Origin of the sequence: Pseudomonas sp. Y24-6 (genome assembly GCF_020295325.1) — a bacterium.
GTDB lineage: Bacteria > Pseudomonadota > Gammaproteobacteria > Pseudomonadales > Pseudomonadaceae > Aquipseudomonas > Aquipseudomonas gregormendelii.
Map to the genome: position 1 here is coordinate 1 of NZ_JACBXG010000014.1, position 55,581 is coordinate 55,581.

A 55,581-nucleotide genomic window follows, 5' to 3' on the forward strand; every position below is an offset into this window, starting at 1 on the left:
AGGGTTGGGGACGTACCCAACTCTGCGGTCAACCACAAATCCTGTGAGAACTGGCTTGCCAGCTCCCACAAGGGTTGGGGCGTACCCAACTCTGCGGTCAACCACAAAACCTGTGAGAACTGGCTTGCCAGCTCCCACAAGGGTTGGGGACGTACCCAACTCTGCGGTCAACCACAAATCATGTGGGAGCTGGCTTGCCAGCGATGGCGTCACTTCGGTTTCAAGGCAGAAACCGGCAATACGCACCACCAGGCACCACCCCAAAGAAGTCAAAACAAAAACCACCGAACCGGGCGCGCTGTCACAGCCACGCCACGGCATCGGACATCCGAAATCTGCCGATTTTCCGGAGCTGACAGACCATGAGTGCATCAACCGATCTCCCCACAGCCGCCGACAGCGATGCCGAGCAGCTACGTAAGCTGGGTTATACCTCCAACTTCAACCGCAGCATGAGCCTGTGGGAAAACTTCGCTCTGGGCTTCACTTATCTATCACCGGTCGTCGGGGTTTATACCTTGTTCGGCCTGTGCCTGGCCGCCGGCGGACCACCGATGTTCTGGGCCTATTTGCTGGTCGGTTGCGGCCAGTTGCTGGTGTGTCTGATCTTCGGTGAAGTGGTCTCGCAGTTCCCCATTTCCGGCGGCGTCTACCCATGGGCGCGTCGCCTGATGGGCAAGCGCTGGGCGTGGATGGTCGGCTGGATCTACTCCATCGCGCTGTGCGTAACCATTGCGGCAGTGGCAGTCGGCTCCGGCCCGTACCTGGCGGCCATGCTCGGTTTCGAACCCAGCAACAACACCAACATCATCATCGCGCTGGTGTTGACGCTGTTCGCCACCCTGGTCAACCTCAGCGGCACCAAAGTGCTGGCGCGCATCGCCATGTTCGGCTTCCTGTGCGAGCTGGCAGGCGCGGTGATCGTGGGTGTGTACCTGCTGGTGTTCGAGCGCCATCAACCGCTGAGCGTGCTGTTCAACACCTTCGACATCAGCATCAACGGCTCCTACCTACCCGCCTTCCTCACCGCCTCGCTGGCGGGTATGTTCCTGTACTACGGCTTCGAGGCCTGCGGCGATGTCGCCGAAGAAACCCCAAACCCGAGCAAGCAGATCCCCGTGGCCATGCGCATGACCATCTACATCGGTGGCATCGCGGCAATGTTTGCCTGCCTGGCACTGATCCTCGCCGTGCCTGACATGCAAGCGGTCATCAATGGCACCGACAAGGACCCGGTCACCACCATCCTCAACAACGCCTTCGGCCCGGTGGGCTCTAAAGTGGTCATGGCCGTGGTGATGGTTTCCTTCATCTCCTGCGTCATCAGCCTGCAAGCGGCGGCGAGTCGCCTGCTGTACTCCTACGCGCGAGATGAAATGGTCATCGGCAGTTCGCTGCTGAAGAAGATTTCTCCTACAACCCAGGTGCCGGTTGCTGCGCTGTTCGTGTCCGGCGTTCTGCCCGCACTCATCATAGTGCTGGGCTTCTTCCTGCAGGATGCGGTCGCAACGATCGTCAGCTTCGCGGCAATCGGTATTTACCTCGCCTTCCAGATGATTGTGCTGGCAGCGCTGTATGCACGCATCAAGGGCTGGAAGCCGAGCGGCAAGTTCACCCTGGGCGCATGGGGCTGGGCGATCAATATCGGCGCGCTGGTCTATGGTGTCGCCGCTATCATCAACATGGCCTGGCCACGCACCCCGGATGCGGCTTGGTACGTCAACTACGCCATGGTATTGAGCACCGCCATCGTCATTGGCCTGGGCCTGCTGTACATGTGGCTCGCCAAACCTTACGACCACGGCACCGCGCCTGCGGGCGATGCCTGGAAAATCAGCCGGTAACGGCCCTCGCCCCGGCACCTGAGCGGGTGCCGGGGTGATTTATGAAAACCCACAAGGATTGAACATGGACATCACCCGCCGCGACTTCCTCAACGGCGTTGCAGTCACTATCGCTGCCGGCATGACGCCACTGCAGATTCTTCAGGCTGCCCCCGATGGACGCTATTACCCGCCTGCCCTCACCGGCCTGCGCGGCAGCCACGTTGGCTCCTTCGAAATTGCCCACCAGATGGGCTGGGAGAAAAAGGTCTTCGACACCGACAAGCTGCCCATCACCGAGGACTATGACCTTGTGGTTGTCGGAGGAGGCCTCAGCGGTCTGTCCGCAGCCTGGTTTTACCGTGAGAAACATCCAAAAGCACGCATCCTGATTCTGGAAAACCACGATGACTTTGGCGGTCACGCCAAGCGCAACGAGTTCTCGGCCGGCGGTCGTACCATCATCGGCTACGGCGGCAGCGAAGCCTTCCAGTCGCCCAATCATTTGTACAGCAAGGAGGTGAACGGCCTGCTGAAAAAACTGGGTGTCGACATCAAGCGCTTCGAGACCGCCTTCGACCGCCAGTTCTATCCCGACCTGGGCTTGTCCCGCGCGGTGTTCTTCGACAAGGAAAACTTCGGCGAAGACAAACTGGTCAGCGGCGACCCGACACCGATGGTGGCTGACGACATTGCCCCCGATCAGCTCCACGCCCGTTCCATCACCGACTTCATCAACGACTTCCCGCTGCCGCCAGCCGATCGCCAGGCGCTGATTGCGCTGCACATGACGCCCAAGGATTATCTGGCCGGCAAGACCACGGAGGAAAAAAACGCGCACCTGGAAGCCACCAGCTACCAGGATTTCCTGCTCAAGGACGTAGGACTGTCAGCCCAGGCGGTGAAGTACTTCCAGAGTCGCACCAATGATTTCATGGCGCTGAGCATCGACGCCGTCGCCGCTTCCGACGCCTACTCGGTCGGTTTCCCAGGCTTTAGCGCGATGAATCTGGAACCCATCAGCGAAGAAGCCCGGGCGGAAATGGAAGAGCCCTACATCTACCACTTCCCCGACGGCAACGCATCGCTTGCCCGCCTGCTGGTACGCAGCCTGATCCCGTCCGTCGCACCGGGACACACGATGGACGATGTGGTCCTCGCCCCGTTCGACTACGCCAGGCTCGATCAGCCCAAGGCCGCCGTGCGCATCCGCCTCAACAGTACGGCGGTCAGCGTACGCAACGTCGGCAATGGCGTGAACGTCGGCTACAGCCGTGGCGGTCAACTCAACCAGGTGCGCGGCAAACACTGCATCATGGCCTGCTACAACATGGTCATCCCGTACCTGTTGCGGGACCTGTCAGCCGAGCAGTCGCACGCGCTGAGCCAGAATGTGAAGTTCCCGCTGGTCTACACCAAAGTCGTGATCCGCAACTGGGAGTCGTTCCAGAAGCTGGGCGTGCACGAAATCTATGCCGCGACCCAACCCTACAGCCGCATCAAGCTCGATTACCCGGTCAGCATGGGTGGCTACGACCATCCTCGCGACCCGAAACAACCCATCGGCCTGCACATGGTCTACGTCCCCACCAGCCCCAACAGCGGCATGAACGCCCGCGACCAGGCTCGCGCCGGCCGTGGTCGGCTGTACGGCCAGTCGTTCGAACAACTCGAAGCGCAACTGCGCGATCAACTGCAACGCATGCTCGGCCCTGGCGGTTTCAACCACCAGACCGACATCCTGGCGATCACGGTCAATCGCTGGTCGCACGGCTACGCCTATTTCTCCAACAGCCTGTACGACGATGCGGATGAAAGCGAAAAACTGATGAACCTGGCGCGTCAGCCCGTGGGTCGAGTCAGCATCGCCAACTCGGACGCGGCGTGGAGCGCTTATGCGCATGCGGCGATTGATGAGGCGTATCGAGCAGTGGGGGAAGTGGGTTGATTGAATGACCTGCCCGTAGAAATGCGGGCACGGTTTTGGGCAGTTCGTTGGTAAATACTTGCCCCCCAGCGCCGTTACGCGCAGGAATCGAACTAGCCCTTTTTCTCACACGGCTAGGGAAGGAGAATCAAACCAAGAGAAATCTATTCAAGCAACAGCTCTGTTTGATCGTGCTTCAGCAAGGATATGCGATAAACAACGTGCTGTTTTCATCCCGCTTTTTATTTAGCTGATCTGGCATAAACGCAAGAAGCTCCTCAAGCCGACTCACACTCCTACCACGTTAAATATTTTTTCTTCATTAAAAAAACGAGCGACTTTTTCTTTCGAGATAACAGTTCCACTACCTTGCTTAGTGCCCTGTACTTTTTGCAACCCCTATCGTCAAGCCGTAATCAGCGGCCTCGGCCGTGACAATATCCTTCGCGGTAAAAAATGCTCGCGCCCCTTTGGAGTGCTAGGTTTCCATTGTTCTAGCGTGCCATTCGCCAAGATTGTCTCGCGGGGTCACCCCACTGCAGTAAATGATAGTTCTCGATCGAGCCAAGCTCAACAGATACTCCTGAATAGATGTATGAGCTCCACCTGCATCGCCAACCACGACCTCAACCTCCGAATCGATAATATCATGGATACGCTCCTTCACCTTCGGATCAAGGTGCTTAATATTAATAGAGCCTGCAATAAATACAGTAGTCATTTAGCTCACCTCCATGTTAATGCCGCGACGTAAATTTTTGCGTCTATCTGCTTTAGGGAAACGTCTGAAAAAGACGTCCAGATCTGGTGAAATATCCAAAGGGCCAAGGGGGCCGTCCGGTGTATCCATTGATGGCCATGCGGGTTAATTTGATGTAAGACTGGTTCGGCTAAAGCGATCCGGCGATGCAACAATCACTGTATGAAACGGCGATTCTGCGCCGGCTCGCTGGTTTGAATCTGGCTCGGACTCCCAATAAAACCACGACCCTCAACTTCATAAGCATGTATGATTTTCGACCGACTTATGATTTTTAAGCCTCCGGTAGCGAGGCGTCAAAAACCGGGGCGCACTTCAGACCTTCGTTATAAGTAATATCCAGATCAAAGCCTCTGCCTTCAATTTGCAGAGAGAATATCCTGTTTCGGCATAAAAAATCTAGAAAACAGTTCGGCCTGGGATTTAATGTTTAATTTGGCGTAAATATTGCGACGGTGAACTTTTATAGTTTCTGTCGACAGCGATAGCTTCCCAGCTATCTCCTTATTAGAGAAACCACTCAGTAACAATTTTAGCACGTCATTTTCGCGCGCTGTTACTTGTGTGCCAAGCTGAATAATCGTTTCTGGCCATAGAGGTAGCTTGGTGAGATTTTTCTCTACATCGACCTCAAAACACATGCGTTGATACATTAACGCAATCACCCATGGCTTGATAATATCAAGCATTGTTATTTGCTCTTGATCAAAACGGACGTTACTGCCAAAGGAAATGCATAGAGTTCTATCGGAATCGAGTTGAACATTGTACTGCGCTTCATCTACTGAAATATACTGTGCGAAATACTGATGATAATACTCAGTCATCATAAAATACTCTGGCGCAATATCCAGCAGATGAAAGAAACCGCTCTGGGGGTTTTCTCGATTAGCTATATAAAATGGATCCAGCAGATAAAGCCCCTTCACATAGCGATGAAGGAGCGCATCTATCTCTTCTGTATCAGCCACCTCAGGAAGACTAACAACTTGTACCTGTTGACTGCTAAAAATCATTACAACCCAATTATCGATTTGCACATATTCATTTAACATACGAATAAGTGAGCTCCAGAATTCTGGACGGTTCAACTGCATGACCAGCTTTCCAATGGATCGGTGCCAAGCCAGGCTATGAAGATCGAGTGGCATTTTCTACCCCTTTAGGGTTAGGAATCCGTAGGCCAGAGGTAGTATTCGTGGGTATTTACTATTCGACAATGACCGGTATATTGATTAGCAGAGCTAACGATGGCCGTGATGGAACATCGTCTTGACAAGGAAAGTTACATGAGAAAATCACATTTGCGAAACCTTTTTTTAGCCTCGCTTCTCTGTGTAGGAATATGTACATCAGTGGGGGCTGTAGAGCCGGGGGTGTATCTGTTTAACTGGTTCGGGCTTATCGCACCGGAGACCCCGAAGGAGTTCGAGCAGCATACCGGCACCAGAATTCATATCGATGCGTTCGACAGTGCCGAAATTATGCAGAGTAAGGTAATGGCTGGGCGCACAGGGTATGACGTGGTGGTAGCCACCTCCAATGTGTTGCCAAGCTTGATCCAGGCGGGAGTACTTCAGCCGTTGGATCGTAATCAACTGAGTAATTTTTCACATATCGATCCTGATATCTTGTCCCAAGTCGCGGTCAATGATCCTGGTAATCGCTACGCTGTGCCCTACTTATGGGGAACCACCGGCATTGGCTATGACGTTGATAAGGTCAAAATGGCATTGGGTGATAATGCACCGGTGAACAGCTGGGATTTGATTTTCAAAGAAGAGAACATCAGCAAACTTAAATCGTGTGGCGTGGCAATGCTCGACTCTCCAAGTGAGATCATTTCGATTGCGCTGCATTACCTTGGGCTCCCCAGCAACAGCAGGAACCCGGATGATTATCAGAAGGCTCAAGCCCTGCTATTAAAAATCCGCCCCTACATCCTCTACTTCGACTCATCCAGGATCGACGCCGACCTAGCTGATGGCAATATTTGTGCAGTTGTGGGATGGGCTAATGGCGCCCTTGCTGCACAGGCCATAAACGAGAAGGCCAGCACTGGTCGCAAGATTTCCTACAGCCTTCCTCGTGAGGGAGCGCTGGTTTGGTCGGAAAACCTGGTTCTGCTAAAAGACGCTCCCCACCCAAAGGCAGGCATGGTATTTATTAACTATATGTTGCAACCAAAAATTATTGCCAAGACCTCAAACCACACTCTATATCCTAACGCCAACAAAGATGCCACTGAATTTGTCGAACGGAAGCTGCGAGACAATCCTTGGATTTATCCAGACAAAAAAACTATTGCTACACTTATTCCACTTGAGCCACTGCCATTGAAAATAGAGCGAATTCGCACCCGGGTGTGGACCAAAGTGAAGAGTGGCACGTGATACGACTTGGTTGAAATAGCTTTATGCCGCTGGACAACAAATCAATTGGTTTGAATGTTCAGCGGTGGAGCTGCATTGAAGACATTCTCCGAAAGCATGATGCGGGGCTATAACTCAAAAGAAGTAATCCTCCCGACAAAGCATTAAAGCTCATTGTAAATCTTATTCGCCGCACAACACTTTTAAGTGCGAAATTTCTTTTATAACTGCTTAGTAATGAGGCGCCCCACAGTAGTAAGCCGACCCATTCGTACTGGCGTAGATTTTGAGCTTTACGAAGGGCCTTTATCTGCCATTCACGACGCGTCAAAGATCATGCACTTTCACAAAAAATTTTATATCACCACGAGTTGATAAATATATTTAGATCTATTGTTGATACTAAGGTTTTTGTTACTTCAAGTCGATTTTGTCACCTCGCAATCCGCTTTCCACTCGCCCTTCAGGGCGAGGAGACGGATAAGGCGGACTCTTCCAAGTCAATCAATATCCCCCGCGCCTAACGGCTTGGGGCTTGGGGCTTGGGGCTTCGCACGGGCACCTGAAAGGAAAATTCTGTATGCATAATTGATAAAACTTCGGCGATAGCCAAGCACTTACTTGGAGCACAGGTGTTTACGTAGGGTGCAGGGGTAGCCCTTATCAGCCTACATACTAAGAGGTTGTCACAGAAGTTCTAGGGAAGGGGAAAGATCATCTACCAAGCTGATTGCCAATGCCCCTTGTAGTCAGACGAGTAAAAAACCTACAAGGATATTGATGAACAAATCGGCCACAGCATGCCCGAACAAGCATGGGCCATGTATTACGTCTCGGGCGGGGCGAGAAAACATCGCCCTAGCGGTGATGGAACGCATCGCAATGGATAACAAGGCACTGTTTGTTAAGCTCCCCGAACTTGCACCGGCTGAAAAAGGGGATCAAGAGAACGTTGGCCGGAACCAAGACGATGTTGCGGTAAGTACGTTTGCCCCGGACACGAATGTAAGAAAATCGATACCCAGCAACCACATCATTGACCTTTTCGGCCTAGCCTTAAACTTGCACGGATCTCCGACATGAAAAAGACTACCCCCAACTCCCCGCAATCACCCGATGCTTCAGCCAACGATGACATTGACTCATCCAAACTCTCCGATCCCATCAGCCACTTTTTCACCCTCCACCCTAACCTCGACACGCTGTCGCTGCTCGCCCAAACCTGTGAAACATTGGGCTCGCTCAACGTCATGAGCACCAATCTTGCCCACAGTCTCGAAAGTCCTCATCGCAACGCCGCTCTGGCGATCCTCCAGTTGGCGGAGCTGGCCGGACTGTTGGTCAACCGGGCGTTGGAAAACCTGGACCCACCCGCCGGGTTACCTGAGACACCGTCCGATAATGCCCTCTGAGGAGTGCCGAGATCACGCTCCAGGGACTTGAGACCTGCGCTGGTATTGAATGGCGCGCAGTGCGCGAGATGCTGGCGAAGTCCCGGCCCTTTCATATCCCTCGATATGCTGGAGTTTGTATGACGTTAATGATGGGAAAAATCCAGTCCCTCGCCGAAAGTGTGCTTACCCATAACGCCCTCGATAACATTTTCTACCGACGATGGCTGGCTGGCCCACTCCCCCTCGCCGACGTTGAAGTGTTTGCTCGAAACTACCTGGCCCGCACTACGCAGACCTCTCTTAGGGTTGCCCTGCCATTGGTGAATACGGGCAACTTGTACGAACAACTCGAAATCATCAAAAAACGCTACCCCGACAAGGGCCACGGCAACCGGGAAAAGGCCCACCTTACCCGTCTGGAAAATTATTTGATCGATCTTCTCAGCCGTCTCTCGGGTCAGCCATATCGCATGGACAAACTCACGGCTTTGCCTGTGCTGGACAGTAGCCACACGTTTAATCGCGAAAAACTGAGGCTTTATATCGACGGTGATCACGAAAATCCGCGCCGTATACTCGGCGCGTTGTTGGCTCAGGAATGGCTGGCCTATCCGATGCTCATCCGTTTGTACGAAGGGGCGCGCAACTATAAGCACCTGTATGCCAATAACGACGACTTTCATAAACACTGCGAGTATTTTTACATCCACATCGGCGATGCGGAAAAAGAACACCAGATCCAGGCCGTGAAAGCCGCCAGCCAGGCATGCAACACCGACCAGCACATTGAGGAAGTCAGCGCAGCGTTCAACCGCTTCCTGATGCTCACCCAGCAGTACTGGGACGGGATAGCGCGTGCCATGCCCCGCGTGCAAAATCCGGTTATCCCCCAGAAGCTCCACGAATCACCCTTATAGGCAAACTATCCGTGGCACCACGAAGGGCTCACGTAGGCACTATCAGTTCAACCGAAGGGAAATAGCTGCGGTAACGCTTGGCATCACGAGTCAGCAACGGAAGCTCTTTCACAGCGGAATGCGCACCGATGAAAAAATCCGCTAACACGTTACTTTTTCCGCCCCCTACTTTCCTATAGCGAACAAAAGCCTTTGCGGCCAAAAACAATGCGGGACGTGGGACTTCCTGCATCTCCAAACCGAGCAGAGTCACCGCATCATCCAGCGCTTCGAACGTGGTAAATGTATGGGACAGTTCGGCGTAGATTATTGGATTGATGGCCAACTCATGTATCTGGGATTGAGCGCGTAGCTGTTGTATAGACCAATCAGCCCAGACAGGGTCGTCTTCCAGGACATCAATCAACACGTTCGTGTCGACCAATATCATCAGTCCTCACCTCGCAGCAATGCCATCAACTCGTCGGTATTCCATTTGATATCGGCCTTGCCACGCGCCGCTTCAAACCGGTCCGGAATGACTGATTTGGCAGGATCAGCTTTTGGTTTGCAACTATGCAGTACCACTTCGCCTTGGGCGTTAACACTGAACTCGATGGCCGAACCAGGCAGAAGACATAGTGCGTCGCGGATGGGCTTGGGAATCGTTACCTGCCCCTTGCTCGTCATTGTCGTCGTCATATTGCGCTCCAGAAGTATTACCGGATCTCAGAAAGTAATACTTAGCTCTCGAGACTGCAACCGCCACTGATCGTAGGAAAATTCTCATCGTTCAGAGGATTCGGCCGCAACTCCCGTCGCGGCCGATCCCATTCTCATCAAAAACGCGACACGGTTCGCATCGCATCCACGAGGTAACGCATGGCGATCCTGTCGCTTTCCGACAGGTCGCGGTATTGCTCCACCAGTTTCATTTCATCCGAACTCAATCGACGCCTTCGACGACTGACATTGAAGCAAGGAAAGATTCCTAACATTTCGGTAATGCCTTGTACTTTCGCCATGGACGATGTCCTTCCATATGTCAGAGAAAACCAAAATACCCATCGCCCCAATTGTGCAGCCACCGGCCTGAAGGGCAGAAACCGGTCATGCCCATAGAATAGAAAGTTAATCAGCGCTGAAAAGCAGTTTTTAGAGTAATTAGTCGAAAACAGCAGAAATGCCCTCAAATTCAGAACGGTCTGTCAGAAAAGTTAACCGACATTTTTTGTTTCATTGCCGAACTGTCCTAATGCCATCAATCAATTTTGCTCTGCTATCGAACGGTTTAAGCTAAATGGCATCTGTTTAGAGTCCGTTGCGTTTGGCCGAAGGCATGTCCGAACCCCATTTTTGATCCAGCACGTGCCAGGAACGGCGCGGGATTGTTCACGACAGGTTTACTTATGCACCGCAGGAATTTGCTCAAAGCGTCCATGGCCATTGCGGCCTACACCGGCTTGTCCGCTACCGGACTGCTGGCATCCCGGGCTTGGGCCGCTAATGGCACAGCCGATGGCGATGCCCAGGCGTTCGACTTCGAAGCACTGAAGATCCAGGCCAAGCAACTTGCCGGCAATCGCTACCAGGACACCAAGCAGGTGCTGCCGCCGACCCTGGCGACCATGACGCCGCAAAATTTCAATGCAATTCGTTACGACGCTGATCACTCGCTGTGGAATGACCTCAACGGTCAGCTCGACGTGCAGTTCTTCCACGTCGGCATGGGGTTCAAGCAGCCCGTGCGCATGTACAGCGTCGATCCCAAGACGCGTCAGGCCCGTGAAGTGCATTTCCGCCCTTCCCTGTTCAATTATGAGAAAACCACGGTCGACACCCAGCAGCTCAAGGGCGACCTGGGGTTCTCTGGATTCAAGTTGTTCAAGGCACCCGAGCTGGATCGGCACGACGTGTTGTCATTCCTGGGCGCCAGTTATTTCCGTGCAGTCGACGCGACTGGCCAGTACGGCTTGTCGGCGCGCGGCCTGGCGATCGACACCTACGCCAAAAAGCGTGAGGAATTCCCCGATTTCACCAAGTTCTGGTTCGAGACTCCGGACAAGAACAGCACCCGTTTTGTGGTCTACGCCCTGCTGGACTCGCCGAGCGCCACCGGTGCCTATCGGTTCGATATCGACTGCCAGGCTACTCAGGTGGTCATGGCCGTGGACGCTTACATCAACGCCCGCACCGCTATAGAACAACTGGGCATTGCGCCGATGACCAGCATGTTCAGCTGCGGCACGCATGAGCGGCGCATGTGCGACACCATTCATCCGCAGATTCACGACTCCGATCGACTGTCCATGTGGCGCGGCAACGGCGAGTGGATCTGCCGGCCACTGAACAACCCGGCGACCCTGCAATTCAATGCGTTTGCCGACACCGACCCCAAGGGCTTCGGCCTGGTGCAGACCGATCACGAGTTCGCCAGTTACCAGGACACTGTCGACTGGTACAGCAAGCGTCCAAGCCTGTGGGTAGAACCTACAACCTCATGGGGCGAAGGCTCTATTGATTTGCTGGAAATTCCTACGACCGGCGAGACTCTGGACAACATTGTCGCGTTCTGGACGCCGAAGAAACCTGTGGCCGCCGGGGACTCGCTGAACTACGGCTACAAGCTCTACTGGAGCGCCTTGCCACCGGTGGGCACGCCACTGGCGCGAGTCAATGCGACCCGCTCGGGCATGGGCGGCTTCACCGAGGGCTGGGCGCCGGGCGAGCATTACCCGCAAGTCTGGGCGCGACGGTTTGCCGTGGACTTCAATGGCGGCGGTCTGGATCGCCTGCCGGAGGGCACCGGTATCGAGCCGGTGGTGACATGTTCGAATGGCGAGGTGAAGGACTTCAGCGTGCTGGTGCTGGATGACATCAAGGGTTTTCGCATTCTCTTCGACTGGTACCCGACCAACGACAGCGTGGAGCCGGTGGAGCTGCGGTTGTTCATCCGCACCAACGACCGCACCTTGAGCGAGACCTGGTTGTATCAGTACTTCCCGCCGGCGCCGGACAAGCGCAAGTACACCTGATGTAGCAAAAATCAAAAGACGTTAAAAAGCCCCGACCCAACCGGCCGGGGCTATTTTGTTTCTACAGCCTCATTCAGTCGCGCAAATCCGACTCATGAATCGGCTGGTCCCGATGCGTCGCCCGCTGATACTGCGCCGGCCAGACGGCCTTGCGACCTCCCAGGTCATCATCGGCATGCAGCGGCCAATACGGATCTCGCAACAGCTCCCGCGCCAGGAAAATGATATCCGCCTGGCACGTGCGCAGGATGTGCTCGGCTTGCGCAGGTTCGGTAATCATTCCTACCGTACCGGTCGCGATGCCTGACTCCTTGCGCACCCGCTCGGCGAAGCGGGTCTGGTAACCCGGGCCGGTCGGGATTTCCGCGTTGACCGCGGTCCCTCCCGAAGACACGTCAATCAGGTCCACCCCCAGAGCCTGCAGGCGGCGCGCCAGCTCGACGGTCTCATCCGGGTTCCAGCCATCTTCCACCCAGTCGGTGGCCGACACTCGCACAAACAGCGGCAGCTCTTGCGGCCACACCGCCCTTACCGCTTCAGTCACCTGAAGCACCAGGCGAATGCGATTCTCGAACGACCCGCCATATTGATCCCGACGTTGGTTGCTCAGCGGCGACAGGAATTGATGCAGCAGGTAACCATGGGCAGCATGTACCTCCACCACTTTGAAACCGGCCACCAGGGCGCGTTTTGCCGAATCGACAAAGGCCTGGATGATGTCGGCGATGGCCCCCTCATCCAGCTGCGTGGGCTGGGTGTGTTGCGGGTCGAAGGCGATTGGCGAAGGCCCAACGGGCACCCAGCCGCCGTCGTCCGGTTTTACGCTGCCGTGCTTGCCCAGCCACGGCCGATAAGTGCTGGCCTTGCGCCCGGCGTGCGCCAGCTGAATACCCGCCACCGCGCCCTGGGCGGCGATAAAGCGGGTAATGCGTTGCAAGGGCTCGATCTGTTCGTCATTCCACAGGCCGAGGTCTTCGGCGGTGATACGGCCGTCGGCGGTGATGGCCGTGGCTTCGGTAAAAATCAGGCCAGCGCCACCCACCGCGCGGCTGCCAAGGTGAACCAGATGCCAGTCATTGGCCAGGCCATCGACGCTCGAATATTGGCACATGGGTGATACCGCGATGCGGTTGAGCAGGGTTAGCTGGCGCAGCGTGTAGGGTTCAAGCAGCAGACTCATGGGGCACCTCTCAAATCAGTGGGCAGGCTCCAGGGTTCTGTTTGAAAGTCGACGAGTGACAGTAAAGAGTTGCAGCACCCGCCCCCGCGGGCAAAAAATTCGACAAGACGTCACAAGGAAAATCAAGCAGTGCTTAGAGCCTAGTCGACAACGGGGGATCGGGGAGGGTTCAGATGTAATGGGTGTCAGAAAGATCGAATCGCGAGCAGGCTCGCTCCCACACTGGACATGTGGAGCTCACAAACCCCGGTTCCAGCTTGCCCATACTGGTCACTTGATGGACACAAATCCTGTGGGAGCGAGCCTGCTCGCGATGGGCTCAACGCGGTTCGATGTGGGCAATCATCAACTGCACTGTCTCATTGCCACGAAACTCGTTGAGGTCGAGCTTGTATGCCAGCTCCACCCACTTGATGGTCGGATTGGGCCAGATGTCGCGATCGATCCCGAAGGCAATGCCATCGAGTTTCACCGAGCCGCACTCGCTCCGGAGCACCACCTTGAGGTGACGTTCACCGACCACACGCTGCTCCACCAGCTGGAACACCCCGTGAAACAGCGGCTCGGGGAAATGCTGCCCCCATGGGCCGGCATGACGCAGGGCCCGGGCCAGCTCCAGGTGAAATTCCTCGACCGCCAGAGTGCCGTCCGACAGCAGGCGGCCAGTCAGGTCCTCTTCGCGCAGTTGTCGACGCACTTCAGCGTCAAACGCTTCGGCGAACAACGGGAAATTTTCCTCGGGCAGGGTCAGACCCGCCGCCATGGCATGGCCACCATACTTGCTGATCAGTGTCGGATGCTGCGCCGCTACCACGCTCAAGGCGTCACGGATATGAAACCCCTGCACCGAGCGCCCCGAACCCTTGAGCAGCCCATCACCGGCATCGGCAAAAGCGATGGTCGGACGGAAGTAACGCTCCTTCATCCGCGACGCGAGGATGCCGATCACGCCTTGGTGCCACTCGGGATCGAACAGGCACAAACCGAACGGCATGGACTCCACCGGCAGATCCTTGAGCTGGGCCAGCGCCTCGCGCTGCATGCCCTGCTCGATGGATTTACGGTCCTGGTTCATGCCGTCGAGCTGCACTGCCATTTCCCGGGCCAGGGCCTGGCTGTCGGTCAGCAGGCATTCAATGCCCAGGCTCATGTCATCCAGGCGCCCCGCCGCGTTCAAGCGCGGGCCGACGATGAAACCGAGGTCAGTGGAGGTGATGCGGGCATGGTCACGCTTGGCCACTTCGAGAATCGCCTTGACCCCTGGCCGCGCGCGCCCGGCGCGAATCCGCTCAAGGCCCTGATGCACCAGGATCCGGTTATTGGCATCCAGGGGCACCACGTCGGCGACGCTGCCCAGCGCCACCAGGTCCAGCAATTCACCGATGTTTGGCTGCGGTTTGGTCGCATACCAGCCGAGGTCGCGCAACCGCGCCCGCAGGGCCATCAGCACGTAGAAAATCACGCCGACACCCGCCAGCGCCTTGCTCGGGAAAGTGCAACCTGGCTGATTCGGATTGACGATGGCATCGGCCAGCGGCAACTCATCGCCGGGCAAGTGGTGATCGGTGACCAGCACCTGCAGCCCGGCCTTTTTTGCCGCCGCGACGCCTTCAACGCTGGAGATGCCGTTGTCCACGGTAATCAGCAACTGCGGGGTCCGGGTTAACGCCACTTCGACGATTTCCGGCGTCAGGCCGTAGCCGTACTCAAAACGGTTGGGCACCAGATAGTCGACGTGGGCGGCGCCCAGCAGGCGCAGCCCCAGCACGCCTACGGTGCTGGCGGTCGCGCCATCGGCATCGAAGTCGCCAACGATCAGGATGCGCTGGCGCTGCTCCAGAGCAGTCACCAGCAACTCCACCGCGGCGTCGATGCCCTTGAGTTGCTGGAACGGGATCAGCCGCGCCAGGCTCTTGTCCAGTTCGGCCTCGGACTGCACGCCCCGTGCCGCGTACAAGCGGGTCAACAGGGGCGGGATATCACCGAGAAAAGGCAGGATGTCGGGCAGCTGGCGAGGTTCGATGCGCATGGGGTGACGGGTGCTTCTCTTGAATACTTAGGAAAAAAACCGATTATCGCGACAGGCCGAGGCCAATCAGCCGCGTTCGCCGCTCAGCCACTGCAGCTGGACTTCGTGCTGACCACGGTCGTCAGTCACAAAAATTGTCCCTTCGCTGATCATCACGTCCCACTTGATGACGCGGGGCATGTCCTTGGCCAGGGTCTCGAGGACTTCCTGAGGAACAGCTGCGATGTGCACGTTTTTCAGGTTCTTGATTGCCGGGATCACCTTGGTTTCCCAGACCCGCAGGCTGCCGTAGGCCAGCAGGCTGGTGCGCTCGGTGCGACGCGAACACCAGGTCAGGCGATCGGCGTCTGGCTGGCCGACTTCGATCCAGTGCAGAACGCGATCGTCCAGGCTCTTTTCCCACAGGGCAGGCTCATCTACGTCCGACAGACCGCGACCGAAAGACAGCTGCTCGTTGTACCAGAAGGCGTAGGCCAGCAGTCGCACAGTCATGCGCTCTTCAGTTTCCGAAGGGTGACGGGCGATGGTCTGCTTCACGCTCTCGTAAACGCTGCGGTCGAGGTCGGTAAGGTTCAGTTCAAACTTGTAGGTCGTGGACGGCTGGGCCATGAACGGGCTTCTTGATACGAGGAAAGGCGGCAAGTCTAACCGATGCGACCACCAATCAACGAATTGTAGCGATGAACCTTGGGCGACTGACGCCCGGCTATGCTAAAACGCTCTATCAGCCAGCCTTTGTCCTACAGGATCCAGCATGCCGTTCACCGCCAAACCGCTCTCAGGCTTGAAAGTCATCGAATTGGGCACCCTGATCGCCGGGCCCTTTGCGTCGCGGATTTGCGGCGAGTTCGGCGCTGAGGTGATCAAGGTCGAATCGCCCGACGGCGGTGATCCATTGCGCAAATGGCGCAAAATCTATGAAGGCACCTCGCTGTGGTGGTTCGTCCAGGCGCGCAATAAAAAGTCCCTGACGCTGAACCTCAAGCACCCCGAAGGCCTGGCCGTCCTGAAAAAGCTGCTCGGCGAAGCAGACATCCTCATCGAGAACTTCCGCCCCGGCGTCCTGGAAAAGCTTGGCCTGGGCTGGGATGTCCTGCACGCCTTGAACCCCAAGCTGGTGATGGTGCGGCTGTCGGGATTCGGCCAGACCGGGCCAATGAAGGATCAGCCAGGGTTTGGTGCGGTTGGCGAGTCCATGGGCGGTCTGCGCTACATCACCGGCTTCGAGGATCGCCCACCCGTGCGCACCGGCATTTCCATTGGTGACTCGATCGCCGCCCTCTGGGGCGTGATCGGCGCGCTGATGGCGTTGCGTCATCGTGAGGTCAACGGTGGCCAGGGCCAGGTAGTGGACGTGGCATTGTATGAAGCGATCTTCGCCATGATGGAAAGCATGGTGCCGGAGTTCGACGTGTTCGGCTTCATCCGCGAACGTACCGGCAACATCATGCCGGGCATCACGCCCTCCTCGATCCACACCAGCGCCGACGGCAAGCACGTGCAGATCGGCGCCAACGGCGATGCGATCTTCAAGCGCTTCATGCTGATCATCGGCCGCGAGGACCTGGCCAATGACCCAGTCCTGGCCAGCAACGACGGGCGCGACACCCGGCGCGACGAGCTCTACGGGGTCATCGACCGCTGGGCCAACTCACTGCCCCTGGACGCCATCATCGAGCAACTGAACCAGGCCGAAGTACCGGCCAGCCGAATCTTCAGTGCCGAAGACATGTTCGCGGACCCGCAATACCTGGCCCGGGAGATGTTCCTCCAGGCCAAACTGCCAGATGGCAAAGACTTCAAGATGCCCGGGATCGTCCCAAAACTCTCCGAGACCCCGGGATCCGCAGAATGGGTCGGCCCCCAACTGGGCGAACACAACTCGCAGGTACTCAACGACCTTGGCTACGACCAGGTCCAGATCACCAAACTGCGTGAAGACGGAGCCATTTAAGCTCAAACGCCTGTTGCCACCCGCACCGCACAACCGCCTGGCCCTGGCGGCTATTGCGTTGTTGGCCGGGCTGGTCTCGCCCAACCTGGCGCAGGCCAGGGACACGCTGATCTGGGTGCTGCGCGACTTCCACGATGGCAATGTGGCCACCGGCAGCCTGAAGGACACTCGAGCATTTTTCGAGCACCCGGCGCTGCCGTGACAAATCGCAGGCAAAAAGAAACCCCGAGAAGTGGGGAGACGACTCGGGGTTAAACGTGGCCTACATAAAGACCAGTAACAGCAAGCGCCAGGCACCGGAGCACAATGCTTGTTCCTGCTGTTACATACTCTGACTGGCGATCCCGGGATTAGGTTCCCGCAAGATGCGATTCAATTTCGACTGGCGAGCAGCTTGTCCTGTGCAGCGTTGCGCAACGCCGCGATAACACAGGGTTCCAGACGACCTTCGGCAATCATCAAGTCGCGGCGCAAACCGTCGACCACGTCCGTGAGCAAGCGCTTGTCGCTCAACTGAGTCTGGTTGAAAGCCCGTTCGACCACGATCGCGCCGGTTGAACTCTTCAGAGTCACCAGGCATTCGCCGTGCAGACCCGATGGGGTCAGCGTTACTTGATACGGGCTCAGCGCCTCTGCGAGCAATAGACTGATACTTTCCAAATCGATCACCACTCATTAGTCCGAAAACAAAGTGCCTGGGGCAGGTCTACTGTAAATGACCATCGGCCTCAGAAGAAAGTTCTGAATGGTATCCGCAGGGACGTCGACGCCTCTGGTAGTTGAAGCATGCATGACGAAGATGACAGGAAAAAAACAGCGGCGCGCTGCATGAACGAAAAAGCCCGTCAGAAGACGGGCTTTTCAGTTCGAGGCTTTGGGCCTACAGCGGTTTACCGCGATTCCCATGCTGGCTGACGAACGCCTGGACGGCTTTCAGGTCATTGGGCAGCACGGTGCAGCGCTCATCGCGCTCGAACAGGTCGGTCAGGTGCACTGGCAGTTCCAGGGCCTTGCCGACGCCGGCCTTCAGCACCGCATCCGGGAACTTGACCGGGTGCGCGGTGCCCAGGATCACCATCGGGATGTCCAGGCTGCGACGGCACTCGCGGGCGGCCTTGACGCCGATCGCGGTGTGGGGGTCGAGCAACTCGCCAGTCTGTTCGTAGACTTCGGCAATGGTTTCGCAGGTTTGCGCGTCGTCCACGGCCAGGGAGTCGAACAGCTTGCGCGCTTCGGTCCAGCGTTCTTCTTCGACGCTGAAACCGCCACCTTGCTTGAAACTGTCCATCAGCCCGGCAATCGCCGCACCGTTACGACCGTGCAAGTCAAACAGCAGGCGTTCGAAGTTCGACGACACCATGATGTCCATCGACGGCGACAGCGTGGCGTGCAGGGTTTCCTTGACGTACTGGTTGCCGCTCATGAAGCGGTGCAGGATGTCGTTGCGGTTGGTGGCGACGATCAACTGGTTGATCGGCAGGCCCATGTTGCGCGCCAGGTAGCCGGCGAAGATGTCGCCGAAATTACCGGTAGGCACCGAGAACGATACCGAGCGGGCCGGCCCGCCCAACTGCAGGGACGCGTGGAAGTAGTAAACGATCTGGGCCATGATCCGCGCCCAGTTGATCGAGTTCACTGCCACCAGGCGAGTGCCTTTGAGGAAGCTCTGGTCAGCGAAGCTGGCCTTGACCATTTCCTGGCAGTCGTCGAAGTTGCCTTCGATGGCGATGTTGTGGATGTTCTCGCCGAAGATGGTGGTCATCTGCCGACGCTGCACTTCGGACACGCGGTTGTGCGGGTGCAGGATGAAGATGTCGACGTTTTCGCAGTGCTTGCAGCCTTCGATGGCGGCCGAGCCGGTGTCGCCGGAAGTTGCACCGACGATCACCACGCGCTCCCCGCGTTTTTCCAGCACGTAGTCGAGCAGACGCCCGAGCAGCTGCAGGGCGAAGTCCTTGAACGCCAGGGTCGGGCCATGGAACAGTTCCAGGACCCACTCGTTGCCGTTCAGCTGACGCAGCGGCGCGACGGCGCTGTGCGAAAACACGCCGTAGGTTTCTTCCAGGATCTTCTTGAAGTCCGCATCGGGAATGCTCCCGGTCACGAACGGGCGCATCACCCGGAAAGCCAGTTCGTGATAAGGCAGGCCGGCCCAGGACGCGATTTCTTCCTGGGTGAAACGTGGCAGGTTTTCCGGGACGTACAGACCGCCGTCGGTGGCGAGACCGGCCAGCAGGACATCTTCGAAATTCAGGGCCGGTGCCTGGCCGCGGGTACTGATATAACGCATGACTGGCTCCAATAGACAGTGTTCGCAAACCCGGGCCCGCACGCGAGCCCGGTGAACGATAACGGCTTAGTTCAGGTGCTCGACGCGGATCCGTACCACCGGACCGACCACGCCCGCCAGGGCTTCCAGGGCGGCGATGGCATCATTCATGTGCTGTTCCAGCACACGGTGAGTCAGCAGGATCATCGGCACCAGGCCGTCATGCTCTTCGACTTCTTTCTGCATGATCGATTCGATGTTGATGCCGCGCTCCGACAGGATGCTCGCCACCTGGGCCAGTACGCCCGGGTGGTCCTTGGCTTGAATCCGCAGGTAGTAGGCACTTTCGCAAGCTTCGATCGGCAGGATCGGGTGGGCCGACAGCGAGTCGGGCTGGAAGGCCAGGTGCGGCACACGATTCTCCGGGTCGGAGGTCATGGCGCGAACCACGTCTACCAGGTCGGCGATCACCGACGAGGCAGTCGGCTCCATGCCGGCACCAGCGCCATAGAACAGGGTCGAACCGGCAGCATCACCGTTGACCATCACAGCGTTCATCACACCATTGACGTTGGCGATCAGGCGATCGGCCGGAATCAGCGTCGGGTGCACGCGCAACTCGATACCCGCTGCAGTGCTGCGGGCGACACCCAGGTGCTTGATGCGATAGCCCAGCGCTTCGGCGTAGTTCACGTCAGCGGTGGTCAGCTTGGTGATGCCTTCGGTGTAGGCCTTGTCGAATTGCAGCGGAATGCCGAATGCGATGGAGGCCAGGATCGTCAGCTTGTGGGCTGCATCGATGCCTTCGACGTCGAAAGTCGGATCGGCTTCGGCGTAACCCAGTGCCTGCGCCTCGGCGAGCACGTCTTCGAAGGTGCGACCCTTCTCGCGCATTTCCGTGAGGATGAAGTTGCCAGTGCCATTGATGATACCGGCGACCCAATTGATGCGGTTGGCCGAGAGGCCTTCACGGATCGCCTTGATCACCGGGATGCCACCGGCCACTGCTGCTTCGAACGCCACGATCACGCCTTTCTCGCGTGCCTTGGCGAAGATTTCGTTACCGTGAACGGCAATCAGTGCCTTGTTCGCGGTGACCACATGCTTGCCATTCTCGATGGCCTTGAGTACCAGCTCGCGGGCAACGGTATAGCCGCCCATCAGCTCTATGACGATGTCGATCTCAGGGTTCGTGGCCACTTCGAAGACATCGTTGGTAATCGCAATACCGGTCGTTTGGAACTGAGGCTTTGGCGTGCGCATGGCAATTTGTGCCACTTCGATCCCACGCCCGGCACGACGAGCAATTTCCTCGGCGTTGCGCTGAAGTACGTTGAAGGTACCGCCACCGACGGTTCCTAACCCACAGATGCCTACTTTGACCGGTTTCACTGTGAACTCCCCATAAAACGGCCGACGCAAGGCCGGCCGTGAAAACAACCGCATGCTCGCGGTTCTCTATTAATGGCCCGGCGCAACTGCCGCCGGACCATGATCGTCAAAGGCTGACCGTGACGATGCGAATCTACTTCGCGCCCAGCGCCAGTTTGGCGACTTGTGGCGCAGGCTGGTAGCCCGGAATGACCTGTCCATCAGCCAAAACGATAGCCGGTGTACCGTTCACGCCAATCGACTGACCGAGCGCGAATTGCTTGGAAACCGGGTTCTCGCACTTGGCGGCCTTGATTTCCTTACCGTCGGCCATCTTGTCCATGGCCGCTTTCTTGTCCTTGGAGCACCAGACCGCCTGCAGCTGTTCGTCGCCCGGCGAGCCCAGGCCCTGGCGCGGGAACGCGACATAACGCACTTCGATGCCACGCTTGTTCAGCTCAGGCACTTCGGCGTGCAGCTTGTGGCAGTACGGGCAGGTGGTGTCGGTGAATACGGTGATGTGCGACTTGGTTTCGCCAATGGCCGGGTAGACCACGGTTTCAGCGACCGGAATGGCATTGACCAGCTTGGAAACGCCCAGGCGCTCGGTTTTCTCGGTCAGGTTGACCGGCTTGCCGTCCTTGAGCTGGAACATGTAGCCCTGAACCACGTACTGGCCATCGGCGCTGGCATAGAGCACCCGGCTGCCTTGCAACCTGACTTCGTACAGGCCTGCCAGGGGGCTGGCGGAGATGCTTTCTACCGGAACCTCAAGCTGGAGGTTCTCCAGGCTTTTACGAATGGCTTTGTCGGCCGCGTCATCGGCGACGGCAAAGGTGCTGACCAACGCAATGGCTGCGGCGGCGAAAATCTGGGTCAGACGCATGAGAACTCCTGAAGGCGGACAAATGGGACGATCAGAACGCCCGTGCCAAGGCACCGGGTCACAACCGCCCACCGTGCAAACCGGCAAAGCCTACCACATAAGGCTCGTGTGGCCGAATGCGCCTGACGCAAGACATTGCTGGGCCCTGTAGGAGCGAGCTTGCTCGCGATGGTCGTTAACGATAACGCATGCTCTCTGGTTCAACGCGGTGCTATTGAGACCATCGCGAGCAAGCTCGCTCCTACAGGATTTGCGTCAACCTCTGGGATGATGTTTGGCGTGCAGGTCCTGCAGGCGGGCACGGGCGACGTGGGTGTAAATCTGGGTGGTCGACAGGTCGCTGTGGCCGAGCAACATCTGCACCACCCGCAGGTCCGCGCCGTGGTTGAGCAGGTGCGTAGCAAACGCGTGGCGCAGGGTGTGCGGCGACAGCGACTTGCCGATACCCGCCACCTTCGCCTGGTGCTTGATACGATGCCAGAACGTCTGGCGGGTCATCTGCTCACCGCGCAGGCTGGGAAACAGCACATCACTGGGACGCCCGCCGAGCAACTCGCTTCGAGCGTCGCGCATGTAGCGCTCGACCCAGACAATCGCCTCCTCCCCCATCGGCACCAGCCGCTCCTTGCTGCCCTTGCCCATCACCCGCAGCACGCCCTGGCGCAGGTTGACCTGCTCCAGGGTCAGGCTGATCAGCTCCGTTACCCGCAGGCCACAGGCATACAACACCTCGAGCATGGCGCGGTCGCGCTGGCCGATGGCTTCGCTCAGGTCCGGCGCCTTCAGCAGCGCCTCGACATCGGCCTCTGACAAGGATTTGGGCAATGGCCTGCCGAGTTGCGGCATATCGATACGCAAGGTCGGGTCGACTGCGATCAACTTTTCCCGCAGCAGATAGCGATAAAAGCCACGCACTCCCGAGAGGAAACGCGCCGTGGACCGTGGCTTGTAGTTTTGCTCCAGGCGCCAGGCCAGGTGATCGAGGATCAACTCGCGGCCGGCGTTGATTAACTCCAGGCCCTTCTCCTGCAGCCAGCCGTTGAACAAGGCCAGGTCACTGCGATACGCATCGCGCGTGTTGTCCGACAGGCCTTTCTCCAGCCACAACGCGTCGAGGAATTGGTCTATCAATGGATGTTCGATGGCGGGCATAAAGGCTCAGGTGACAGATCAACTGTCGGTAAGTCTTTCATAGACTGCTGGGGGTTTATAGAACCTGATGTCAACGCGCTGCCTGGTCGATCGACTCGCGTGCCAAGTCGGATCGCCGCATCTAACGCGCCCACCAGTAAATCGCAGGCAACAAAAAAGCAGCCCGCAGGCTGCTTTTTTTGCATCGGAAGCTGGACTTAAGCCAGTTTTTCCTTGATGCGAGCTGCTTTACCGGACAGGTCACGCAGGTAGTACAGCTTGGCTTTACGTACGTCACCGCGACGTTTAACGGCCATGCTGTCGATTTGCGGGCTGTAGGTCTGGAAAGTACGCTCTACGCCAACACCGTTGGAGATTTTACGAACGGTGAAAGCACTGTTTACGCCGCGGTTACGCTTGGCGATAACAACACCTTCGAACGCTTGCAGACGCGAACGGTCGCCTTCCTTCACTTTCACCTGAACGACAATGGTGTCGCCCGGGGCAAAGGTAGGGATCTCTTTGGTCATCTGCTCTGCTTCGAGTGCAAGGATGATTTTGTTAGTCATGCTGTGCTCCTAAGGTAAATCAACGGACTTACCATCGATACGTTGTTAACTATCGTCCCGCTCGCGGATGTATTCCTCGAGCAGCTTCTTCTCTTCTCCAGAAAGCGAGCGGCTTTCCAGAAGATCGGCGCGTCGTTCAAAGGTCCTACCAAGGGACTGCTGTAAACGCCAACGCCGGATATGCGCGTGATTGCCACTTAGCAACACGTCGGGAACACGCTGATCCGCATACACCTCAGGTCGGGTGTAGTGCGGGCAATCCAGCAAACCATCCGTAAAGGAATCTTCCTCGGCGGAGTCCGCATGCCCTAAAGCTCCAGGCAGCAGTCGTGTAACCGCATCGATCAGGACCATCGCCGGCAGCTCGCCGCCAGACAGTACATAGTCGCCAATCGACCACTCTTCATCGACATGAGCCTCTATAAAACGCTCGTCAATGCCTTCATAGCGGCCGGCAATCAGGATCAATGCATCCAAATTCGCCAACTCGCGTACCGCCGACTGTGTCAGTTGACGGCCTTGGGGGGACAGGTAAATCACCTTCGCCGCCTCCCCGGCTGCTGCCTTGGCCTGAACCAGAGCATCTTCCAGGGGCTTGATCTTCATCACCATGCCCGGGCCACCGCCAAATGGGCGATCGTCCACAGTGTGATGTCGATCCGTCGTGTAGTCTCGCGGATTCCAACAGGTGAGCTGCAAGAGCCCCTGTTTCACCGCACGACTGGTGATGCCGTACTCGCTGATGGCGGAGAACATCTCGGGAAACAAACTGATCACTTCTACGCGCAAGTTAGCCACGCTTAGAAGTCCGCATCCCATTCCACCTTCATCTCGCCTGCGGCAAGGTCAACGGCCAACACGCATTGCTCCGTATAGGGCAACAGGCGTTCGCGATCGTCCAGGCTGCCAGCGCAAGGCTTGACCACCATTACATCATTGGCGCCGGTTTCCAGAAGATGATCGATCTTCCCGAGCAGTTGCCCCAGTTGATCAATAACCTTCAGACCTTCGAGCTGGTACCAGTAGTACTCGCCGTCGGTCAATTCAGGGAACAGGTTGCGCGGCACACAGATCTCATAACCGGCCAGAAGACGAGCTTCTTCACGGTCATCAAGACCTTTGAGCTTTGCGACCAGGAACTTGTCGTTCCCGCGTCCACTGACCAGCTCAACCTGTTTCACATTGCCTTCACGCTTGAGCGTCCAGGTTTTGTACTGCAACAGGTTTTCAGTCGGATCAGTAAAGGAATACACCTTCACTTCGCCGCGAACGCCATGAACAGAGTAGATCTTGCCGATAACGATCAAATCATCAGCAACAGCAGGCGTCGCGTTCATATTGCTCAGGCCGCAGCCTTAGCCGAGTCCTTCAGCAACTGAGCAACACGCTCAGAAGGCTGTGCACCAACGCTCAGCCAGTAGGCTACGCGCTCTTGGTTCACGGACAGACGGACTTCTTGACCACGAGCAACAGGGTTGAAGAAACCAACCTGTTCCTTGTGCGAACCGTCGCGCGGGTTGCGGCTGTCGGTTACGGTCAAGTGGTAAAACGGGCGCTTTTTGGAGCCGCCAAGGGCAAGACGGATTGTTAGCATGTGAACATCGTTCCTGTAGTCGGTGCTGCAAATCTAAAGGCACAGCGGGCATAGGTGCCCGAAAGGCCGCATATTCTAAGGAATATCCGGACTTTTGCAAATGTCTTTTTCCGGCGGCCTATCGGACGCCATGCAGATTTGCTATAGAGCCGTCGTTTAAAACGGCCAGTCAGCTCCCGCCAAGTGCGGGTTTGCTGTTGATCCCACATCGCTGTGGGCAGCGCAAGGGCAAGCCCTTGCGCAGATTCTTTACATCTTGGGCATGCCGCCGCCGGGCAACATACCGCCCATGCCGCGCATCATTTTGGCCATTCCGCCCTTGGCGGAGAATTTCTTCATCATCTTCTGCATCTGCTTGTGCTGCTTGATCAAGCGACCGATGTCCTGCACCTGGGTGCCGGAACCCATGGCGATCCGGCGCTTGCGCGAACCGCTGATCAGCTCAGGGTCGCGGCGCTCGGCCGGGGTCATGGAATTGATGATGGCTTCCATCTGCTTGAATTGCTTCTCTGCCGCGCCCTGGGCATTGCCCATCTGCGCCAGGTTCACACCGCCGATGTTCGGCAGCTTGTCCATGAGGCCGCCGAGGCCGCCCATGTTCTTCATCTGTTGCAGCTGATCGCGGAAGTCTTCGAGATCGAAGCCCTTGCCCTTCTTCAGCTTCTTGGCCAGCTTGTCGGCCTTGTCCTTGTCGAGGGTCTGTTCGGCCTGCTCGATCAGGCTGAGCACGTCGCCCATGCCAAGGATGCGTGAAGCAATACGCTCGGGGTGGAACGGCTCGAGCGCTTCGCTCTTCTCGCCCATACCGATGAACTTGATCGGCTTGCCGGTGATGGCGCGGACCGACAGTGCGGCACCGCCACGGGCGTCGCCGTCGACCTTGGTCAGGATAACGCCGGTCAGCGGCAATGCGTCGCCGAAGGCCTTGGCCGTATTGGCGGCGTCCTGGCCGGTCATGGCATCGACCACGAACAGGGTTTCTACCGGGTTGATCGCGGCGTGCAGCGCCTTGATCTCGCCCATCATCTCTTCGTCGATGTGCAGGCGACCGGCGGTATCGACGATGACCACATCAATGAACTTGAGCTTTGCTTCTTTAATAGCGGCTTGCGCAATCTCGACCGGTTTCTGGCTCAGGTCGGACGGAAAGAAGGTCACGCCCACTTCGCCGGCAAGCATTTCCAGCTGCTTGATCGCTGCCGGACGGTAAACGTCCGCAGACACGACCATCACCGACTTCTTCTTGCGCTCTTTAAGGAAGCGCGCAAGTTTACCGGCGGTAGTGGTTTTACCTGCACCCTGCAAACCGGCCATCAACACGACAGCAGGCGGCACGGCGCTCAGGTTCAAGTCTTCGTTGGCCGCGCCCATCAGGCTTTCGAGTTCGGCCTGGACGATCTTCACGAACGCCTGGCCCGGGGTCAGGCTGCGTGACACCTCGGTGCCGACGGCACGTTCCTTGACCGAATTGACGAAGTCCTTGACCACCGGCAAGGCCACGTCGGCCTCGAGCAGCGCCATGCGCACTTCACGCAGGGTGTCCTTGATGTTGTCTTCGGTCAGCTTGGCCTTGCCGGTGACATGGCGCAGCGTCTGCGAGAGACGGTCGGTTAAGTTTTCAAACATTGCGCGATCCTTTCAGGCCCTGTGTAGACCGGGATAATGGCGGCCCAGACCGGAATAAACATGTGCTCGGCGAGCCTGCGGCGTGGGCAGGTCGCGGATTATAGCGAAGACTGCGTCTGGCGGACACCTCGCACTTTCGTGTGATGAGGGTTCTATGCCAAACTCAGCGCCTTTCGGGCTTGCCTAACAGGATTTATGCTCCCCTTGTCACCCAGCTTGCTAACTACCCTCGCCGCCGCCTGCCTCTACGCCGCTGCGACCATCTATCAGGGCACTCGCCTGGCGTCCGGCGCCAAGGCGAACAAACGCCTGCTGGTCACGCTCGGTGTTCTGGCCGTACTGGCTCACAGCGCCAGCCTGCTGACCCACCTGTTGACGCCGATCGGCCTGGGCCTGGATTTCTTCAGCGCCGCCAGCCTGATTGCCGCAGCAGTCATTGCCCTGACCCTGCTGGCATGCTCGCGCATCCCGGTGGAGAACCTGCTGATCCTGCTGTTCCCGCTGGGCGCCGCCACGGTGCTGCTCGCGCAATTCGCCCCCGCCGGCACCGTGCAGATCATCGACGAAGCGCCGGGTATCCTGGCGCATATACTCTTGTCGATCCTGGCCTACGGAATGTTCACCATCGCGGTGTTCCAGGCGTTGCTGCTGCTGGTCCAGGACCATCAGCTCAAGCACAAGCACCCTTCCGGCCTGATCAAGAACTTCCCGCCGCTGCAAACCATGGAAAGCCTGCTGTTCGGCTTCCTCTGGGCCGGCTGGACGTTGCTGTCGCTGTCGCTGATTTCCGGCTGGCTGTTCGTCGAGAATCTGTTTGCCCAGCACCTGGTGCACAAAACCCTGCTGGCCTGCCTGGCCTGGATCGTGTTCAGTGTGCTGCTGTGGGGCCGCAATCGCCTCGGCTGGCGCGGACACAAGGCCATCCGCTGGACCCTGGCCGGCTTCTGCCTGCTGATGCTGGCCTACTTCGGCAGCAAGCTGGTTCGTGAATACATTCTGCACATCTGACGGGCGGCAATAATGGACGACTTGCCCATAGGGCCGATGCTCGCAGTGATCGCCCTGCTGATTTTGTGGTCGGGGCTGTTCACCGCCATTGAAGTCGCGCAACAACACCTGCTGGCGCAGCGCACCGCTTCGCGCTCGAGCGACAAGCCCGTGGCCAGGCTGAGCTTCGCGCTCAACAGCCTGATCCTTTGCAACACCTTGTGCCGCGCGCTGGTGATGGTGATCAGCACCCTGCTGGCGATCTTCACCTGGGCCGAGAATGGCCCTTGGGCAGCGTGCCTCGGCGCGGGCGCGATCCTGCTGGTGTTCGCCGAATACCTGCCGCGCACCCTCGCCGTGCGTTATCCAGATGCTGTCCTGAGCCTGGGCAACACCTTGCTCGGCGTGCCATTGAAAATCGTCTACCCCGCCGCCTGGTTGCTCAATGGCCTCAGCCAATTGTTGATGCGCCCATTCGCCCGCAAAGTCAAAGTGGTGCAGCAGAGCGAAGACGAAGCCGCCTCGGATCGGCACGAAGACCAGGAACACGCATCCTGCCGCCCGCACGTGCTGGCGGGCATCCATGCGCTGGATAACATCACGGTCAACGACATCCTGGTGCCACGCAGCGATGTCGACGGGATCAACCTCGACGACGATCTCCAGGAGATCATCGAGCAGCTGCGCAACAACCGGCGCACACGCCTGCCGGTGTTCCACAGCGATATCAACCAGGTTGAAGCGGTGCTCAATACCCGGCAGATCCGCCATCTGCTGGCCGATGCCAGCCTGACGATCGAAGCGCTGCTGGCGGCCTGTCACGAGCCCTATTTCGTGCCGGAGAGCACGCCGCTGCAGCTGCAACTGCTGAACTTCCACAAGCAACAGCGACGCTTGGGCATGGTGGTGGACGAATACGGCGAAGTGCTCGGCATTGTCACCCTGGAAGACATCCTCGAAGAGATCGTTGGCGAGTTTGAAAGCCAGCACAGCCTGGACAACCCCCACGTTCATCCACAGCCTGATGGCCGACTGATGATCGAAGGCGCCGCGTCGATTCGTGAGCTGAACAAGAGCCTGGGCTGGCACCTGCCCAGCGACGGGCCGAAGACGCTCAACGGCTTGGTGACCGAAGCCCTGGAGACCATTCCGGAGAGCTCGGTATGCCTGAAGATCGGCCGTTATCGGCTGGAGATTCTCGAGACCGAGGATAACCGTGTGACCCAGGTGCTGGTCTGGCACACCAGCTCGGTGCCTGCGGTCGCGCCCGTGCGCTAGATAGCCACAAGATTGCAGCCTTCGGCAGCTCCTGCAGTGGAACGCATTCCAAACGTAGGAGCTGCCGAAGGCTCGGGCCGCGATCGGACGATCTTTTTGCCTCTTGTTGAATCGTTAGCCACCTTCCTATAATCAAGCCGCTTACCCAAGCGCCGCCCTACCCCAGTGCTACCCGCACTTCGCGTTAAACCCACATCCCTGGGTGTTCAACCATAATAATTCGCTCCACTGGGGCACATGACTGTCAGGGATAAACGCATGACAACCAGCACGACTTACAGCGAAACCACGCCAGCACAACCCACCAACTCCGCCACCCGGGTAGCCACGGCGAGCTTTATCGGCACCGCCATCGAGTTCTACGACTTCTACGTTTATGCCACCGCCGCGGCGCTGGTGATCGGCCCGGTATTTTTCCCCCAGACCTCCGGCACTGCGCAAATGCTGTCGGCCTTCCTGACCTTCGGCATCGCCTTCCTGGCCAGGCCCCTGGGCTCGGCGCTGTTCGGCCATTTCGGCGACCGCATCGGGCGCAAATCGACCCTGGTAGCCTCGCTATTGCTGATGGGCGTGTGCACCACGCTGATCGGCGTACTCCCGGGCTACGCCAGCATCGGCGCCTGGGCGCCCATCCTGCTCTGCGTCCTGCGCTTCGGCCAGGGCCTGGGGCTTGGCGGCGAATGGGGCGGCGCAGCACTGCTGGCGACGGAGAACGCGCCCAAAGGCAAGCGAGCCTGGTTCGGCATGTTTCCCCAACTGGGGCCTTCGATCGGCTTCCTCGCTGCCAACGGCCTGTTCCTGACCCTGGCAATGACCCTGAGCGACGAACAGTTCCGCTCGTGGGGCTGGCGGATTCCCTTCCTGCTGAGTGCGGCACTGGTCATGGTGGGCCTGTATGTACGCCTAAAACTCCACGAAACCCCGGTATTTGCCAATGCCATGGCGCGCCAGGAACGGGTGAAAATCCCCCTGGTCGAGCTGTTCAGCCAGTACTGGGCACCGATGTTGCTGGGTGCCGGTTCGATGGTGGTCTGCTACGCGTTGTTCTATATCTCGACCGTGTTCTCGCTGAGCTATGGCGTATCGACACTGGGCTACACCCGCGAAACCTTCCTGGCCCTGCTGTGCTTCGCCGTACTGTTCATGGCAGCCGCGACGCCGCTCTCTGCCTTGGCCAGCGACCGCTACGGGCGTAAACCGGTGTTAATTGTCGGCGGCGTGCTGGCGATTTTGTCGGGGTTTCTGATGGAACCGCTGCTGACCCAGGGTTCGACCTGGGGCGTTGCGCTGTTCCTGTGCATCGAGCTGTTTCTGATGGGCGTAACGTTTGCGCCGATGGGGGCGCTGTTGCCCGAGCTGTTTCCGACCCATGTGCGCTACACCGGCGCGTCGGCGGCCTACAACCTGGGCGGAATCGTCGGAGCCTCGGCAGCGCCGTTCTTCGCGCAGAAGCTGGTGGCGATGGGCGGGCTGAGTTATGTCGGGGGGTATGTGTCGGGGGCGGCGGTGTTAAGCCTGATCGCGGTGCTGTGCTTGAAGGAAACGCGGGATAACGATTTGAATCGAGTGGCCTGACAGGCCGCCATCGCGAGCAAGCTCGCTCCCACAGGATTTCGGGTTGTCCACCAATTGTGTGTACGACCCCAATCCCATGTGGGAGCGGGCTTGCCGGCGAATGCCGCGCCTCGGTTTAGAGGTCTACTACGACGGCCTGCGAAGCACGGGTAGCCTTCGCCCGAGCCGCTTCAATCGACTCATCCCGCGCCAGCGCCACGCCCATGCGGCGCTGGCCGTTGACCTCAGGCTTGCCGAACAACCGCAACGCCGTATCCGGCTCGCTCAGCGCAGCGCCAAGATTGGCGAATGCCGTCTGGGTCGACTGCCCTTCCACCAGGATCACCGCCGAAGCCGAAGGCCCGAACTGACGGATCAACGGGATCGGCAGGCCAAGAATGGCCCGGGCGTGCAGCGCGAACTGCGACAGGTCCTGGGAAATCAGCGTCACAAGGCCCGTGTCGTGTGGGCGCGGCGACACTTCGCTGAACCACACCTGGTCGCCCTTGATGAACAACTCGACGCCAAACAGGCCGCGGCCACCCAAGGCTTCGGTCACGGCTTTGGCGACGCGCTCGGACTCCGCCAGCGCGATCGGGCTCATCGCCTGTGGCTGCCAGGACTCCTGGTAATCGCCCTTCTCCTGGCGATGCCCCACCGGAGCACAGAACGTGGTGCCGCCAATGTGGCGCACGGTGAGCAAGGTAATTTCGTAGTCGAAATCGATGAAGCCCTCGACGATCACTCGCCCCTTGCCGGCGCGGCCGCCTTCTTGCGCGTAATCCCACGCGGCCTTCACGTCATCGACACTGCGCAGAAGGCTTTGGCCCTTGCCCGACGAGCTCATCACTGGCTTGACCACGCACGGGAAGCCGAGGTCTTCGACCGCCTTGCTGTAATCCTCGAAGGTGTCGGCGAAGTGGTACGGCGAAGTGGGCAGGTCCAGCTCTTCAGCTGCCAGGCGGCGGATGCCTTCGCGGTTCATGGTCAGCTGCGCGGCACGCGCGGTAGGGATCACGGTGAAACCTTCGGCTTCCAGTTCGACCAGGGTGGCGGTCGCGATGGCTTCGATTTCCGGCACGATGAAGTGCGGTTTTTCTGCTTCGATGACCGCTCGCAGGGCGGCACCGTCGAGCATATTGATCACGTGGCTGCGATGCGCCACTTGCATGGCCGGTGCGTTGGCATAGCGGTCCACGGCGATCACTTCAACGCCCAGGCGTTGCAGCTCGATCACCACTTCCTTGCCCAACTCGCCACAGCCACACAGCAATACGCGGGTCGCGGTCGGCGACAATGGAGTTCCGATACGGGTCATCTCAAGTCCTCAAAGAAGCGGATCATCGAGGGAGGCAGCGCCTGGCGCGCTTCCCATGGGGAGAAAGCGCGGCATTTTACATGAACCTGCGGTTTTGGCTTCAGCTGGCGACAGCCTGCTTGCGCAGGCGCCAGGCCATGATCAACCAGACGGCCGTCACGCCCGCGAACTTCGAGGCCATGGCGGTGAGGATCACGGCTGGGGTGAACGCGTCGATCATGCCAAAGAAGATGAACGTATCGAGAGGGATGCTCAGCGCCGAACTTATCCACAGGCGATCGTGCAGCGGGCGCCTGGTGATGCTGAACACCAGCCAGTCAATGCACTCGGAGACCGCGAACGCCGTGGCACTGGCCAGGGCGATGGACGGATCGGAGGTGACATAGGACAACACCAGCGCGGCCAGCATGGCGATGATTGCGCCGTGCCCAAAGCGCGTTTGCACCATGTCGCGCAGCACGAATACCAGGCCACCCCAGGCCGACCAGATGATGTCCAGGTGCGGGGCGGTGGAAAAGGCGTAGTTGATCAGCACGACGCTGCTGATGTAGGCGATCAAAAAAAGCATGGGACGAAAAGACACCTGTAGGAGCGAGCTTGCTCGCGAAGGACGTTAACGATTACGCGTAAAATCAGGTACCCCATAGCGCCCTCAGGTTTTCGCGAGCCAGCTCGCTCCTACAAGGGGCGCGATAATGTCCGGAGTTACTTGCCAAGCATCCACACCAGCCCGCTGGACTTCGCCCTTTCATGGCAAAGCCCCAAGACCTTGCGCCGCTCGTCATTATCCATCCGGCTCCAGCGCGTGATCTCCTCGACCGTGCGCTGGCAACCGGTGCAGATGTCATCGTCATCCAGCGCACAGACATTCACGCACGGTGAGCGGACCGGTGGTTCTGAAGTGGTCATTCTTCCTGCTCAGCCAGCTCGCGGGCATAGCGCTGGGCGTTGTGCACGTAATGAGCAGCGCTGGCCTCGAGCATTTTCTTTTGCTGTTCGGTCAACTCGCGCACCACCTTTCCCGGCGAGCCCATCACCAGGGAGCCATCGGGAATTTCCTTGCCCTCGCCGATCAGCGAATTGGCACCGATGATGCAGTTTTTACCGATTTTCGCGCCGTTGAGAATCACCGCATTAATACCGATCAAACTGTAATCCCCGACCGTGCAGCCATGCAGCATGGCATTGTGGCCAATAGTCACGCCGGTACCGATGGTCAACGGGTAGCCCATGTCGGTGTGCATCACCGTACCGTCCTGGACGTTGCTGTTCTTGCCGATCAGGATCAATTCATTGTCGCCACGCAGCACTGCGTTGAACCAGACGTTGGCGCCCTCTTCCAGTTTGACCTTGCCCACCAGCACGGCGTTGGGGGCTACCCAGCTCTGCGGATGGGTTTCGACTCGGGCGTCGCCCAGGCGGTATTTCATCGTGTTGTCCTCAGGGCCAGGCCGGCTCGGGTATTGCCATACGAATGATGGCTTCAGGTATTGATAAAGCTTTTGGGCGGCTGGTGCAGGCTGATTTTCGCGTCATACAGCAGGTTGATCAACTCGACGATCATGATCGCCGTCAGGCCCCAGATCTTGTACTCGCCGTATCGATAGCTCGGCACATACCAGCTGCGGCCCTGATAATCGATGCGGTGGGTGTGTTCGCGCGGGTCCTCGCGAAAAAACTCCAGCGGTACACTGAACACTGCCGCGATCTCGGCATCGTTGGCCCGATACTCGACAAAATCCGGGATCACCCCGACATAAGGCGTGACCTTGATGCCATGCAGCGAGATCAGCGGGCTCAGAGGCCCAATCACTTCGACCAGCCCGGGCGGCAGGCCAATCTCTTCATCGGCTTCGCGCAGGGCGGTGAAAATCAGGTCCGGGTCTTCAGGGTCGCGGCGGCCTCCGGGAAACGCCACTTCGCCGCCATGGGTCGAGAGCCCGCTGGCGCGCAGGGTCAGAACCAGTTCCGGTTCGTCACTGCGGGTGATGGGCACCAATACGGCGGCCTCGGGAAAACGTTTGTCGGTTTCCAGGGTTCGCGGCGTGTGGTTGCTTACCCGATGCAGTAGCTCGTCCAGCATGAGTGATCTCGATCTGTGCCTTACCCTGCATCATGCACCAATCACACCGACCGCCCAAGCCCCGAACGGCCGTCTGTCGCGAAACGACAACTTGCCGACCGACACCGCCGCACGCCAAGATAGGCACAGCATTCAGGAACCCAAGCATGAAATTTTGCAGCCAGTGCGGCAACCCGGTGACACAACGCATTCCCGAGGGCGATTCGCGCCTGCGGTTTGTCTGTGACAGCTGTCACACCATCCACTACCAGAACCCCAACATCGTCGCCGGCTGCGTGGCCACCTGGGGCTCGAAGGTATTGTTGTGCCGACGGGCCATCGAGCCGCGACTGGGCTACTGGACCCTGCCCGCCGGGTTCATGGAGAACGGCGAGACCATCGAACAGGCCGCCATTCGCGAAACCGCCGAAGAAGCCTGTGCCAGGGTCCGCGACCTCTGCATCTATACGCTGATCGACGTGCCGCACATCAGCCAGGTGCATGTGTTCTACCGCGCCGAACTGGTGGACCTGGATTTCGCAGCAGGCATAGAAAGCCTCGAAGTCCGGCTTTTTGAAGAAGCGGACATCCCTTGGTCCGACCTGGCTTTCCGCACGGTGGGGCGTACTTTAGAATACTTCTTCGCTGACCGGCGGTCGGAGGTCTACCCCGTGCGGTCGGAATCGATTCCGCCGCTGGCCCAGCCGGTTATTGTTTGATTCGGAATGTGAAATTTTTTGCAAAAGCAAAAGATCGCCCGCCTGCGGCTCAAGCCTGAGGCAGCACCTACAATTAGATAGTCGCAACACCTCTTAGGGATATCGTTTTAATGCGCTGGTTGCTTGCCCTGTTCTGCCTGTCGTTCATTGCCGTGTCCCAGGCTTCCACCGTGGTGACCCTGGATGGCAAACCGATCGAAAAAGTGTTGGTGCTTAAATCCGCTCATCAATTGCAATTGATTGCCGACGGCAAGGCGCTGCGAACCTACCGCATTTCCCTGGGCAAGCAGCCCAAGGGCGCCAAGCTGATGGAAGGCGACAAGCGCACCCCGGAAGGCTTCTACTGGGTCGACTGGCGCAAGGTCAGCGACCGCTTCAATCTGGCCATGCACATCTCCTACCCGAATGCGGCCGACTCTGCGCGCTCGCTGCGCGAAGGCGTACCACCGGGCGGCATGATCATGATCCACGGCACGCCCGATTCCTACGACTACCCGGAGAACCTGTTTCATACCCTGGACTGGACCGACGGATGCATCGCCATGCGCAATATGGACATGCGAGAAGTGTGGGGCCTGGTGCCAGATGGAACAATGATCGAAATTCGTCCGTAACGGCCCATTGCAACCCAGACCTGGAGAGTGCAAAGCACGCCAGTTCGATTGCGCGGTGTTTAAACCGCCAGCAATCATTAGAACAATCAGGGCTGATCCAAGCAATTAAATCTCGCTAAAGGCTTGCCCAAGAGTATTCCTCTCAATTTTTTTCGACCGCTTGCCAACCTTCACCCTCGCGGTTAGGGTTGAAGGCATGAAAACCTCTCACACCCTCATTCAGCTTCGCCAGCACCGCAGTCTGTGCCTTGTCAGTGCACGACTGCCGGGCTGAACCGCGGTGCCTCGTCCTACGCTTCATCCCCAGAACTTTTGATCCACCGGCAGGCCGCCTTTTTTCGGCCCCTACAACAAGGATTTCCCGATGAGCATGCTCAAAGACCCGTCTTCGAAGTACCGCGCGTTTCCGACCATCGATATCCCGGACCGCACCTGGCCGTCGAAGACCATCACCGCGGCGCCGATCTGGTGCAGCTCGGACCTGCGCGACGGTAACCAGTCGCTGATCGAGCCTATGGACGCGGTTAAAAAGCTGCGTTTCTGGAAAACCCTGGTGCAGGTCGGCGTGAAAGAAATCGAAGCCTCCTTCCCGGCCGCTTCGCAAACCGACTTCGACTTCGTGCGCACCTTGATCGAAGGCAACCACATCCCGGACGACACCACCATCCAGGTGTTGACCCAAGGCCGTGAAGACCTGATCGAGCGCACCTTTGAATCTTTGCGCGGGGCGAAAAAAGCCATCGTTCACCTGTACAACGCGACTTCGCCGTCTTTCCGTCGCATCGTGTTCAACCAGGACAAGGACGGCATCAAGGAAATCGCCGTCAGCGCGGCCAAGCTGTTCGTCAAATACGCCGCCCAGCAGCCGGACACCGAATGGACCTTCGAATACTCGCCGGAAACCTTCAGCGCCACTGAGCTGGAGTTCGCCAAGGAAGTCTGTGACGCAGTGATCGAGGTCTGGAACCCGACGCCCGAGCACAAGATGATTCTCAACTTGCCGGCCACCGTCGAATGCGCCACCCCGAACATCTATGCCGACCAGATCGAATGGTTCGGTCGTCACATCAACCGTCGTGACAGTGTGATCATCAGCCTGCACACCCACAACGACCGCGGCACGGGCGTTGCCGCTACCGAACTGGGCCTGATGGCCGGCGCGGATCGCGTCGAAGGCTGCCTGTTCGGTAATGGCGAGCGCACCGGTAACGTCGACCTCGTGACCGTGGCACTGAACCTCTACACCCAGGGCGTACACCCTGAGCTCGATTTCTCGGACATCGACGGCGTGCGCAAGGTCGTCGAGGAATGCAACCAGATCCAGGTGCACCCGCGTCACCCGTACGTCGGCGATCTGGTCCACACCGCGTTCTCCGGCTCGCACCAGGACGCTATCCGCAAGGGCTTTGCCCAGCAGAAACAAGGCACCCTGTGGGAAGTGCCGTACTTGCCGATCGATCCGGCCGACATTGGTCGCAGCTATGAGGCGGTGATCCGCGTCAACAGCCAGTCGGGCAAAGGCGGTATCGCCTACCTGCTGGAACAGGAATACGACATCAGCTTGCCGCGTCGCATGCAGATCGAGTTCAGCCAGGTTGTCCAGGCCGAAACCGACCGCGTTGGCCTGGAGATGACCGCACCACAGATCTACGCCTTGCTGCAGCGTGAATACCTGCAAGCCAACACCCCTTATGCGCTGGTCAGCCATCGCCTGCAGGAAGAGAACGGCAACAGCTCGGTGGAAGTCGAAGTGTCGAGCAAAGGCCAGGGTGAAAACAACCTGCGCTGGAACGGCAAGGGCAACGGCGCCCTGGAGGCCCTGGTGGCCGGCTTGCCGATTCCGGTGGAAATCATGGACTACAACGAACACGCGATCGGCGCGGGCACCCATGCCAAGGCAGCGGCCTACATCGAACTGCGAGTCAATGGTGAGCGTGCTGTGCACGGCGTGGGTATCGACGAGAACATCACCACCGCCAGCTTCAAGGCCCTGTTCAGCGCGCTGAACCGCTCGCTGAGCCAGCCGGAAGCGAAAGCGGCGTAAGGCTTTGGCTGTAATGCAAAAGGCCCCTGGGTGAGAACCTGGGGGCCTTTTTGTTTGTGCTGTTTGAAGATCAAGGGATCGCAGCCTTCGGCAGCTCCTACCTTGCAATGCGGTCCCTGTAGGAGCTGCCGAAGGCTGCGATCTTTTCGGGCCTATCCTGCCCTGGAATGCGGTCGCCCGTAGGAGCTGCCGAAGGCTGCGATCTTTTCCGGTCTCAGGTGAACTCGAACGTATCCGCATCCAGATTCGCTGGAAACCGCGTGCGGTAGGCCGCCAGCTCCGCCGCATCCAGCACCACCTGAAACACTCCATCGGCCTCCCCCGCGCCCAGCAACGTCTCACCCTGGAAATCCAGCACCTGGCTGTCCCCGGTGTAGGCAAAGCCCTTGCCGTCGGTGCCCACGCGATTCACCGCCGCGACATAACACAGGTTTTCAATCGCCCGCGCCGGCAGCAAGCGGTTCCAGTGCTGGCGCCGTGCACCAGGCCAGTTTGCGGTGTACAGCAACAGGTCGGTGTCCTGCGCGTCCCGGCTCCAGACCGGGAATCGCAGGTCATAACAAATCAGCGGCCGCACCCGCCAGCCTTTCAATTCGAACTGCACCTGACGCTCGCCCGGGGTGTAGTGGTTGTGCTCACCCGCCATGCGAAACAGATGGCGCTTGTCGTAGTGCAGCACCTCGCCGTCCGGGCGCGCCCATAACAGGCGATTGCGATGGCTGCCATCACTGGCTTGCACGATGACACTGCCGGTAATCACCGCGTCGAACTTCGCCGCCTGCAGCCGCAGCCATTTGCTGGTGGGGCCGTTCTCCGGCTCGGCCAGGGTCTGGGATTCCATGGAGAAACCGGTGGTGAACATTTCCGGCAGGATGATCAGGTCGGCGCCACGCGCCTGCTCCAGCAACTGCTCGAAGTGCTCCAGGTTGGCCTGGCGGTCATGCCAGGCGAGCGTGGTCTGGACCAACGCGATGGTCAGGTTCGGCAAGGCACTCAGATCACGCATAGTTTTTCCGCTGCTTCACGCAGGGTCTCCTCGCGTTTGGCGAAGCACAGGCGTATCAGGCGCTGGCCTGCGGGCGGGCTCTGGTAGAACACCGAGATCGGGATACTGGCCACGCCGTGTTCGCGGGTCATCCAAAGCGCCATGTCGACGTCATTGAGGTCCGGGCGAATCTGCGAATAGTCGACCAGCTGGAAATAAGTGCCCGCGACCCGTTTGAAGCTGAATCGCGAGGGCGCCAGCAAATCGCAAAACAGGTCGCGCTTGGCCTGATAGAACGCCGGCAGCTCCTCGACATGTTCAGGGTGCTCGGCCATGAAGTCGGCCAGGGCAAACTGCAGTGGAGTGACGCCGCAAAAGCTGACGTACTGGTGAACCTTGCGCATTTCCGCGGTGAGGGCCGGTGGAGCGACCACGTAGCCGGTTTTCCAACCGGTGACGTGATAGGTCTTGCCGAAGGAGCTGATCACGAAGGCGCGCTGGTACAGCTCCTCGTGCGCCAGCACGCTGACATGGGGCACGCCGTCGAACACCAGGTGCTCGTAGACCTCGTCGCTGATCAGGTAGATATCACGATCACGGATCAACTGGGCCAGTTGATCCAGCTCGGCGCGACTGATCAGTGCGCCGCTAGGATTGTGCGGGGTGTTGAGCACGATCATCCGCGTACGCGGCGTAATGGCTTCAGCGAGTTTCCGGAAGTCGATGGCGAAATCATCCAGCCCCAGCTGCACGTGCACACAACGACCGCCTGCCAGCTCGACCGACGGTTCATAACTGTCGTAGCACGGGTCGAATACGATGACTTCGTCGCCGCTGTTGATAACCGCCTGGATCGCGCAGAAGATCGCCTGGGTGGCGCCCGGGGTAATCGTCACCTCATTGTCGGCATCGACGTTGATACCGTAGCTGCGAGCGATCTTGGTAGCTACCTGCTGGCGCAAGGCCGGCAGGCCGGTCATTGGCGAGTACTGGTTGTGGCCCTGGGCGATGTGCCGGCCGACCGCGTCGCACAGCGCCTGCGGGGCATCGAAATCGGGAAAACCCTGGGACAGGTTCAGCGCGCCGGTTTGCGCCGCGAGCTGCGACATCTGAGTGAAGATAGTGATGCCGACATTCGGCAGCTTACTGGTGATCATCGGTGATTCCCTGCTCTGCACCCGGCTCTAACGGCGGCGCGGGAGAGCCCGAGGATAGCCCATACGGCGCCCATAAAAAAAGGGCGCCATAAGCGCCCTTTTTGGAGCCCGATCCTGTGGGAGCGTGGCTTGCCCGCGATGGCCGCACCACGATGTAACAGATACACCGCGTTTTCGTTCATCGCGGGCAAGCCCGCTCCCACAGGAGCCGGACAAGCCTTGAATCAGCGCTTGTCGCGGCGCTTCTTGTCGGCCTTCTTGTGGTGCGACATCATCCGGCGTTTCTTGTTGACCTGGCGGTCGGTGAGCGAGTTCTTGTTACCTTCGTACGGGTTCTCGCCGCCTTTGAACTCGATGCGGATCGGCGTACCGACCAGCTTCAGGACACGGCGATAAGTGTTTTCCAGGTAACGAACGTAAGACTTCGGCACCTTTTCGATCTGATTACCGTGGATCACGATGATCGGCGGGTTGGCCCCACCCAAGTGGGCATAGCGCAGCTTGATCCGGCGGTTGTTGACCATCGGTGGCGCGTGCTCGCCGACCGCATCTTCCAGGATCTGGGTGAGGCGGTTGGTCGGCCAGCGGGTAACCGCGGACTTGAACGAGTTCTGTACGGAAGCGTAGAGGTTACCCACGCCGGTGCCGTGCAGCGCCGAGATGAAGTGGATGTCGGCGTAGTCAACGAAGAACAGTCGACGTTGCAGCTCGATCTTCACGAAGTCGCGCTCGCTCGGCGTCATGCCGTCCCACTTGTTGATCGCGATAACCAGCGCACGACCCGACTCGATGGCAAAGCCCAGCAGGTTGAGGTCGTGATCTACCACGCCTTCGCGGGCGTCCATGACGAAGATCACCACGTTGGCGTCTTTGATCGCCTGCAGGGTTTTCACCACGGAGAATTTTTCAACTTCTTCGTGGATCTTGCCGCGCTTGCGCACACCTGCGGTGTCGATCAGCGTGTACTTCTCGTCGTTACGCTCGAACGGGATGTAGATACTGTCGCGAGTGGTACCCGGCTGGTCATAGACGATTACCCGGTCTTCACCGAGCATGCGGTTGACCAGGGTCGACTTGCCGACGTTCGGACGGCCGATGATAGCGATCTTGATCCCGTCTTTTTCGCTTGGGCCAGGAATGCGCTTGGCTTCCTCACCTTCGGCAACGATCTCTTCTTCGCCGTCTTCCGGCTCTTCTTCGTCTCTCGGGAAGTCGCTGAGGGCGATTTCCAGCATCTGGGTGATGCCACGACCATGGGCGCCGGCGATCGGGATCGCGTGACCCATGCCCAACGGGGCGAATTCGGCGCGGGCCATTTCCGGGTCGATGTTGTCGACCTTGTTGGCAACCACGTACGAGCGCTTGTTACGTTTGCGCAAATGCTCGGCGATCATCTGGTCGGCGGCGGTGAAACCGGCCTTGGCATCTACCAGGAACAACACCACATCCGCTTCTTCAATGGCCAGCAGCGACTGCTCGGCCATTTTTTCGTCCATACCGTGCTCGTCACCGGAGATACCGCCGGTGTCGACCAGAATGTAGGAACGCCCTTGCCATTTGGCCTCACCGTATTGGCGATCACGGGTCAGACCGGACAAGTCGCCGACGATGGCGTCACGAGTCCTGGTCAGGCGGTTGAACAAGGTGGACTTGCCGACATTGGGTCGGCCCACCAGGGCGATTACGGGAACCATGCGGCTCTCCACTTCGTTATTTCAGAAAATACAAAAGCCGCTGCTAGGCAGCGGCTGGTGCTCGGGGCAATCACTGCGTGCTTTCCTGTAAGAGCGAGCCTGCTCGCGAAAAACGCCAAGACACTGCGTTTATCCAAGAAGCCAACGTTATCGTTGACGTCCTTCGCAAGCGAGCTCGCTCCTACAGTTTGCGAACGGTGAAGCCGCTTGGGGGTTAAACCCCAAGCATAGTTCTTACTTGATGGTCAGGGCTTCCAGTTTGCCGCTGTTGCCATACACATAAATCATGTCACCCACCACCAGCGGTCGGGCACGCAGGCCGTCGCTGTCGATGCGCTCGCGGCCGACGAAGCGACCGTCCACCTGGCTCAGCAGGTGCAGGTAGCCTTCCAGGTCGCCGACAGCCACGTAGCTGGAGAACACTTCCGGAGCCGACAGTTGACGACGAGCCAGCGAATCGTTGGTCCACAAGGCTGTGGTGGTACGTTCGTCGACGCCTTCAACGGTGCCCGACGACAGGCTCACGTAGACGCTGCCAAAACCCTGGGCGACACCGGCATAGCTGGAAGCATCACGCTGCCAGAGCTGACGACCGCTTTCCAGGTCCAGTGCCGCAACGCGACCCTGGTAGCTGGCCACGTAGAGCGTACCGCCGGACAGCAGCAAGCCGCCGTCGATGTCGACCACACGCTCCAGTTCCGAACGACCCTGTGGAATGGCAACGCGTTGTTCCCAGACCGGCACGCCGTTGGAGATGTCCAAAGCCACCACTTTACCGGTCGACAGGCCAGCCACCGCGAGGCGGTTGGTCACGATCGGAGCACTGGTACCGCGCAGGGTCAGGACCGCCGGAGTGCTGTCATACAACCAGCGCTGGTTGCCGGTGGCGGCATCCAGGCCGATCAGACGATCATCCTGAGTCTGAACCACCACCACATCACCATTGCTGGCAGGCGGCGCGAGGACTTCGCTGGACACGCGAGCGCGCCATTTCTCTTCACCGCTGCTGGCATCCAGGGCAACGATTTCGCCTTTGAGCGTGCCGATCATGACCAGCCCGTAACCCACGCCAACGGCGCCGGAAACTGGCAGCTCAAGATCTTTTTCCCATTTGACGTCGCCATTGCTGCGATCCATCGACATCACCACACCGGTGACGTCGGCGGCATAGATGGTGTCGCCATCGATCGCCGGGACCAGCATGTTATAGGTTTCGCCCTGACCGTCACCGATCGAACGACTCCACTGCTTCTGCAGAACCACTTCTTCTTTGAAGTCGGTCAACTCGGCCGGTGGCAATTCCTTTTTGCTGTTGCTGCTGCAACCCGCGGCCAAAATGGCCAGGGCCAGCAATGCTGCATGTTTCCAACGGATCACGTCACGCATCCCCTTTGGCCAGGTCGTCCAGCTTGATTTGTAGGCCACCTACTGCCGCTTCATCCGACAGTGCCGCCTTGGCTTTTTGATACGCCGCGTTTGCTTCATCGGTACGACCCAGCTTCACCAGCAGGTCGCCCTTGAGCTCTTCGCGGGTCGCCAGGAATGCAGTGTCGGCGTCGCCTTCGAGCAGTTTCAAGGCTTCATCAGCCTTGTCCTGCGCGGCCAGAACCTGCGCCAGGCGCTGACGGGCGATTTCGCCCAGTGCCGGGTTGGCCGGCTTGGCAATAATCGCCTTGAGTTCAGTTGCCGCGTCATCCAGCTTGCCGCTGTCGACTGCGACCTTGGCCACGAACAGGCTGCCGTACTGCGCGTACGCGGTGCCGCCGAACTCGCTGTTGAGCTTGCCGGCCAGGTCCGAAACACGGGCTGCATCAGGCTTGCCGTCAGGGGTCAGCGTGGTTTCGAGCAATTGCTGATAGAGAATCGAGGCACTTTGTGCCTGATTGCCCTGATACTTCTGAAAGGCCTGCCAGCCGAACACGATGACCAGCGCCAACAGGCCGCCAGTAACCAGGGGCTTGCCGTTGCGTGTCCACCAATCCTTCAAATCCGCCAGGTTTTCGTCTTCGGTACTCGACACCCCAATACTCCTTAATCGCTAAATCGGCTGTTTATGACAGCTTCAACCCTGCACGACGCAGGTGGCCAGGTGTGCAGCAAGCGCATCCCAGGCAATGCTTTGTTGTTCGCCCTGGCCACGCAGGGGTTTGAAACCTACCACTTGCTGGGCCATTTCGTCGTCGCCGAGGATCAGCGCATACAACGCACCGCTCTTGTCGGCTTTCTTGAACTGGCTTTTGAAGCTGCCGGCGCCGGCATTGACTTGCAGGCGCAGGTTGGGCAATTGGTCACGCACTCGCTCGGCCAGGGTCAGCCCGGCCAATTCGGCGGCTTCGCCGAACGCGCAGAGGTAGACGTCGACCTGACGGGAAATCTCGGCCGGGATCTGCTCCAGGGTCTCCAGCAGCAGCACCAGGCGCTCGATGCCCATGGCGAAACCCACGCCGGCAGTCGGCTTGCCGCCCATCTGCTCGACCAGGCCATCGTAACGACCACCGGCACACACGGTGCCCTGGGCGCCTAGCTTGTCGGTGACCCATTCGAAAACGGTCTTGCTGTAGTAATCCAGCCCGCGAACCAGCTTCGGGTTGATCACATAAGGAATACCGGCAGCATCCAGGCGAGCTTTGAGGCCCTCAAAGTGCACGCGGGACTCTTCGTCGAGGTAGTCGGCCATCTTCGGCGCATCGACCAGCACGGCTTGGGTGTCGGCGTTCTTGGTGTCCAGCACGCGCAACGGGTTGGTCTTCAGACGGCGTTGGCTGTCTTCGTCCAACTGGTCCAGGCGCGCCGAAAGATACTCGACCAGCGCCTCGCGGTAACGACCACGGGACTCGGCGGTGCCCAGGCTGTTGAGTTCAAGCTTGACCGCGTCACGGATCTCCAGCTCGCCCCACAGGCGCCAGGTCAGTACGATCAACTCGGCGTCGATGTCCGGACCGTCGAGGTTGAACACTTCGACACCGATCTGGTGGAACTGGCGATAGCGGCCCTTCTGTGGGCGCTCGTGGCGGAACATCGGGCCGATGTACCAGAGTTTCTGCACCTGGCCACCACCGGTGATGCCATGCTCCAGCACCGCACGTACGCAGGCAGCCGTACCTTCGGGACGCAGGGTCAGGGAGTCGCCGTTGCGGTCGTCGAAGGTGTACATCTCTTTTTCGACGATGTCGGTCACTTCACCGATGGAACGCTTGAACAGCTCGGTGAATTCAACGATCGGCATGCGAATTTGCTTGTAACCGTAGTTATCCAGCAGGCGCGAGACGGTGCCTTCGAAATGACGCCACAAGGGAGTCTGTTCGGGCAGGATGTCGTTCATGCCACGTATGGCTTGCAGAGACTTGCTCACTATAAATCCTTAAATTCGTTCGGCTCTTCAGTCGGCTCAGCCGCGCGCGATAACCGCTGCGTCAGCTTCGACCTTCTCGGCCGCTTTCTGGCGGATCAAGCGTTCAAGCTCATCCACCAGATTGTCATTCGTCAGTTTCTGCGACGGCTTGCCGTCGATGTAAATCAGGTTCGGTGTACCGCCGGTCAAGCCGATATGGGCTTCCTTGGCTTCGCCGGGGCCGTTGACCACACAACCGATCACCGCGACATCCAGCGGCACCAGCAGGTCTTCAAGGCGCCCTTCCAGCTCGTTCATGGTCTTGACCACATCGAAGTTCTGCCGCGAGCAGCTCGGGCAGGCGATGAAGTTGATACCACGGGAACGCAAGTGCAGGGATTTGAGAATGTCGTAGCCGACTTTCACTTCCTCGACCGGATCAGCCGCCAACGAGATGCGAATAGTATCGCCAATCCCTTCGGCGAGCAGCATACCGAGGCCCACGGCGGATTTCACCGTGCCTGAACGCAAACCACCGGCTTCGGTAATGCCCAGGTGCAACGGCTGGACGATTTCCTTGGCCAGCAAACGGTAGGCTTCGACGGCCATGAACACGTCGGAGGCCTTCACGCTGACCTTGAAGTCCTGGAAATTCAGGCGTTCAAGGTGCTCGACGTGGCGCAGGGCGGACTCGACCAGCGCAGCCGGCGTTGGCTCGCCGTACTTTTTCTGCAGGTCTTTTTCCAGGGAACCGGCGTTGACCCCGATGCGGATCGGAATCCCGCGATCACGGGCGGCATCGACCACCGCACGCACGCGGTCTTCGCGACCGATGTTGCCCGGGTTGATGCGCAGGCAGTCAACACCCAGCTCAGCGACACGTAACGCGATTTTGTAGTCGAAGTGGATGTCGGCAACCAGCGGCACCTTCACCAGCTGCTTGATCTTGCCGAACGCCTCGGCAGCGTCCATGTCCGGTACGGAAATGCGCACGATGTCGACGCCCGCCGCTTCCAGACGATTGATCTGGGCCACGGTGGCCGCGACGTCGTTGGTATCGCTGTTGGTCATGCTCTGCACAGCGATAGGGGCATCGCCGCCCACGGGCACATTACCGACCCAGATCTTGCGCGATTCGCGACGTTTGATTGGAGATTCGCCGTGCATGACTTATTGACCCAACTTCAGGCGAGCAGTCTCGCCACTGGTGAACGGAGCGACATCAACCACCTGCCCGTTATAGCTGACCTGCGCGCCACGGGCGTAACCCAGACGCACGGCAAAGGGTGGCTTGCCGCTGACGGAAACATTTTCGCCTTTACGCTTGAGACCACTCAACAGCACCTTGCCGGTGCCATCGGAAACTTGCGTCCAGCAATCGGCGGTGAATTGCAATGAAACCTGGCCTTGGCCGGCCACTGCCGCAGTCGGTGCAACGGCAGCAGCACTTGGCGCAACCGGCGCAGTCACCACAGGCGCTGGCACGGCAGGAACGGCAGGAGCAGGAGTCGCCGGGGTCGCAGCGGCCGGCGCAGGGTTTGGCACAGGCGCGGACGGTGTGGTCGGTGTGGTCGGTGCAGGGGCCGGGGCAGTCGCTTCAGCTTGCGCCGCAGTGTTGCCCTGCGGCAGTGCCAGCGCGGTGCCGCCCTCGGCCTGACCTTCCACGACGGCCTGGTCTTCCGGCTCGTCCAGCGGATGGATCTGCGTGGTGCCATCGGCACCTTCGACTTCGACGTGCTCCGGGCTCAAGGTCGTCAGGTCCTTGGCACGCTGGGAGGTTTGATCCTGCCACCAGAAGAAACCGCCGCCGATCACGGCAACCAGCAGCAACAGGCTGACGATTCGCAAAATGGTATGGGAAACCCGCACCGGCTCTTCGATACGGCCCAGGCTGTGCACGTTGCTGCCCTGGGAATCGGTGCCGGTGGATTGGTCGAATTGCTGGACGAGGGCGGTCTGGTCCATGCCGAGCAACTTGGCATAGGCACGGATATAACCCCGCGCAAAGGTATGCCCCGGCAGCTTGTCGAATGCGCCGGCCTCAAGATTGGTCAGGGAATTGACGGTGAGGTTGAGCTTGAGCGCCACTTCAGCCAGCGACCAGCCATTGCTTTCGCGGGCCTGGCGCAAGGTTTCACCGGGGTTAACGCGATTCGCTGCTACAACTTCGGGATGCGCCGCTTTCATCATTGCTCCGACAGGTATTGCTGATATTCCGGCGTACCGGGATAGAGTCGTTTTAGTTGCAGGCCATAACTGGCAGCCTTGTCGCGATCTTCAAACACTTTTGCCAGCCGAATGCCGAGCAATAGACTACGTGCATTTTGTTCGGTGAGCAGGCTAAAACGATCGTAATAGTCACGCGCGGGCACATAATGCCTGTCTTCGTACGACAACTCAGCCATTTCCAGCAAAGCGCGTGGCTGTTGACGATTCAAGCGCAAGGCTTTTTCCAGTTGCTGCAGCGCCAGGTCACGCTCTCCAAGCTTCGCAGCGGTCATGCCCAGGTTCTCGAACACTCGCGAGCGCTCAGGATACAGGGAGTCGGAAGCGGCCTGTTCGAAGCGTTCGTAGGCGTCCTTGTAACGCTTCTCTTCGTAAAGAAAACTACCGTAATTGTTCAGGATACGCGCGTCGTTGGGGCGCGAAGACAGTGCCTTGCGAAAATGCTCGTCGGCCAGTTCCGGCTCCATCTCGGCCTGGAACACCAGGCCCAGTGCAGCATTCGCGTCAGGATCCGAACTGTTCAGGTCCAGGGCCTTCTTCAACGGCACCTTGGCGCGCTCCGTCATGCCCTGCTGCAGATACCCCAGCCCCAGCTGCACGTAGGCAGCACGCGCTTCGTCGCGGCCTTTGCTGGTCTTCATCGGGTTGTAGTCACCCGACAGGACACAACCAGCACACAGGCTGGCCATCAGCAATAGCAGCGCAAAGCGCAGGGACATAGAGATCCTCTCTTACTTTATTTCGCGGCGTTCTGTGCGATATCGTTTTCGGCGCTCAACTCGCGCACGGCGATATAACGTTCGCTGCGACGGGTGCGATCCAGCACCTGCCCTACCAATTGGCCACACGCGGCATCAATGTCTTCACCGCGGGTGGTGCGTACGGTGACATTGAAGCCGGCATGGTGAAGCTGATCCTGAAAACGGCGAATCGCGTTGTTGCTCGGGCGTTCGTAGCCGGAATGCGGGAACGGGTTGAACGGAATCAGGTTGATCTTGCACGGGATGTTCTTGAGCAGCTCGATCATCTCGACCGCGTGCTCGACCTTGTCGTTGATGTCCTTGAGCAAGGTGTACTCGATAGTCAGCACGCGCTTTTCGCCCAAGGACGACATGTAGCGCTGGCACGACTCAAGCAGCATCTTAAGCGGATACTTCTTGTTGATCGGCACCAGTTGATTACGCAATGCGTCATTGGGTGCGTGCAAGGACAACGCCAGGGACACGTCGATGTGCTTGGACAGCTCATCGATCATCGGCACCACGCCCGAAGTGGACAGGGTCACGCGGCGCTTGGAGATCCCGTAGCCCAGGTCATCCATCATCAGATGCATGGCGGCCACGACGTTGTCGAAGTTCAGCAGCGGCTCACCCATGCCCATCATCACCACGTTGGTGATGGCACGGTCGGCGGTCGCCGGGATGCTGCCAAACGATTTATTGGCAATCCACACCTGGCCGATGACTTCGGCGGCGGTGAGGTTGCTGTTGAAACCTTGCTTGCCGGTGGAGCAGAAGCTGCAGTCCAGGGCACAGCCAGCCTGGGACGAAACGCACAGAGTGCCGCGCTTGCCCTGGGGAATGTAGACGGTCTCGACGCAGCTGCCGGACGCCACACGCACGACCCATTTACGGGTACCGTCGGTGGAGATGTCCTCGCTGACGACTTCAGGACCGCGAACTTCGGCAATAGCCTTGAGCTTGTCGCGCAAGGCCTTGCTGACGTTCGTCATGGCGTCGAAATCATCGACGCCAAGGTGGTGAATCCATTTCATTACCTGACCGGCACGGAAACGCTTCTCCCCGATCGAGTCGAAGAATTTTTCCATTTCCTGTTGAGTCAGACCCAGCAGGTTGGTTTTTACAGTCGATGTAGTCATGGATTCACCTTCACTCTTAAGCCAATGCTTAGCGAGTGGTTACTTCAGTAGCTGCGAAGAAGTACGAGATTTCGCGAGCAGCAGCGGCTTCGGAGTCCGAACCGTGTACAGCGTTGGCATCGATCGAATCAGCGAAGTCAGCACGGATGGTGCCGGCAGCAGCTTCTTTAGGGTTGGTAGCGCCCATCAGCTCACGGTTCAGAGCGATAGCGTTTTCGCCTTCCAGAACCTGGACAACAACCGGGCCGGAGATCATGAAAGCAACCAGGTCGCCGAAGAAACCACGAGCGCTGTGCTCAGCGTAGAAGCCTTCGGCTTCGGCTTTGGACAGCTGCTTCAGTTTCGAAGCTACAACGCGCAGGCCGGCTTTTTCGAAACGAGTGGTGATCTCGCCGATGACGTTTTTTGCAACAGCGTCAGGCTTGATGATGGAGAAAGTACGTTGAACAGCCATGGTGTAACTCCAGAAACGATAATTTGTGAAAAATTAAACCCGCGAATTATACGCGGGTTCTTGGGTATTGCCTAACCTGCGAGGACGATCAGTCGGCTTCTTCGATCCAAAGCGCCTGAACCGCTTCCAACACCTTCTCGCCACAGCGGCCGGAGGTGTTGTCAAAATCGGGAAGTTCCATGATCCATCGCTGCAGGTCTACGAAATTGACCGACATTGGATCGACATCCGGCTTGGATTCGGCCAGTTCTTCTGCAATGCGCTGAACATCATTCCAACCATAACTCATGACAGTAATACCAATCAGTGCGGCGCTTCGGCAGCGTGGTTGAGCGAATACTTCGGGATCTCGACGGTGATGTCTTCTTCACCAACAATAGCCTGGCACGCCAGGCGCGATTGCGCTTCCAGACCCCAGGCGCGATCGAGGAAGTCTTCCTCCAGCTCGTCAGCCTCTTCCATCGAGTCAAAACCCTCGCGGATGATGCAGTGGCAGGTCGTGCAGGCACAGACGCCGCCGCAGGCGTTTTCCATCTCGATGTGGTGCTCGTGCGCCAGATCCAGGATGGAAGTACCCGGCTCAGCCTCGACCACCATGCCCTCCGGGCAAAATTTGTCGTGGGGCAGAAAAATGACCTGCGGCATCAGATATCCTCGATTTCATTCAGATTGCGCCCCGACAGAGCGGCTTTCACCGTCAAATCCATACGGCGGGCAGCAAAGGCATCGGTCACTTGCGACAGACGCTTGGTCTGCTGCTCGATGGCGTAACCATCGGTACCTTTCATCAGTTCGGTCAGTTCCTGAACCTGCATGTCGATGACCATGCGCTCTTCGGCGTCGAGCAGGCGCTCGCCATCGACCTCAAGGGCCGCCTGCACCGCCTCGATCAGGCGCTGGGCGTCGACCTGCTGCTCGCGCAGTACGCGGGCCACCTTGTCGTCATTGGCATGCTGGAACGAATCCTTGAGCATCTTGGCGATTTCGCCGTCGGTCAGGCCGTAGGACGGCTTGACCTGGATGCTGGCTTCCACGCCCGAACCCAATTCACGGGCCGAAACGCTGAGCAGGCCGTCGGCATCGACCTGGAAGGTCACGCGAATTTTCGCCGCACCCGCCACCATGGCCGGAATGCCGCGCAGCTCGAAGCGCGCCAGGGAACGGCAGTCGCTGATCAGCTCGCGCTCACCCTGCAGCACATGGATCGCCATGGCCGACTGGCCATCTTTGTAGGTGGTGAAGTCCTGGGCACGGGCAACGGGGATGGTGGTGTTACGCGGAATCACCTTCTCCATCAGGCCGCCCATGGTTTCCAGGCCCAGGGACAACGGAATCACGTCCAGCAGCAGCAACTCACCACCATCGCGCTTGTTGCCTGCCAGGGTATCGGCCTGGATCGCGGCACCGATGGCCACCACTTGATCCGGGTCGATTTCAGTCAGGGGCTGACGACCAAAGGCTTCGGCCACTGCTTCGCGAACACGCGGCACACGAGTCGAACCGCCGACCATGACCACTGCGTGCACTTCTTCAAGCTCGATACCCGAGTCGCGCACCGCCCGGCGACAGGCTTTCAGGCTGCGAGCGACCATCGGCTCGATCAGCGCATTGAAGGCTTCACGGCTCAGTTCGGCTTTCCAGTCGCCATAGGCCACTTCAACCGATGCAGCATTGGTCAGCGCTTCCTTGGCCGCGCAGGCGGTTTGCAGCAGGCTGCGTTGCGCACCCGGGTCGAGATCGGCAGACAAACCGGCGCTCTCGATGATCCAGCCGGCAATCGCGTGATCGAAGTCATCGCCGCCCAGGGCGCTGTCGCCACCGGTGGCCAGCACTTCAAAGACACCGCCGGTGAGGCGCAGGATCGAAATATCGAAGGTGCCGCCGCCCAGGTCATAAATGGCGACCAGGCCTTCGGCATGCTGATCCAGACCGTAGGCCACCGCAGCCGCCGTTGGCTCATTGAGCAGGCGCAGCACGTTAAGGCCGGCCAGCTTGGCCGCATCCTTGGTGGCCTGGCGCTGGGCATCATCGAAATAGGCAGGAACGGTAATCACCGCGCCGACCAGCTCGCCACCCAGGGCCGCTTCAGCGCGCTCGCGCAACACCTTGAGGATATCGGCAGAGACTTCAACCGGGCTTTTCGGCCCCTGGATCGTCTCGATGAACGGCATGTGCGACTCGCCACCGACAAAGCGGTACGGCAGTTGGTCGCCCAGTTGCTTGACGTCGGACAGACCACGACCCATCAAGCGCTTGACCGACAGCACGGTGTTCAGGGGATCGGTGGCGGCAGCCAGCTTGGCCGACTCGCCCACTTCGACACGGTCGGCGTGGTAGCGCACGGCGGACGGCAGGATGACCTGCCCGTCAGCATCGGCCAGGGGCTCGGAAAGACCACTGCGCAATGCAGCGACCAGCGAATTGGTAGTGCCCAAGTCGATCCCCACAGCCAGACGACGCTGGTGCGGTTGAGGACTTTGGCCGGGTTCGGCGATCTGCAGTAGGGCCATCGTTATCAGGACTTATCTGTATATCAGGCGTGCGACCGGAGCGGCACTGGGTTAATCGTCGAGGCGCTCTTCTAACTGGCGCACTTCGTAGGTGAGCTTGTCAAGAAACTGCATGCGTCGCATCAGGCGTTCGGCCTGATCACGGTGCGCTGCATCATCCCAACAGGCTGCGAAGCTTTGGTTCAGTTCATCCTGGGCGAGCTTCAGGCGGCGCTTGAACGCTGCAACACCGTCCAGATCGGACAGGTCTTCGAGCTCTTCACGCAGCTCCATCTGCTGCAGGAGGAACTCCGGATCATGCACCGTGACCTCCAGCGGCAACTCGCGACCACCCATGGCGAGCAGGTATCGCGCGCGCTTCGGGGGGTTCTTGAGCGTCTGGTAGGCCTCGTTGAGGCTCGCGGATTGCTCCAGCGCCAGCCGCTGCTCGCGCTCGGAAGCGTCTGCAAAGCGGTCCGGATGAACACCGCGCGCCAACTCACGGTAGCGCGTGGCCAGCTGGTCGAGGTCCAGGTTGAAACTCGGCTGCAGCTCAAATAAAGCGAAATGACAAGGAGTACCCACGATCAGCCTCAGATATTGAAGCTTTCGCCGCAGCCACATTCACCGCGCACGTTGGGGTTGTTGAACTTGAAGCCTTCGTTCAACCCTTCCTTGACGAAGTCGAGCTCGGTGCCGTCCAGGTAGGACAGGCTCTTGGGGTCGATGATCACTTTCTCGCCGTGACTCTCGAACACCTGGTCCTCTGCAACCACCTCGTCGACAAACTCCAGCACGTAGGCAAGGCCGGAACAGCCCGTGGTGCGAACACCCAGACGAATCCCCTCACCTTTGCCGCGCCCGTCAAGGGAGCGTCGCACGTGTCGAGCAGCCGCTTCTGTCATGCTGATAGCCATCGTTGACTCCTTACTCGTCGCCCAATGCTTAGATCAAGCCTTTCTTCTGCTTGTAGTCGCGAACGGCCGCCTTGATGGCGTCCTCAGCGAGCACGGAGCAGTGAATTTTTACCGGTGGCAGCGCCAGCTCTTCAGCCAGCTGAGTGTTCTTGATGGTCTCTGCTTCATCCAGAGTCTTGCCTTTCATCCACTCGGTCGCCAGGGAGCTGGAGGCGATCGCCGAACCGCAACCGTAGGTCTTGAACTTGGCGTCTTCGATGATGCCTTGCTCGTTGACCTTGATCTGCAGGCGCATCACGTCGCCGCACGCCGGAGCGCCGACCATGCCGGTGCCGACATCAGGGTCTTCCGCGTCCATCTTGCCGACGTTGCGCGGGTTCTCGTAGTGGTCGATGACCTTTTCGCTGTAAGCCATGATTCTTAATCCTCACTCATCAGAGAGTCGCTCTTGAGCCCTGCTGCCCGAAGGTTGGCAGGGCCGGTTTGCGGCGACTTGAAATCAGTGTGCCGCCCACTCGATTTTCGAAATGTCGACACCGTCTTTGTACATGTCCCACAGCGGCGACAAAGTGCGCAGCTTGGTAACGGCCTCGCAGACTTTCTGCGCGGCGTAGTCGATTTCTTCTTCGGTGGTGAAACGACCGAAGGTGAAGCGAATCGAGCTGTGTGCCAGTTCGTCGTTGCGGCCCAGGGCGCGCAGTACGTACGAAGGCTCAAGGGATGCCGAGGTGCAGGCCGAACCGGACGAAACCGCCAGGTCCTTGAGCGCCATGATCAGCGACTCGCCTTCGACGTAGTTGAAGCTCAGGTTCAGGTTGTGCGGTACGCGGGCGGTCATGCTGCCGTTGACGTACAACTCTTCCAGGCCTTCGACCTGTTTGAAGAAGCGGTCGCTCAGGGCTTTGATGCGCACGTTTTCGGCAGCCATGTCTTCCTTGGCTACACGGAAGGCTTCACCCATGCCGACGATCTGGTGGGTCGCCAGGGTGCCGGAGCGCATGCCACGTTCGTGACCGCCCCCGTGCATGGTCGCTTCGATGCGCACACGCGGCTTGCGGCTGACGTACAGCGCGCCGATACCTTTAGGGCCATAGGTCTTGTGCGCCGAGAACGACATCATGTCGACTTTCAACTTCTGCAGGTCGATCTCGACCTTGCCAGTGGACTGAGCCGCGTCAACGTGGAACAGGATGCCCTTCGAACGCAGCAGTTCGCCGATGGCTTCGATGTCGTTGATGGTGCCGATTTCGTTGTTCACGTGCATGGCCGACACCAGGATGGTGTCATCACGCAGTGCTGCTTCAATCATGGCCGGCGTTACCAGGCCGTCAGTCTGAGGCTCGAGATAGGTCACTTCGAAACCTTCACGCTCCAGTTGGCGCATGGTGTCGAGGACAGCCTTGTGCTCAATCTTGGTGGTGATCAGGTGTTTGCCCTTGGTCGCATAGAAATGCGCCGCGCCCTTGATTGCCAGGTTGTTGGACTCGGTGGCACCGGAGGTCCAGACGATTTCACGTGGGTCGGCATTCACCAGGTCGGCAACCTGACGGCGAGCGTTTTCGACCGATTCTTCGGCTTTCCAGCCAAACACGTGGGAACGGGACGCCGGGTTACCGAAGTTTCCGTCGACCAGCAGGCATTCACTCATTTTTTGCGCTACCCGCGGATCAACCGGGGTGGTCGCAGAGTAATCAAGGTAAATCGGCAATTTCATGGACTATCTCCTAAATCAGGCTGGCTGGCGTGCCGCTAGCTCTTTGGCTGTCATTCGACGGCGGACGCTTCAATCTTGTCCAGGCGCGGCGCCTTGCTGTTGCAACGACGCTGGTCCTGACGCTGGGCTACTTCTTGTACCTCACGGCGAGTGACAAGATCAGCCAAGCTGATACCGCTCAGAAATTCGTGGATCTGCAAGCTCAAGTCGCACCACAGGTGGTGGGTCAGGCAGGTATCGCCTTGATGGCAATCCCCTTGGCCCTGGCACTTGGTGGCGTCGACCGATTCGTTCACCGCATCGATCACCTGGGCTACCTGGATGCCCTGCATGTCGCGCGACAGCTGGTAGCCGCCGCCCGGACCGCGGACGCTGGAAACCAGGTTGCTACGACGCAGCTTGGCGAAAAGCTGCTCGAGGTAGGACAGGGAGATGCCTTGGCGCTCGGAGATATCGGCCAGGGACACCGGCCCGTGCTGCGCGTGCAACGCCAGGTCGAGCATGGCGGTCACGGCGTATCGGCCTTTTGTAGTCAGTCGCATGGACAGTTACCACGGAGTTCGGAATGGGGCGAGTATGCAATTCCCGAGTATTTAAGTCAACTATAAGACCTAGTACTTTAGTCAGGATTACCCGCAAAAGAGCGGCGGTATCATAGCAAAGGCTGGCCATTAACAGCCAGAGATAGCGAGTCGACTTCAATCGCGGGCAAGCCCGCTCCCACAGGAATTTTCGGTGCGCGCAAAATCTGTGCATCATCCGAGAACCTGTGGGAGCGGGCTTGCCCGCGATGAAGTCGGCCGGGTTTAACCGGCCTGACTCTGATCCTTATCCTTCACGCACGCGAAATCTTCTTCGCGCAGCTCAGGCAGATCCTTGGCGCAATAATTACTGCCCAGATCCTTCAGCGCGCCGCACATCCCCTCCAGGCGCCCATCCACTGCCTGCAGATGATCCAGCAACTGGTTGATGGCGCGAGCTACCGGGTCGGGCATGTCTTCGCCAACGCCGTAGGCATCAAAGCCGATCTTCTCGGCCATGGCCTTGCGCCGGGCATCCTGCTCTTCATCGGTCTTGACGATGATCCGCCCCGGAATCCCCACCACTGTCGCGCCTGGCGGCACGGCCTTGGTCACCACGGCATTGGAACCCACCTTGGCCCCCGCGCCCACAGTGAACGGCCCCAGCACCTTGGCGCCGGCGCCAACCACCACGCCGTCTTCAAGGGTCGGGTGGCGCTTGCCTTTGTTCCAGCTGGTGCCACCCAGGGTCACGCCCTGGTACAGCGTGACATCGTTGCCGATCTCGGCGGTTTCACCAATGACAATGCCCATGCCGTGGTC

General features: G+C 58.9%; 58 protein-coding genes and 1 pseudogene (1 of these 59 only partly in view). 16 read left to right on the forward strand and 43 right to left on the reverse strand.

The features are described 5' to 3' along the window. Positions 1–362 precede the first annotated feature (362 nt). A complete protein-coding gene (locus HYI44_RS23250) occupies positions 363–1,844 on the forward strand; it encodes an APC family permease (protein WP_225570621.1) in 1,482 nt (493 codons plus the stop codon). Positions 1,845–1,908: 64 nt separating this feature from the next. Further along, complete coding sequence (locus HYI44_RS23255) at positions 1,909–3,771, forward strand: NAD(P)/FAD-dependent oxidoreductase (RefSeq protein ID WP_225570622.1); 1,863 nt, start codon at positions 1,909–1,911, stop codon at positions 3,769–3,771. A 457-nt stretch (positions 3,772–4,228) separates the two neighbouring features. On the opposite strand, the gene HYI44_RS23260 is transcribed toward HYI44_RS23255, so the two are convergent. Then, complete coding sequence (locus HYI44_RS23260) at positions 4,229–4,471, reverse strand: hypothetical protein (RefSeq protein WP_225570623.1); 243 nt, start codon at positions 4,469–4,471, stop codon at positions 4,229–4,231. A 92-nt stretch (positions 4,472–4,563) separates the two neighbouring features. Here HYI44_RS23260 and HYI44_RS23265 point away from each other — a divergent pair. Then, positions 4,564–4,749: pseudogene (locus tag HYI44_RS23265) on the forward strand (transposase); the annotation flags it as partial. Between the two features lie 120 nt (positions 4,750–4,869). Here the strand turns inward: HYI44_RS23265 and HYI44_RS23270 are convergent. Beyond that, positions 4,870–5,661 carry a helix-turn-helix domain-containing protein gene (locus tag HYI44_RS23270; RefSeq protein WP_225570624.1) on the reverse strand — a complete coding sequence of 264 codons (792 nt, stop codon included), beginning with the start codon at positions 5,659–5,661 and terminating at the stop codon, positions 4,870–4,872. A 138-nt stretch (positions 5,662–5,799) separates the two neighbouring features. Here HYI44_RS23270 and HYI44_RS23275 point away from each other — a divergent pair, with 138 nt between their 5' ends. The 4 genes from HYI44_RS23275 to HYI44_RS23290 all read left to right on the forward strand — a co-directional run bounded on the left by HYI44_RS23275 (position 5,800) and on the right by HYI44_RS23290 (position 9,193). Further along, entirely contained in the window at positions 5,800–6,903 is a 1,104-nt protein-coding gene (locus tag HYI44_RS23275; protein WP_225570703.1) for a polyamine ABC transporter substrate-binding protein, read from the forward strand. 759 nt (positions 6,904–7,662) lie between these two features. Beyond that, on the forward strand, positions 7,663–7,965 hold the full coding sequence (locus HYI44_RS23280) for a hypothetical protein (RefSeq protein WP_225570625.1): 303 nt from the start codon (positions 7,663–7,665) through the stop codon (positions 7,963–7,965). Further along, a complete protein-coding gene (locus tag HYI44_RS23285; protein ID WP_225570626.1) occupies positions 7,962–8,294 on the forward strand; it encodes a DUF6124 family protein in 333 nt (110 codons plus the stop codon). Before HYI44_RS23280 ends, HYI44_RS23285 begins: the two co-directional genes overlap by 4 nt. A gap of 119 nt (positions 8,295–8,413) precedes the next feature. Further along, positions 8,414–9,193 carry a hypothetical protein gene (locus tag HYI44_RS23290; RefSeq protein ID WP_225570627.1) on the forward strand — a complete coding sequence of 260 codons (780 nt, stop codon included), beginning with the start codon at positions 8,414–8,416 and terminating at the stop codon, positions 9,191–9,193. 28 nt (positions 9,194–9,221) lie between these two features. Here HYI44_RS23290 and HYI44_RS23295 read toward each other — a convergent pair whose 3' ends face one another. The 3 genes from HYI44_RS23295 to HYI44_RS23305 all read right to left on the reverse strand — a co-directional run bounded on the left by HYI44_RS23295 (position 9,222) and on the right by HYI44_RS23305 (position 10,197). Continuing rightward, positions 9,222–9,623, reverse strand: coding sequence for a type II toxin-antitoxin system VapC family toxin (locus HYI44_RS23295; RefSeq protein WP_045061014.1), 402 nt, complete (start codon positions 9,621–9,623; stop codon positions 9,222–9,224). Further along, complete coding sequence (locus HYI44_RS23300) at positions 9,623–9,874, reverse strand: AbrB/MazE/SpoVT family DNA-binding domain-containing protein (RefSeq protein ID WP_225570628.1); 252 nt, start codon at positions 9,872–9,874, stop codon at positions 9,623–9,625. Before HYI44_RS23300 ends, HYI44_RS23295 begins: the two co-directional genes overlap by 1 nt. Positions 9,875–10,011: 137 nt before the next feature. Next, entirely contained in the window at positions 10,012–10,197 is a 186-nt protein-coding gene (locus HYI44_RS23305) for a hypothetical protein (RefSeq protein WP_045061012.1), read from the reverse strand. Between the two features lie 384 nt (positions 10,198–10,581). Here HYI44_RS23305 and HYI44_RS23310 point away from each other — a divergent pair, with 384 nt between their 5' ends. Beyond that, the gene (locus HYI44_RS23310; protein ID WP_122837647.1) at positions 10,582–12,207 is read left to right on the forward strand and encodes a glucan biosynthesis protein D; all 1,626 of its coding nucleotides are present in this window, start codon (positions 10,582–10,584) and stop codon (positions 12,205–12,207) included. Positions 12,208–12,280: 73 nt separating this feature from the next. On the opposite strand, the gene HYI44_RS23315 is transcribed toward HYI44_RS23310, so the two are convergent. The 3 genes from HYI44_RS23315 to HYI44_RS23325 all read right to left on the reverse strand — a co-directional run bounded on the left by HYI44_RS23315 (position 12,281) and on the right by HYI44_RS23325 (position 16,025). Further along, positions 12,281–13,387: an NADH:flavin oxidoreductase/NADH oxidase gene (locus HYI44_RS23315; RefSeq protein WP_122837646.1), complete on the reverse strand. Its 1,107-nt coding sequence runs from the start codon at positions 13,385–13,387 to the stop codon at positions 12,281–12,283. A 319-nt stretch (positions 13,388–13,706) separates the two neighbouring features. Further along, positions 13,707–15,416 (reverse strand): single-stranded-DNA-specific exonuclease RecJ, encoded by a 1,710-nt coding sequence (gene recJ, locus HYI44_RS23320; protein ID WP_122837645.1) that lies wholly within the window; start codon positions 15,414–15,416, stop codon positions 13,707–13,709. Between the two features lie 66 nt (positions 15,417–15,482). After that, positions 15,483–16,025: a YaeQ family protein gene (locus HYI44_RS23325; protein ID WP_007897614.1), complete on the reverse strand. Its 543-nt coding sequence runs from the start codon at positions 16,023–16,025 to the stop codon at positions 15,483–15,485. Between the two features lie 145 nt (positions 16,026–16,170). Here HYI44_RS23325 and HYI44_RS23330 point away from each other — a divergent pair, with 145 nt between their 5' ends. Together HYI44_RS23330 and HYI44_RS23335 are read left to right on the forward strand one after the other, a co-directional pair. After that, positions 16,171–17,370 (forward strand): CaiB/BaiF CoA transferase family protein, encoded by a 1,200-nt coding sequence (locus HYI44_RS23330; protein WP_225570629.1) that lies wholly within the window; start codon positions 16,171–16,173, stop codon positions 17,368–17,370. Next, positions 17,351–17,572 (forward strand): hypothetical protein, encoded by a 222-nt coding sequence (locus HYI44_RS23335; protein WP_122837643.1) that lies wholly within the window; start codon positions 17,351–17,353, stop codon positions 17,570–17,572. Before HYI44_RS23330 ends, HYI44_RS23335 begins: the two co-directional genes overlap by 20 nt. 170 nt (positions 17,573–17,742) lie before the next feature. Here HYI44_RS23335 and HYI44_RS23340 read toward each other — a convergent pair whose 3' ends face one another. The 10 genes from HYI44_RS23340 to ffh form a co-directional block, all read right to left on the reverse strand. Next, the gene (locus tag HYI44_RS23340) at positions 17,743–18,030 is read right to left on the reverse strand and encodes a DUF3509 domain-containing protein (protein ID WP_122838606.1); all 288 of its coding nucleotides are present in this window, start codon (positions 18,028–18,030) and stop codon (positions 17,743–17,745) included. 220 nt (positions 18,031–18,250) lie between these two features. Beyond that, a complete protein-coding gene (gene thrC, locus HYI44_RS23345; RefSeq protein ID WP_122837642.1) occupies positions 18,251–19,660 on the reverse strand; it encodes a threonine synthase in 1,410 nt (469 codons plus the stop codon). Between the two features lie 66 nt (positions 19,661–19,726). Further along, positions 19,727–21,031 carry a homoserine dehydrogenase gene (locus HYI44_RS23350; protein WP_092281511.1) on the reverse strand — a complete coding sequence of 435 codons (1,305 nt, stop codon included), beginning with the start codon at positions 21,029–21,031 and terminating at the stop codon, positions 19,727–19,729. A 133-nt stretch (positions 21,032–21,164) separates the two neighbouring features. Then, on the reverse strand, positions 21,165–21,896 hold the full coding sequence (dsbC, locus tag HYI44_RS23355; protein WP_122837641.1) for a bifunctional protein-disulfide isomerase/oxidoreductase DsbC: 732 nt from the start codon (positions 21,894–21,896) through the stop codon (positions 21,165–21,167). 255 nt (positions 21,897–22,151) lie between these two features. Next, positions 22,152–23,048 carry a site-specific tyrosine recombinase XerD gene (gene xerD, locus HYI44_RS23360; protein WP_122837640.1) on the reverse strand — a complete coding sequence of 299 codons (897 nt, stop codon included), beginning with the start codon at positions 23,046–23,048 and terminating at the stop codon, positions 22,152–22,154. 197 nt (positions 23,049–23,245) lie between these two features. Next, the gene (gene rplS, locus HYI44_RS23365; protein WP_003175895.1) at positions 23,246–23,596 is read right to left on the reverse strand and encodes a 50S ribosomal protein L19; all 351 of its coding nucleotides are present in this window, start codon (positions 23,594–23,596) and stop codon (positions 23,246–23,248) included. 45 nt (positions 23,597–23,641) lie between these two features. Further along, entirely contained in the window at positions 23,642–24,415 is a 774-nt protein-coding gene (gene trmD, locus HYI44_RS23370) for a tRNA (guanosine(37)-N1)-methyltransferase TrmD (protein ID WP_154503229.1), read from the reverse strand. Continuing rightward, positions 24,397–24,933: a ribosome maturation factor RimM gene (gene rimM, locus HYI44_RS23375; RefSeq protein ID WP_008014731.1), complete on the reverse strand. Its 537-nt coding sequence runs from the start codon at positions 24,931–24,933 to the stop codon at positions 24,397–24,399. The genes trmD and rimM overlap by 19 nt, the downstream gene beginning before the upstream one ends. A 5-nt stretch (positions 24,934–24,938) precedes the next feature. Beyond that, a complete protein-coding gene (gene rpsP, locus HYI44_RS23380; RefSeq protein WP_045059142.1) occupies positions 24,939–25,190 on the reverse strand; it encodes a 30S ribosomal protein S16 in 252 nt (83 codons plus the stop codon). Between the two features lie 249 nt (positions 25,191–25,439). Further along, positions 25,440–26,816 carry a signal recognition particle protein gene (gene ffh / locus HYI44_RS23385; protein WP_007897558.1) on the reverse strand — a complete coding sequence of 459 codons (1,377 nt, stop codon included), beginning with the start codon at positions 26,814–26,816 and terminating at the stop codon, positions 25,440–25,442. A gap of 195 nt (positions 26,817–27,011) precedes the next feature. On the opposite strand from ffh, the gene HYI44_RS23390 reads away from it, so the two are divergent. The 3 genes from HYI44_RS23390 (at position 27,012) to HYI44_RS23400 (ending at position 30,656) form a co-directional block, all read left to right on the forward strand. Then, positions 27,012–27,824 carry an inner membrane protein YpjD gene (locus HYI44_RS23390; RefSeq protein ID WP_045059143.1) on the forward strand — a complete coding sequence of 271 codons (813 nt, stop codon included), beginning with the start codon at positions 27,012–27,014 and terminating at the stop codon, positions 27,822–27,824. A 12-nt stretch (positions 27,825–27,836) separates the two neighbouring features. Further along, positions 27,837–29,081: an HlyC/CorC family transporter gene (locus tag HYI44_RS23395; RefSeq protein ID WP_225570630.1), complete on the forward strand. Its 1,245-nt coding sequence runs from the start codon at positions 27,837–27,839 to the stop codon at positions 29,079–29,081. 258 nt (positions 29,082–29,339) lie between these two features. Further along, complete coding sequence (locus tag HYI44_RS23400) at positions 29,340–30,656, forward strand: MFS transporter (protein WP_122837638.1); 1,317 nt, start codon at positions 29,340–29,342, stop codon at positions 30,654–30,656. A 115-nt stretch (positions 30,657–30,771) separates the two neighbouring features. On the opposite strand, the gene purT is transcribed toward HYI44_RS23400, so the two are convergent. The 5 genes from purT to HYI44_RS23425 form a co-directional block, all read right to left on the reverse strand. Next, positions 30,772–31,953 (reverse strand): formate-dependent phosphoribosylglycinamide formyltransferase, encoded by a 1,182-nt coding sequence (gene purT, locus HYI44_RS23405; protein WP_201148427.1) that lies wholly within the window; start codon positions 31,951–31,953, stop codon positions 30,772–30,774. A 100-nt stretch (positions 31,954–32,053) separates the two neighbouring features. Continuing rightward, entirely contained in the window at positions 32,054–32,521 is a 468-nt protein-coding gene (locus tag HYI44_RS23410; protein WP_045057738.1) for a VUT family protein, read from the reverse strand. Positions 32,522–32,658: 137 nt separating this feature from the next. Further along, the gene (locus tag HYI44_RS23415; RefSeq protein ID WP_225570631.1) at positions 32,659–32,862 is read right to left on the reverse strand and encodes a DUF1289 domain-containing protein; all 204 of its coding nucleotides are present in this window, start codon (positions 32,860–32,862) and stop codon (positions 32,659–32,661) included. After that, entirely contained in the window at positions 32,859–33,383 is a 525-nt protein-coding gene (locus HYI44_RS23420; protein WP_225570632.1) for a gamma carbonic anhydrase family protein, read from the reverse strand. Before HYI44_RS23420 ends, HYI44_RS23415 begins: the two co-directional genes overlap by 4 nt. Positions 33,384–33,436: 53 nt before the next feature. Then, positions 33,437–34,036, reverse strand: a complete 600-nt coding sequence (locus HYI44_RS23425; RefSeq protein ID WP_045057735.1) for a CoA pyrophosphatase — start codon at positions 34,034–34,036, stop codon at positions 33,437–33,439. 146 nt (positions 34,037–34,182) lie between these two features. On the opposite strand from HYI44_RS23425, the gene HYI44_RS23430 reads away from it, so the two are divergent. The 3 genes from HYI44_RS23430 to leuA all read left to right on the forward strand — a co-directional run bounded on the left by HYI44_RS23430 (position 34,183) and on the right by leuA (position 37,392). Further along, positions 34,183–34,734, forward strand: a complete 552-nt coding sequence (locus HYI44_RS23430) for an NUDIX hydrolase (protein WP_122837632.1) — start codon at positions 34,183–34,185, stop codon at positions 34,732–34,734. 110 nt (positions 34,735–34,844) lie between these two features. Then, the gene (locus HYI44_RS23435) at positions 34,845–35,348 is read left to right on the forward strand and encodes a L,D-transpeptidase family protein (RefSeq protein WP_045057733.1); all 504 of its coding nucleotides are present in this window, start codon (positions 34,845–34,847) and stop codon (positions 35,346–35,348) included. A 364-nt stretch (positions 35,349–35,712) separates the two neighbouring features. Next, a complete protein-coding gene (gene leuA, locus HYI44_RS23440) occupies positions 35,713–37,392 on the forward strand; it encodes a 2-isopropylmalate synthase (protein ID WP_225570633.1) in 1,680 nt (559 codons plus the stop codon). A 214-nt stretch (positions 37,393–37,606) separates the two neighbouring features. Here the strand turns inward: leuA and HYI44_RS23445 are convergent, their stop codons facing one another. The 20 genes from HYI44_RS23445 to cysE all read right to left on the reverse strand — a co-directional run. Beyond that, the gene (locus tag HYI44_RS23445) at positions 37,607–38,398 is read right to left on the reverse strand and encodes an amidohydrolase (RefSeq protein WP_122837630.1); all 792 of its coding nucleotides are present in this window, start codon (positions 38,396–38,398) and stop codon (positions 37,607–37,609) included. Further along, on the reverse strand, positions 38,386–39,534 hold the full coding sequence (locus HYI44_RS23450; protein WP_225570634.1) for a pyridoxal phosphate-dependent aminotransferase: 1,149 nt from the start codon (positions 39,532–39,534) through the stop codon (positions 38,386–38,388). The genes HYI44_RS23445 and HYI44_RS23450 overlap by 13 nt, the downstream gene beginning before the upstream one ends. A gap of 224 nt (positions 39,535–39,758) precedes the next feature. Then, complete coding sequence (gene der / locus HYI44_RS23455) at positions 39,759–41,228, reverse strand: ribosome biogenesis GTPase Der (protein WP_045057729.1); 1,470 nt, start codon at positions 41,226–41,228, stop codon at positions 39,759–39,761. Positions 41,229–41,462: 234 nt separating this feature from the next. Then, a complete protein-coding gene (bamB, locus tag HYI44_RS23460) occupies positions 41,463–42,614 on the reverse strand; it encodes an outer membrane protein assembly factor BamB (RefSeq protein WP_045057728.1) in 1,152 nt (383 codons plus the stop codon). After that, a complete protein-coding gene (locus HYI44_RS23465; protein ID WP_122837627.1) occupies positions 42,607–43,248 on the reverse strand; it encodes a tetratricopeptide repeat protein in 642 nt (213 codons plus the stop codon). Before HYI44_RS23465 ends, bamB begins: the two co-directional genes overlap by 8 nt. Positions 43,249–43,290: 42 nt before the next feature. After that, positions 43,291–44,580: a histidine--tRNA ligase gene (hisS, locus tag HYI44_RS23470; RefSeq protein ID WP_225570635.1), complete on the reverse strand. Its 1,290-nt coding sequence runs from the start codon at positions 44,578–44,580 to the stop codon at positions 43,291–43,293. A gap of 36 nt (positions 44,581–44,616) precedes the next feature. Continuing rightward, entirely contained in the window at positions 44,617–45,726 is a 1,110-nt protein-coding gene (gene ispG, locus HYI44_RS23475; protein WP_045057725.1) for a flavodoxin-dependent (E)-4-hydroxy-3-methylbut-2-enyl-diphosphate synthase, read from the reverse strand. A 3-nt stretch (positions 45,727–45,729) separates the two neighbouring features. Further along, a complete protein-coding gene (locus tag HYI44_RS23480; RefSeq protein WP_225570636.1) occupies positions 45,730–46,746 on the reverse strand; it encodes a helix-turn-helix domain-containing protein in 1,017 nt (338 codons plus the stop codon). Continuing rightward, positions 46,746–47,504: a type IV pilus biogenesis/stability protein PilW gene (gene pilW / locus HYI44_RS23485; RefSeq protein WP_122837624.1), complete on the reverse strand. Its 759-nt coding sequence runs from the start codon at positions 47,502–47,504 to the stop codon at positions 46,746–46,748. Before pilW ends, HYI44_RS23480 begins: the two co-directional genes overlap by 1 nt. A gap of 17 nt (positions 47,505–47,521) precedes the next feature. Continuing rightward, complete coding sequence (rlmN, locus tag HYI44_RS23490; RefSeq protein WP_225570637.1) at positions 47,522–48,664, reverse strand: 23S rRNA (adenine(2503)-C(2))-methyltransferase RlmN; 1,143 nt, start codon at positions 48,662–48,664, stop codon at positions 47,522–47,524. A 28-nt stretch (positions 48,665–48,692) separates the two neighbouring features. Continuing rightward, positions 48,693–49,118, reverse strand: coding sequence for a nucleoside-diphosphate kinase (ndk, locus tag HYI44_RS23495; RefSeq protein ID WP_007916882.1), 426 nt, complete (start codon positions 49,116–49,118; stop codon positions 48,693–48,695). An 88-nt stretch (positions 49,119–49,206) separates the two neighbouring features. Beyond that, complete coding sequence (gene iscX / locus HYI44_RS23500) at positions 49,207–49,407, reverse strand: Fe-S cluster assembly protein IscX (RefSeq protein WP_122837622.1); 201 nt, start codon at positions 49,405–49,407, stop codon at positions 49,207–49,209. 14 nt (positions 49,408–49,421) lie between these two features. Continuing rightward, entirely contained in the window at positions 49,422–49,763 is a 342-nt protein-coding gene (fdx, locus tag HYI44_RS23505; RefSeq protein WP_045057720.1) for an ISC system 2Fe-2S type ferredoxin, read from the reverse strand. After that, positions 49,763–51,628, reverse strand: coding sequence for a Fe-S protein assembly chaperone HscA (gene hscA / locus HYI44_RS23510; RefSeq protein WP_225570638.1), 1,866 nt, complete (start codon positions 51,626–51,628; stop codon positions 49,763–49,765). The genes fdx and hscA overlap by 1 nt, the downstream gene beginning before the upstream one ends. Before the next feature lie 51 nt (positions 51,629–51,679). Further along, positions 51,680–52,192 (reverse strand): co-chaperone HscB, encoded by a 513-nt coding sequence (hscB, locus tag HYI44_RS23515; RefSeq protein WP_122837620.1) that lies wholly within the window; start codon positions 52,190–52,192, stop codon positions 51,680–51,682. A gap of 8 nt (positions 52,193–52,200) precedes the next feature. Further along, entirely contained in the window at positions 52,201–52,524 is a 324-nt protein-coding gene (gene iscA / locus HYI44_RS23520; RefSeq protein ID WP_028620147.1) for an iron-sulfur cluster assembly protein IscA, read from the reverse strand. Positions 52,525–52,552: 28 nt separating this feature from the next. Then, positions 52,553–52,939 (reverse strand): Fe-S cluster assembly scaffold IscU, encoded by a 387-nt coding sequence (iscU, locus tag HYI44_RS23525; protein ID WP_003443374.1) that lies wholly within the window; start codon positions 52,937–52,939, stop codon positions 52,553–52,555. An 84-nt stretch (positions 52,940–53,023) separates the two neighbouring features. After that, positions 53,024–54,238 (reverse strand): IscS subfamily cysteine desulfurase, encoded by a 1,215-nt coding sequence (locus tag HYI44_RS23530; protein WP_045057717.1) that lies wholly within the window; start codon positions 54,236–54,238, stop codon positions 53,024–53,026. A gap of 50 nt (positions 54,239–54,288) precedes the next feature. After that, complete coding sequence (gene iscR / locus HYI44_RS23535) at positions 54,289–54,780, reverse strand: Fe-S cluster assembly transcriptional regulator IscR (RefSeq protein ID WP_007903581.1); 492 nt, start codon at positions 54,778–54,780, stop codon at positions 54,289–54,291. Between the two features lie 264 nt (positions 54,781–55,044). Continuing rightward, positions 55,045–55,581, reverse strand: the 3' portion of a protein-coding gene (gene cysE, locus HYI44_RS23540; RefSeq protein WP_045057716.1) for a serine O-acetyltransferase. 240 nt of this gene lie beyond the right edge of the window; 537 of the gene's 777 nt are visible here — the last part of the coding sequence; the start codon falls outside the window, past its right edge; it ends in the stop codon at positions 55,045–55,047.

What these genes read in the sequence shown, in the direction of transcription:
- HYI44_RS23250 (WP_225570621.1), top strand. Translation starts at nt 363, where the DNA reads ATGAGTGCATCAACCGATCTCCCCACAGCCGCCGACAGCGATGCCGAG.
- HYI44_RS23255 (WP_225570622.1), top strand. Translation starts at nt 1,909, where the DNA reads ATGGACATCACCCGCCGCGACTTCCTCAACGGCGTTGCAGTCACTATC.
- HYI44_RS23260 (WP_225570623.1), bottom strand. Translation starts at nt 4,471, where the DNA reads ATGACTACTGTATTTATTGCAGGCTCTATTAATATTAAGCACCTTGAT.
- HYI44_RS23270 (WP_225570624.1), bottom strand. Translation starts at nt 5,661, where the DNA reads ATGCCACTCGATCTTCATAGCCTGGCTTGGCACCGATCCATTGGAAAG.
- HYI44_RS23275 (WP_225570703.1), top strand. Translation starts at nt 5,800, where the DNA reads ATGAGAAAATCACATTTGCGAAACCTTTTTTTAGCCTCGCTTCTCTGT.
- HYI44_RS23280 (WP_225570625.1), top strand. Translation starts at nt 7,663, where the DNA reads ATGAACAAATCGGCCACAGCATGCCCGAACAAGCATGGGCCATGTATT.
- HYI44_RS23285 (WP_225570626.1), top strand. Translation starts at nt 7,962, where the DNA reads ATGAAAAAGACTACCCCCAACTCCCCGCAATCACCCGATGCTTCAGCC.
- HYI44_RS23290 (WP_225570627.1), top strand. Translation starts at nt 8,414, where the DNA reads ATGACGTTAATGATGGGAAAAATCCAGTCCCTCGCCGAAAGTGTGCTT.
- HYI44_RS23295 (WP_045061014.1), bottom strand. Translation starts at nt 9,623, where the DNA reads ATGATATTGGTCGACACGAACGTGTTGATTGATGTCCTGGAAGACGAC.
- HYI44_RS23300 (WP_225570628.1), bottom strand. Translation starts at nt 9,874, where the DNA reads ATGACGACGACAATGACGAGCAAGGGGCAGGTAACGATTCCCAAGCCC.
- HYI44_RS23305 (WP_045061012.1), bottom strand. Translation starts at nt 10,197, where the DNA reads ATGGCGAAAGTACAAGGCATTACCGAAATGTTAGGAATCTTTCCTTGC.
- HYI44_RS23310 (WP_122837647.1), top strand. Translation starts at nt 10,582, where the DNA reads ATGCACCGCAGGAATTTGCTCAAAGCGTCCATGGCCATTGCGGCCTAC.
- HYI44_RS23315 (WP_122837646.1), bottom strand. Translation starts at nt 13,387, where the DNA reads ATGAGTCTGCTGCTTGAACCCTACACGCTGCGCCAGCTAACCCTGCTC.
- recJ (WP_122837645.1), bottom strand. Translation starts at nt 15,416, where the DNA reads ATGCGCATCGAACCTCGCCAGCTGCCCGACATCCTGCCTTTTCTCGGT.
- HYI44_RS23325 (WP_007897614.1), bottom strand. Translation starts at nt 16,025, where the DNA reads ATGGCCCAGCCGTCCACGACCTACAAGTTTGAACTGAACCTTACCGAC.
- HYI44_RS23330 (WP_225570629.1), top strand. Translation starts at nt 16,171, where the DNA reads ATGCCGTTCACCGCCAAACCGCTCTCAGGCTTGAAAGTCATCGAATTG.
- thrC (WP_122837642.1), bottom strand. Translation starts at nt 19,660, where the DNA reads ATGCGTTATATCAGTACCCGCGGCCAGGCACCGGCCCTGAATTTCGAA.
- dsbC (WP_122837641.1), bottom strand. Translation starts at nt 21,896, where the DNA reads ATGCGTCTGACCCAGATTTTCGCCGCCGCAGCCATTGCGTTGGTCAGC.
- xerD (WP_122837640.1), bottom strand. Translation starts at nt 23,048, where the DNA reads ATGCCCGCCATCGAACATCCATTGATAGACCAATTCCTCGACGCGTTG.
- rplS (WP_003175895.1), bottom strand. Translation starts at nt 23,596, where the DNA reads ATGACTAACAAAATCATCCTTGCACTCGAAGCAGAGCAGATGACCAAA.
- trmD (WP_154503229.1), bottom strand. Translation starts at nt 24,415, where the DNA reads ATGGGATGCGGACTTCTAAGCGTGGCTAACTTGCGCGTAGAAGTGATC.
- rimM (WP_008014731.1), bottom strand. Translation starts at nt 24,933, where the DNA reads ATGAACGCGACGCCTGCTGTTGCTGATGATTTGATCGTTATCGGCAAG.
- rpsP (WP_045059142.1), bottom strand. Translation starts at nt 25,190, where the DNA reads ATGCTAACAATCCGTCTTGCCCTTGGCGGCTCCAAAAAGCGCCCGTTT.
- ffh (WP_007897558.1), bottom strand. Translation starts at nt 26,816, where the DNA reads ATGTTTGAAAACTTAACCGACCGTCTCTCGCAGACGCTGCGCCATGTC.
- HYI44_RS23390 (WP_045059143.1), top strand. Translation starts at nt 27,012, where the DNA reads ATGCTCCCCTTGTCACCCAGCTTGCTAACTACCCTCGCCGCCGCCTGC.
- HYI44_RS23395 (WP_225570630.1), top strand. Translation starts at nt 27,837, where the DNA reads ATGGACGACTTGCCCATAGGGCCGATGCTCGCAGTGATCGCCCTGCTG.
- HYI44_RS23400 (WP_122837638.1), top strand. Translation starts at nt 29,340, where the DNA reads ATGACAACCAGCACGACTTACAGCGAAACCACGCCAGCACAACCCACC.
- purT (WP_201148427.1), bottom strand. Translation starts at nt 31,953, where the DNA reads ATGACCCGTATCGGAACTCCATTGTCGCCGACCGCGACCCGCGTATTG.
- HYI44_RS23410 (WP_045057738.1), bottom strand. Translation starts at nt 32,521, where the DNA reads ATGCTTTTTTTGATCGCCTACATCAGCAGCGTCGTGCTGATCAACTAC.
- HYI44_RS23415 (WP_225570631.1), bottom strand. Translation starts at nt 32,862, where the DNA reads ATGACCACTTCAGAACCACCGGTCCGCTCACCGTGCGTGAATGTCTGT.
- HYI44_RS23420 (WP_225570632.1), bottom strand. Translation starts at nt 33,383, where the DNA reads ATGAAATACCGCCTGGGCGACGCCCGAGTCGAAACCCATCCGCAGAGC.
- HYI44_RS23425 (WP_045057735.1), bottom strand. Translation starts at nt 34,036, where the DNA reads ATGCTGGACGAGCTACTGCATCGGGTAAGCAACCACACGCCGCGAACC.
- HYI44_RS23430 (WP_122837632.1), top strand. Translation starts at nt 34,183, where the DNA reads ATGAAATTTTGCAGCCAGTGCGGCAACCCGGTGACACAACGCATTCCC.
- HYI44_RS23435 (WP_045057733.1), top strand. Translation starts at nt 34,845, where the DNA reads ATGCGCTGGTTGCTTGCCCTGTTCTGCCTGTCGTTCATTGCCGTGTCC.
- leuA (WP_225570633.1), top strand. Translation starts at nt 35,713, where the DNA reads ATGAGCATGCTCAAAGACCCGTCTTCGAAGTACCGCGCGTTTCCGACC.
- HYI44_RS23445 (WP_122837630.1), bottom strand. Translation starts at nt 38,398, where the DNA reads ATGCGTGATCTGAGTGCCTTGCCGAACCTGACCATCGCGTTGGTCCAG.
- HYI44_RS23450 (WP_225570634.1), bottom strand. Translation starts at nt 39,534, where the DNA reads ATGATCACCAGTAAGCTGCCGAATGTCGGCATCACTATCTTCACTCAG.
- der (WP_045057729.1), bottom strand. Translation starts at nt 41,228, where the DNA reads ATGGTTCCCGTAATCGCCCTGGTGGGCCGACCCAATGTCGGCAAGTCC.
- bamB (WP_045057728.1), bottom strand. Translation starts at nt 42,614, where the DNA reads ATGCGTGACGTGATCCGTTGGAAACATGCAGCATTGCTGGCCCTGGCC.
- ispG (WP_045057725.1), bottom strand. Translation starts at nt 45,726, where the DNA reads ATGCACGGCGAATCTCCAATCAAACGTCGCGAATCGCGCAAGATCTGG.
- HYI44_RS23480 (WP_225570636.1), bottom strand. Translation starts at nt 46,746, where the DNA reads ATGAAAGCGGCGCATCCCGAAGTTGTAGCAGCGAATCGCGTTAACCCC.
- pilW (WP_122837624.1), bottom strand. Translation starts at nt 47,504, where the DNA reads ATGTCCCTGCGCTTTGCGCTGCTATTGCTGATGGCCAGCCTGTGTGCT.
- rlmN (WP_225570637.1), bottom strand. Translation starts at nt 48,664, where the DNA reads ATGACTACATCGACTGTAAAAACCAACCTGCTGGGTCTGACTCAACAG.
- ndk (WP_007916882.1), bottom strand. Translation starts at nt 49,118, where the DNA reads ATGGCTGTTCAACGTACTTTCTCCATCATCAAGCCTGACGCTGTTGCA.
- iscX (WP_122837622.1), bottom strand. Translation starts at nt 49,407, where the DNA reads ATGAGTTATGGTTGGAATGATGTTCAGCGCATTGCAGAAGAACTGGCC.
- fdx (WP_045057720.1), bottom strand. Translation starts at nt 49,763, where the DNA reads ATGCCGCAGGTCATTTTTCTGCCCCACGACAAATTTTGCCCGGAGGGC.
- hscA (WP_225570638.1), bottom strand. Translation starts at nt 51,628, where the DNA reads ATGGCCCTACTGCAGATCGCCGAACCCGGCCAAAGTCCTCAACCGCAC.
- iscA (WP_028620147.1), bottom strand. Translation starts at nt 52,524, where the DNA reads ATGGCTATCAGCATGACAGAAGCGGCTGCTCGACACGTGCGACGCTCC.
- iscU (WP_003443374.1), bottom strand. Translation starts at nt 52,939, where the DNA reads ATGGCTTACAGCGAAAAGGTCATCGACCACTACGAGAACCCGCGCAAC.
- HYI44_RS23530 (WP_045057717.1), bottom strand. Translation starts at nt 54,238, where the DNA reads ATGAAATTGCCGATTTACCTTGATTACTCTGCGACCACCCCGGTTGAT.
- iscR (WP_007903581.1), bottom strand. Translation starts at nt 54,780, where the DNA reads ATGCGACTGACTACAAAAGGCCGATACGCCGTGACCGCCATGCTCGAC.